Source organism: Methylocystis sp. (assembly GCF_051061285.1).
Lineage (GTDB): Bacteria > Pseudomonadota > Alphaproteobacteria > Rhizobiales > Beijerinckiaceae > Methylocystis.
On record NZ_JBPFEA010000033.1, the window covers coordinates 1 to 44,551 of the forward strand.

Consider the following 44,551-nt stretch of genomic DNA (forward strand, 5'->3'; position numbering starts at 1 on the left):
CGCCGGGCCGAACATCTGCACCGCCTGCTTGGCGCCCTTGATCGTCACCTTGTTGAAGAGGATCGTGTTGGGCTTGCACAGAAGGTTCGGCGCGACGACGGCGAGCAGCGTCGTGAAGCCGTCCTTGTTGTTGACGAGCGCGTTGGCGAAGGCGAGCTCGGCCGCCGAGCCGCGCGGACCCATGATCAGATCGATATGCGCAACTTCATTGCCGTCGCCGACCAGCGACTCGCCGACCAGCATTTTGTTGATTAAAGCCATGTGTTCCTCCCAGAATTCCTCATGATCGCGCGCGCCATTCGGTCCCGAGCGCCTCTATCCCCTCTTCGGCGCCGAGCGAAAAAAGCCCGATCGGACCGGTGGTCAGATAGCCGCGAGTCCATCCCGCGCGCGGCGGACTCAACCATTTTTGCGCGGCCTTGCCAAGATGGCCGCCAGATAATCAGCGAAAAGAACCGCGACGGTCAGATCGGCGCTTGTGCCGGGATTCAACCCACGCTGTTTGAGCGCGCGATCGAAGTCCAACGCCAGATCGAACGCCGCCTCGCGGCCCTTGGCGTTCTTGAGACTCTCTTCAAAACGCGCCGCCTCGCCGCGGACCGCCTCGGCGGCGGCCCCATGTTTGCGCGCAATGTGGCTATCTGGAAAAGCGGCGAGAAAGGCCGCATAGACGGCGAGCGTTCCGAGCGCCGCATCGGCGGTTCGCGCGCGCGCCTCCCCGAGCGTCGTAAGGCCAAGATCGAAAATATCGGCGAAGCCATTGGCGTATTGCCAGGCGATGCGGTCGCGGTCGGCGGCGGCGCGCATCGCTTCGAGGAGAGTCGTTTGCGCCGGCGCATGGACGTCGTGCTGCGGCGCATCTCCAAGTCCCGCCGGCCGCGCGAGGGCGATGGCGCGAAACGCGGCGTCGGCGTCGTTTATGTCGAGGGCCTGCAGGACGCGCCCGGTCTCCCGGCGCAGATCGGCGCTTTGCGCCGTCGCGGCGGCCTGCGCCAGCGGCGCGCAGAGCAGGACGATGCCGAGATTGGTGTTCTGCCCGACGCGCGCCCGCGTCGCTTCGATGGCGCCGGCGATGCGGGCGCCGACGCTCGATCGCGCCGCGCCGATGAAGGGGGCGGCGGCCTCGGCGCTGGCGAGGAAATCCGCCGTGGTCATGCCATGGCCGTCGGCGAAGACATGGACGTTGCCGGGCTTGGGCGCTTGCAGCTCCGCTTCGCAGCCGGCGATGAAGGCGGTCGCGATCTCTTGCGGGTCGGCCGCGAAGGTCGCCACGTCAGGCGCGATGTCGCGCGCGCGTCATTTGCGCAAGCGCGTCGGCGGCGACTCTGTCGGCGATCGAGAAGGGCGTCACCCGCTGCAGTCCGCTCCAGCCCGCCATGCTGTTGACTTCAAGAATAAGCGGCGCGCCGCGGTCGTCATTGATGATGTCGACGCCGGCGAAGTCGACGCCGAGCGCGCGGGCGGCGCCGACGGCGATCTCCGCCTCCCGCGCCGACGGTTCGACGGCGAGCGGCTTCGCGCCCTGCCGCACATTGGTGATCCAATGGCTCGAGCGCCGGCGCATGGCGGCGATGGTTTCGCCGCCTGAAACGAGAATGCGCATATCTTCGAACGGCGGCCGCGCCGGCCCGACGAAGCGCTGCAGATAGAACACGCCGCGCGCGTCCTGAAGCGACGGCAAATCGTCTTCGCGTTCGATCAATCGCAGCCCCCAGCCCTGCGCCCCGAAAAGCGGCTTCATTACGAGCGGGCCCTTGGCGCATTCGCGCCGCGCGATGGCGCGCGCCTGCGCGGGAGTCTGCGCCGCAAAGGTCTGCGGCGTCGGCAATCCGGCCTGCGTCAGAAGAAAGCTCGCCATCGATTTATCGGTGCAGCGTTCGATCGCGCGCGCGCTGTTGACGACAGGGACGCCGAGCGCCTCCAGGGCGTGCAGGACCCCCAGCCGCATGGTGATCGCTTCGAGCGACCCGTCGCCGATGGCGCGAACGATGGCGAGATCGGGCAGGTCGCGAAATCCGGGGATGATGAGGCCCTGGGCGCGGCCCGTCTCGATCTTGCAGGCGGAGAGCCGCACCGCGACGGGCGTCGCGCCCTGCGCCCGCAAGGCGCGGAGCGTGCGGATCACATGCCAGTCGAGCTTGTCGGTGAAGACCGCCACGCGCGGCGGCGGCCCTCGATCCTGGCTGAGAGGAGCGAGGGGTCCGGATCTATCGAGCAGGTCGAACGCAGTCAAACAACGCCCCGGCGATCACCCGCCAAATGATTTATCCAAGAGCGCCAGATTGATCTCGCCGGCGCGGAAGGTTTCGCCGGTCTCGACCGCCGTCACCAGCGCTTCGGCCGGCGAAAACAGGCTGCCGTCGATCTTATAGAAGTCGCCCTTATACGCCTTGAAGATTTCGGCGAACGGCCGGCCATAGTCGCGCGAGGTGTCGCTCGGCAGCTTCTCGGCCAGCTCCTTGGCGGCGGCCGCCGAGCCCTTTACGAAAAGATGCGCGCGCCCGGCGTAAATGATCGCGTCATTGGTGCGGCCCATCGCCTGCACGAAGTCGGGGTGGGGCGGCGAGAGCGGCGCCGTCGCGACGCCGTCGATAATGTCGTCGAGCGGAAAATGCAGCTCATGCGCCTTGTGCAAGGCGACTTCGAGCACCCGGCCGACCACCTGGACGCCGCCGGCGAGCGACTGCGTCGGCGCATAAATGAAGGCGACTTTGTCTGGCGTCACGCCTGAGCGCGAGGCGACTTTCTCGACGACCTCCTTGGGCGGCGGCGAGCCGCTTTCGAGGACGATGGTGACGCGGTCGGCGAGGTCGCGATACGACAGCTCATCGAACAGCTTTTCGGCCCGCGCCTGGGCGCGGCCTGGGCCCGACCCGAGAGCGAAGAATTTTTCGTGGCTCAGGCTCCATCCGGCGTATTGGCTGGCGAGGCAGGCGACGACGGGATCGGCGCTGGTCACGGTCAGCCAAAACGGCCATTTGGGCGCGGCCGGCGCGTGGGAAAGGGTGACGCTGCCAAGTCCGCCCATGCAGATCTCGGTCAGCAGCAGGCCGGCCTCAATGCCGCCCGGCGCCTTGGCGCCGGCGTCGATCAGCAATTCGCCGAGACTGCCGCGCTCGACGGCGATCCGATATTTCGCCGCGCCGGCGACGAGACGGTCGACCAGCGCGCCCGCGAGAGCGTTGACGCTTTCGGTCGTACGGCCGCTGATGTTCAGGCTTCCGCTCACGTGTGGCCCTTCCCTACTTTCGCTCTGTGGCGCTAATCCACCCTTGCCCGGCCGTTCTAAGCATAAGCCTGCAGCCGGTTCGAGCCCGGAACTTATAGAGCTTTTCCGCCGAAACGAAAGCCGGGCCGCATCGCAGCATGTCGCGGACGCGTATCGCTTGGCCATGAAGTTTGAGGTCGAATGTCACAAAATTTCAATCTTTGTGGGTTTATTAAGGCAACCAATCGGCGGCTGAAGCGTTGAGCATCACTTGTGTGTTTCCGCACATTAAGCAGGCGGGCTTTGTGCGAAAAGCGACCAGTACGATATATTTTTACGCTGGAAGGAAGATAAGATGGACGTGCAGCCGACTGAACGGGACGTCGCCGAGCATACGGCTGGACATCTTGCGGTGACCGACGTGCTTTACGTCGCGCTCGCGATTGCGGTGATTCTTTTCGGCAATATGGCGCTCGTCCGCGCTATGGACGTCGCGCTCGATTCCCTGGCCCGATAGGCGGCGCCGAACAGCCGCGAGCGGGTTGATGAAGGTCGGCGGGCGGAGAGCGAGACCTGTCAGACATGGCTTGTTCCGGCGGTTGCAGCAATCGACGACCTTACGTTCCGGGAACGTCGTTTACGAAGGACGGCGTCGCGCAGCTTCTCAGCGCCCGTTCGATCTAAAAGCTCGTCACGCAGCAAGCTTATTTGATTCCGCGCCGGGCCTGTGACCAGCTGCGATACGCGCCCGGCGTCATTCCCGAATAGCGCCGAAAGGCGCGGCGGAAGCTCGTTTCATCGGCATAGCCCGACGCGGCGGCGAGCTGCTTGACAGAATTGCGCGTCGTCTCGAGCAGCGTGCGCGCCGTGTCAAATCGAAGGCGATCGAGAAAATGCTTGGGCGTTTCACCGGTGGCTTCTTTCAGCCGGCGATGAAGCGTTCGCTCGGAAACGCCCAGCGCGCGCGCCAGTTCAATCGTCGTCAGCTGCGCGTCGCCGGCTTGACGGACAATGTGTTCGGCTTCCAACAGAAGAGGATTCGAGGCTGAGAGATGTCCCGGCGGAATATAGATCGCCTGAGTCGAGGGAGCCGTATCGACGACAGTGAAATCGGCTGCCGTTTTCGCCGCCTCGGGTCCAAGCAGGGCACGGATGATATGCAGCGACAGATCAATCCAGGACAAAGGGCCGCCCGCCGTAACGACGCGGCCGTCTTCGATGAGCGATGCTCCCCACGCCGCATCCGCGCGCGGGTAGCGCGTTTTGAGTTCGTTGTGACGCCACCAGGTAGTCGTGCAGCGGCGTCCGTCCAGCAGACCAGCTTCGCCGAGCAGGAAAACGCCATTGCAGGAGCCCGCGACGATCGCGCCTAAAGCATGTTGGCGACGAAGCCATGCGGCCGCCGCGCCGATCGCTGGAAACGGCGGCAGCGCGTGGCCGCCACCGCAGACATAGCCCGGCACGATGATCGCCGCGCAACCGTCGACGTCGTCGAAACGCGCCTCGACCTCGTAGCGCCTGCCGGCGCCGTCGTGAATGGGAAGCCCGTCGTGACTGACGGCGATGACGCGATACGGTTCGGGCGCGCCCTTCTTTGCGAGCATCGTGCGGCTCAGGGCCAGCATATCAGCCGCGCCGACGAAGCCGAGGCCCAAACAATTTTCGTAGCCGAGAACCACGATCTGCATCTCGCGGAATCCTCATGGCGAATTTTGCATTAATCTTGGCAAATCCGCTGTCTGACTCTGCAAGAGTAATGGCAAATTCGCCACGCTGTAAAGCGTCGCCCTCCGCGCGACGCTGAAAGCCGACCGAAAACGTCACCGTCGTTTTTCGGCTGAGCCAAGGAGTGGGAAAATGAGCGTAACCACGCAATCGGCAGCAGGCGCCGTTGATCGCGCCGAGCCGATCGTCAAATTGAAGGGAATGTGGATCGGGCTTGCGGTGCTCAACGGCTTCTATCTCGTCGTGCGCATCTACGAGCAGATTTACGGCTGGCGGGCCGGACTCGATTCATTCGCGCCAGAGTTTCAAACCTATTGGATGAGCATCTTGTGGACGGAAATTCCGCTTGAACTCATCTCGGGCATCGGCCTCGCCGGCTGGCTCTGGAAGACGCGCGTTCGCGACATGTCGACCGTGACGCCGCGACAGGAAATGAAGGCCATCGTTGATAACGCCGCATGGCTCGTGGTCTATGCGGCGGCGATCTATTGGGGCGCGTCCTTCTTCACGGAGCAGGACGGCACCTGGCACATGACGGTGATACGCGACACGGACTTCACCCCGTCGCACATCATCGAGTTCTATATGAGCTACCCGATCTATTCGATTCTGGCGATCGGTTGCTTCTTCCATGCGAAGACGCGAATTCCCTACTTCGCGAAGGGCTATTCGATCGCCTATCTGATCGTCTCGATCGGACCCTTCATGATTATTCCGAACGTTGGCCTGAACGAATGGGGCCACACGTTCTGGTTCATGGAGGAGCTGTTCGTTGCGCCGCTGCATTGGGGATTCGTGTTCTTCGGCTGGATGGCGCTCGGCGTGTTCGGAGTCGTGATTCAACTCCTGCTGAACATTCATCGCGTCATCGGCAAGGACGGCGTCGAACTGCTGACCGCCGCGTAACGCTCAAGATTCTCGCGCCGCGGCCGCGTTCGGTCCTCCTGACGAACGACGGCGCGGCGCGGGAGGGAATGCGAAAAACTCCCAGGATCGAACTCATTTCGTCGCCTCGTCGCCTTCGGCAGGCGATGGACGGCAGGCCCAAAAATGCGGCATTCTCGATTTTCGAGACACTGTCGAAGCCGGGCGGAAACATGTTCAGAATTAGGCTGTTCTTCATTCTCCTGGCGGCGATCGGCTTGATCGCCGGCGCGGACGCGCAAGCGGTGCGCAGGGATTCCGCCAAGGCGTTCCAGAAAGTTCGGGAATGCTCGGCCCAGATGGGGCCGGACGTCATTACCTTCAGCTTCTACCAGCCGACGCAATCTAGAAGCCAGTTCTGCGAGGACATTCCCGAAACGGGTCCGACGACGATGGTGATCGACACGTTGCAGGACGAGTTGCGGGACATGACGGTGGAAATCCGCATCGTCGAGGCGGATCCGAAGGGGGACGAAGACGCGGCGCCGAACGAAGCCTATCTCCCGCCCGCGCAGTTCCGTAGCGGGGTCATCCAGCTCGAACACGACTTTAAGCGAAAGGGAGACTTCGTCGCCCTGGTGCGGGCGCGGAGCCCGGATGGCCGCAAGGAATACAACGCACGTTTCGCCTTCTCGGTCGGCCAAGAGTTTCTGCGCGATTGGACCGCAGTCGCCATCGCCACCGGCGTGGCGCTTGCTCTCGGCGCAGGCTGGTACGCACACTCCCTCCGCAGGAAAGCATCCGAGAAGACCAAGCTCGGGAAAGCGTGATGGCGCCTCATTCGCTGCACTGAACCGGCTTCCGTCGCATCTTTATGGCGGCGGCTTATCTGGGATCTCAAAAGACAAACCCGCCCCCGCCGCCATCGGCGTCGCGCCTGCCGCCAGGGCGTCGCCGAGACGGTCGAGACGGATCAGGGCGAGACCCTCGTCATGAAGGCGCGAGCCGGTGACGCCGATTTCAACGTCGCCGGCGCGGATCGTTTCGCCCGGCGCGGGCGCGCCGCCTTGCGCGCGATATTTCGTGACCCGCTTGCGCACCAGGCCGCGGTGCTTCATCCGTGACACCACTTCCTGCCCGACATAGCAGCCCTTCTTGAAGTCGATCCCCGCGAGCAAATCCATGTTGGCTTCGTGAGGAAAGGTCGCGCCATAGTCGAAATCGACGCCGCCGAGCGGCACGCCGGCATGGATGCGCCGGGCCTCGTAGGCGGTCCGCCCGTCCTCCGTCGGTATCTTGCCTTTTGCCGCGATGGCGCGAAATCCCAGCGGGCCGCGCGGATCGGCGGCGATGGCGACAGCCTCGACCTTCGGCGCTTCGGTCGAGTCGGGAAAAGCGATCGCGTCAAATTCGCCGCTGCGGTTCGTCACCGTCACTTTCGAACGCAGCTTGTAGATGTTCAGACGTTTCTCGAGATCGGCGGAAAGGGCGAGCGGACAGTCGAGCAGATAGCCTCCTTCGCCCGCGGCAAAGACCAGAAAATCAAACAAAATCTTGCCCTGCGGCGTCAGCAGCGCGGCGTAGCGCGCCTCGTCCGGCTTGAGCGAGGCGACGTCATTGGTCACCAGATTATGCAGGAACTTGCCCGCGTCTTCGCCCGCAACCTCGATGATGGCGCGGTCGTCGAGCAGAATCGCCGTCGTCATGTCTCTCTTCCGCCTCCGCCGCCAGCTGCTTGAGTCTCGCGCGCCTTTGGCGCATTAGCAACAAAACTCCACCCCGCGACGACATCGCAAGCGAGGCGCCACTCATGCCGCAGGTTTTCGACGTCATTCTCTCCGGCGGCGCGCTCGTCAATCAGGACGGCGAGGGCGCGCGCGACGTCGGCCTTCGCGACGGCAAGATCGCCGAGATCGGCGATCTGTCTCGCGCCTCGACCGGTGAGACGATCGATTGTCGCGGCCTGCATATTCTGCCCGGCGTCATCGACACGCAGGTGCATTTCCGCGAGCCGGGCGCGCCGCATAAGGAAGACCTTGAATCTGGATCGCGCGGCGCGGTTCTGGGCGGCGTCGTCGGCGTTTTCGACATGCCCAACACCAATCCGCTGACGATAGGCGAAGCGGAACTCGCCGACAAAATGGCGCGCGCGAGCGGGCGCATGCATTGCGATTTCGCCTTCTGGGTCGGCGGCACGCATGAGAACGCCCGTGACCTGGGCGAATTGGAGCGGCTTCCCGGCGCGGCGGGGATCAAAGTGTTCATGGGCTCCTCGACCGGCTCGCTGCTCATCGCCGATGACGCCGGCGTCGCCGACGTGCTGTCGCATACGCGCCGCCGCGCCGCCTTTCACAGCGAAGATGAAGACCGGCTGAATCTGCGCAAGTCGCTGCGCATCGCCGGCGATCCGTCGTCGCATCCGGTCTGGCGCGACGTCGAGACGGCGGTGCGGGCGACGCGGCGGCTGATGAACATCGCGCGCGACAAGGGCGCGCTCGTGCATGTGCTGCATGTGACGACCGAAGAAGAGATCGCGCTGCTCGCCGAACATAAGGACATCGCCAGCGTCGAAGTGACCCCGCATCATTTGACGATGGACGCGAGCGATTATGCGCGGATCGGCACGCTCGCGCAGATGAATCCGCCGGTGCGCGAGGCGCGCCACCGTGAAGCGCTCTGGCGCGGCGTCGCGCAGGGCGTCGTCGACGTGCTCGGCTCCGACCATGCGCCCCACACGCTCGAAGAGAAGGCCAAGCCTTATCCCAATAGCCCGTCGGGGATGACGGGCGTTCAGACGCTCGTGCCTCTGCTGCTCGATCACGTCAACGCCGGCCGGTTGACCCTGCAGCGTTTCGTCGACCTGACGAGCGCCGGTCCAGCGCGGCTTTTCGGCATCGCCGGCAAGGGGCGCCTCGCGGTGGGCTACGACGCCGATCTCACCATCGTCGACATGAAGCGGCGCGAGACCATCCGCAATTCCTGGATCGCCTCGCGCGTCGGCTGGACGCCCTATGACGGCAAGGACGTCGTCGGCTGGCCGATCGGGACGTTTGTGCGCGGCGCCAAAATCATGTGGGAAGGCGAACTCGTAACGCCTTCCTGCGGCGCGCCGATGCGATTTCACGCGGCGCTTGGCGGTAAATGATCCGCTCTCGTCTTGGGTTCATTTCGCCAGCGAGGCGCCCGGTCCAGGAGATGCATCCGCAGCGCGACATTTCCGTTCATCGGTTTGCGGCGTGGCTGGTTGGTCCTCTCGCAATCGTCGCCGCGCTTTTTTGGGTGGCGAACCATATCGGCCGCAATGTCTTCGCGGTGAAAACCGAGAAGACCGACTGCGTCCCAAACGAGCGCTTCGTCAATGATCCCGACGGGCGTCGTTTTCTCGAACTGCGCTGGTTGATGGACCCGCCGGGCTGGCGCGTCCGCCTGCGCGTGCCGGCCGAATATGTGACATGGGCCGATGTCGGGTGCGAGTCGGCGACAATGCCCGGCTATCCAGACCCCAATTACACCAAACCCTTTGCGCAGGGGTTTGCGGTCGGATTGTCGCTGCCGGACTTTAAGCCGCTGCCGCCAGCTGACCGTAACATAGATAGAAATGGCGTGAATTGGTCAAAGATGGTCGTTCACATCGATTCAATCGGGCAGGCCAAGAGCGAGTCCGAAAGAAGAAACGTAATACCAAAAATGTTTGACGAAATACATCCATTTCAATTGGATCCGAACGATTTTCTTCTTAAGGACTACAATTTAACGGTCGGGCATAAACCAAGTAAATACGGACTTGAACGTATTGGAATGATCGGGAATATGGAAAAAATTAAGAATGAGCAGATAAAACCTCCTGTTTATGATTTCTATTACACAGATAAGAAACCGATAGAGTTGTGGTTTGAATGCATCGCTGACGAGATTAAGGATCATTCGGAAGATCCGAGCTGGGCCGGACGGCCAGGATGCGAAATGCATTTTCGGCATGCTCGTATCGACTCGGTGATTACGGTCAATTTCCCCAGGATTTACATGCCGGTTTGGCAGCAAATTAAGGTGCGGACGGAGTGGCTTTTGGATTCGTTTGAGATCGGCGAGCTGAATGAAGGCAGGTTGTGATCGACGACGACGCCTTTGACGAGTCATTCCATATTCGATTTTCACCCCGCCGCCGCCGTGATCCGAGCGCCTCTCAATCACAAAAATCGAAACGCGCGTCGCGGCGGGCTATGACGCGGACCTCACCCTCGTCGACATGAAGCGGCGCGAGACGATCCGCAATTCCTGGATCGCGTCACGCGTCGGTTGGACGCCCTATGACGGCAAAGAGGTCGTCGGCTGGCCGGTCGGGACTTTTGTGCGCGGCGCCAAGGTCATGTGGGAAGGCGAACTCGTAACGCCTTCTCAAGGCGCGCCAATGCGCTTCTGGAACGCTCTCTAAGCTCCTTTTGGAAAGTTTGCGCGAACGCCCGGAACATTGCGGCCTCGCGCGCGGTTAGTCGCTCATTCCCAATTGCGCGCAAAAGGAGATGAGCCATGCCGCAGGGAGACAAGTCGGCCTATACCGACAAGCAGAAACGCAAGGCCGAGCACATCGAGGAAGGCTACGAGAAACGCGGCGTGTCCGAGAAAGAAGCCGAGCGCCGCGCCTGGGCGACCGTCAACAAGGACGACGGCGGCGGCAAGAAATCGGGGTCCGGCCGCGGCGCCAAGACGGGCAATCCGGCGGCGCATAAGGGCGGCAAGAGCGGCGGCGAAGCCTCCGCGTCGCGTCCCGCTTCAGAACGCTCGGCGTCCGCCAAGAAGGCCGCCGAAACGCGCAAACGCAATGAACGGCGCGCCAGCTAGCGCGAAGCCGTCGCTGCTGAAAGCGACAGGAGAACGTGATGACTGCGCAGAAAGACGTGCAGCCGACGAACGAAGGCGAAGGCAGCCGCACCGCCGCCAAGCAGTATAATGAGGCGACGAGGAAATTCGTCAAAAGCGGCAAGGTCGACAAAGCGGCGAAAGACGCCGAGCGGGCGATCGAAGGCGAAGAGGCGGAAGAGTTGAAACGCGCCGAAGATGAAGGCCGCGCGCACGCCGCGCCGCATGAGCAGGAGCGCGAAATCTAATTCGATGCTTGCCGCCGGCGGGCGCGTTCAACCTGCCGAACGGCGCTCTCCAATCCCAACGCGGCGATCGCCGCCGCGTCGTCTCCCAACGCTTCGGCGGCCTAATCTTCGCTCCAGAAGTAGTGCCAAACGCCGTCCGACCCGATGCCGATGCGCGTCGCGCGCGGCTTTCCTTCGGCATTTGAGCGTATAAGATCGGCGAAACGCACGCAGCGCCACCTTGCGCGCGCTTCCTCCTCATCGGCGGGCTGCTGCGGATGGCGCGCGAAGGCCGGCCATTCATAGAGCGTCGTCGGTCCGCGCACGATCTTGACGAAGGGCTGCGCAAAAATCGCGCGGATGAGCGAAATCGTCTCGCGGCCCTTGCGATCGAAGGAAAGCGCCTTCAAAATCTCGATGGGATCGGTTCCGGCCTTGAATGCGTCGCTCTTGGCGAACAGCGGGCGCGTCTCGTTCCAGTCGATCGGAATGCGGAGCGCCTCGACCTCCCCGGTCTCGGTCGCGGCGAGAATTTTGTCGCGGATCCTGGCGACGGGCGCGGGCAGAAGCGCGAGATCGCCAATCGGGGGAGAAATGACGTCGCCGATGACGTCACCCTTGGGTTTGCGGATCATTCGGCAATGATAGCGCGCGCCGGCCTTGATGCGCCAATGCGCTGAATTTGACCATTTTCCTACGGCCAAGATTGTCTGCCCGGATCGAAACCGCCATTGTCATTGGCGCGTCTCTCGGAGAGTAAATGGACGAGCTTCAGCACCAGAATGCGCCCTCGGGGAAAAAGGCCTCGCCGCGTCTTGAGGGGATGCTGCGCCAGTCGGCGCTCGCGATTCTCGCCGAGCGCATCTGGCGGGCCGGCTTGGCGCTCGCCACGATTGTCCTCGTCTTCCTGGCGCTCTCCTGGCTGGGACTTTGGCAGGCCGCGCCGCTCGAGGCGCGCGTCGGCGGCGTGGCGCTCTTCGGCTTCGCCGCGCTCTATGTCGTCGCGCGAGAGTCGGCGCGCGGCTGGCCGCATCGCGCCGCCGCGCTCGAACGGCTGGACCGCAGCGCCGACGCCGCGCTGCGTCCTGCGTCTTCACTCGAGGATCGGCTCGCCAGCCAAAACGCCGACGCGGGGGTCGAGGCGCTTTGGGCGTTGCATCGCCAGCGCCTGGAGATGGCGCTGGCGCAGACGCCCATCGAGGCGCCGCATCCGCGCGTCCCACAGCGCGACCCTTACGCGCTGCGCGCGCTGGCGCTCGTCGCGGCGGTTGCGGCCGGATTCGCGGCGGGCGATGAAAAGCGCGCGCGCCTCGCCGCCGCGTTTGACTGGCGGGCTTCCGCGAGCTTCGGGACCAGCGCGCGCGTCGACGCCTGGCTCGAACCGCCGGTCTACACCGGCCGTCCGCCGATCGTGCTCGCCAAGGAGAGCGACGCGCCCATCGAGGCGCCGGTCAATTCGACGCTGCGCATCCGTCCCCCAGACTCTGGCGTATCCGTCTCCGGCGGACTGGTCGCCGCGCAGGCCGCCGTCGAGGATGCGCAAAAGGGAGCGTCGAAAGAGCAGGCGTTCAAACTCTCTGGCGCGGCGCACGTCTCGCTTTCCGACGGCCGGCGTTTCGATCTCGCGGCGATCCCAGACAAGCCGCCGAGCATCGCGCTGACGGAAAAGCCGCGCAACAATGTTCGGGGCTCGATGACGCTCGCGTTCCGCGCCACGGACGATTACGGCGTCGTCGGCGCCGAAGCGGTCTTTAGCCGCCCGCCCAGCGCGCGACGCGCGCTCTACGAGCCGCCGCGTCTTGCGCTCGCTTTGCCGCCCGGCGGCGGCGGCCAGGGCGAGGCCAAGGCGACAATCGATCTCGCCGACAGTCCTTTCGGCGGCGCGAAGCTCACGATGCGCCTCGTCGCCAAGGACGCCGCGGACAGTGAAGGCGCTTCTGAATCGGTTGAAGTGACTCTGCCGCAGCGCCGCTTCGTCAAGCCGCTCGCGCGCGCGCTCGCCGAACAGAGGCGCATCCTCGCGCTCGATCCGGATTCGCGCTCAAGCGTCCGCGCGGCGCTCGAGGCGCTGTCGATCGCGCCCGAAGCCTTCGATACGCCCGCCGCCGTCCATCTCGGACTCCGCGAGGCGCGGCGCGGTCTCGAGGGTCCGCGCAGCGACGACGAATTGCGCGGCGTCTGTGACATGCTGTGGGCGATGGCGCTCGGCCTGGAGGAGGGCGACACCTCCGAAGCGGAGCGCGAACTGCGCGCGGCGGAGCGCGAATTGAAGGATGCCATCGCGCGCGGCGACAGCGAGCAGGACATCGCCAATCGCGCCGAGGAGCTTCGCGCCGCGCTCGATAAATTCCTCCAGCAGCTCGGCAGCCGATTGCCGCCCCCGGGAGCGCCGCTCCAAGAGGCGGAAGGCGGCGCCGACACCGTCACCCCCGACGAGTTGCAGCAGATGCTGGACGAAATGAACAGAGCCATGAAGGCGGGCGACATGGCGCAGGCGCAAAGGCTTCTGGAGGAACTCCAGGACATCCTCGAAAATGTGCAGACGGCGCAGGGCGCGGGCCAGCGTCGCGGGCGCGGGCGCGAAATGGCGCGCGCGCTCAATGAACTCGATCAGTTGTCGCGCGAAGAGCAGCAATTGCGCGACGACACCTTCCAGGGGATGAACGCGCCGAGCGATATGGAGTCGCGCGGCGCGCGGGGCCATCGTCAGAAGGGCCAGTCGCAGAACGGGGAGCTCAGCGACGAGCGCCAGCGCCAGCAGGCGCTTCGCGAGCGGCTTGAGCGCCAGCAGGACGCGCTGCGCGAGGGCGGCGTCGAAGCCGCCGAAGAGCTCGACGACGCGCGCCGCGCGATGAAGGAGGCGGAAGACGCGCTCGGCAAGGCCGGACAAGGAGGCGCGAGGGCGGTCGACGCGCAAGGGCGCGCCGTGCAGGCGTTGCGTAAGGGCGCCGACAGGCTGGCGCAGCAAATGCGCGGCGATGGCGACCAAAACGCTGAAGAAGAGGGCGGGAGCCCGGGCAGGCGCGGGCGCCGCGGCAAGGGCCGCGATCCGCTTGGGCGGGCGCCCGGCGATGGCAATCGTCCCGACGCCTATGGGAAATATGATCCGCTCGGCCTGCCGCCGGCGCAGCGCGCCCATCGCGTGCAGGAAGAGCTGCGCCGCAGGCTCGGTCAGCCTGAACGCCCGCAGGAAGAACTCGATTATCTGCAGCGCCTGCTGCGGCGATAAACGCCTTGCCGGCGGGCGCGCGCTTCTCTACAGCGCAGCGGGTAGGGAGAAGCGCCGCTCATGCCAAGTTCTTCAAATCTATTGGTCGTCGTCGCCGTCGCGGCGGTGATTCTTGTCGTCGTCGCCGGCTTCATCAATATGTTTCGCGGCGGCGAGGGCGCGCCGGCCCGCTCGCAGAAGCTGATGCGCTGGCGCGTCGGCCTGCAATTGCTGGCGCTTCTCATCGTTCTCGGCGTGCTTTACGCGCGAGGCCGCTGGTAAGCGGCCGCTTCACTTGGCTACGCGCTTCTCCAGCCATTCGACGATCAGCGGATCGTCGACCGCGCCCGTCACCGTCACGACGCCGCCGTCCGGGGCGACGAGCGCCGTAAAGGGCAATTCTCCGCGCCAGGCGCTGTCCGCTTCGAAATAGAGCTTTTCGACAAAATCGTCGGCGAAGCCGTAGTGGTCCGCGCGCGAAAGCCCGACCTTCTCGATGCGCGCCTGCGCGCGGGCGCGGTCATCGTCGCCGTCGGTGTTGACGAAGACGATGTCGAATCCCTTTTTCTCGGCGGCGATCTTCGCCCATTGCGGCAATTCCACGAGGCAGGGGGGGCAGGTCACCGACCAGAAATGCACGACGAGCGGCCTGCCGGCGTGAGCCTTGGTCAATTGGCTGAAGCCGCCGCGGCCGTAGGGCTTGAAGTCCATGGCGAAGGCGCCTCCTCCTGCAAGGAGGGCGAAGGCGAGGGCGAGTGACATGAGGCGCATTCGGCGAAGACCCACTGAACTTTTATAGTTCTTGTCATTCCCTGCAGGCCGCAGGCCCGACCGGGAATCGAGAGTGATAAAGCTGGCGCCGTTGATCGTCTCTGGATTGCCGATCACGCGCGGCGCGCGCGTCGCAGATGGCAAAGCAGCGCCCGTCCGAATTGGCGTCACTGCGGCGCCGCCGCGCTTTTTTCGTCTCGCGGCAGCGGCGTCAGGCGATAGCCTTCCTTATGCGTTAACCAAGATAGATAGGCCGCGCCATTATGGGCGATGAGTTCCGGATGGTCGGAGGCGTCCAGCGTTTGCGCCATGACGCGCGGCGCGCTCCAGCTCTTGCCGTTGTCGCGCGACATTTGCATGGCGATCGTCGTCGTCGTTCCGTCGAACTCCTTCCAGGCGCGATACAGGCGGCCCTTGGCCGCGACCAGCGTCGGATGTCCGGCGGCGCGCGCGTCGTCGCCGAATTTCTCTGGCTCCGAGAAGCTTTTGCCCGCATCGAGGCTGCGCGCGTAATAGAGTCCCTGGCGCTTCTTGCCCTTGGTGAACCAGACCACATGCCAATCGCCGGCGGCGTCGATCGCGATCGATGGTCCGTGATGCGGGCAGCTATTGATCGCCCAGTCGTCGTCGGACACGCGCGTCGCCGTCGCTTGCGCGGCGTCCGCGGAAAGCTTGGCGACCATATGGTCGCGAACATTGCCGTCCAGCACCTGTCGCCAGGCAAAGACCGGCGTTCCATCCTTGTCGAGCGCGCCTGACATGCGGCAGCATTCGCAGGCGTGATCAATCAGGATCGATTTGCCTTTGAAGGTCTTGCCGCCGTCGTCCGAATAGGCGAAGGCGACGCCGCTGCCGAGAAACTCCTTGCCTTCGGCCTTGGCTTTGAGCGCATGCGTCTTGTCGAGCCAGCCGGCGTAGATGCGCCCCTTGCGGTTGACGAGGATGCTGTCGAAGCGCTGGCCGCCTTCGCTCAGAAGCGCCAGCGGCGTTGAAAAGGTCTTGCCGCCGTCGGTCGAGCGAGCCGTGAAGATCGTGCCGATCATCTGCTTGTCGGGCCGGGTCGTATAGCTCGCGAGCAGCGTCCCGTCTTTGAGCGCGACGATTTTCGGACGCGCGTCGCCATGCGCGTCGATCACGCCGTCGCCGACCGTGGCGATCGCAGTCGGCGCGGAAAACGTCGCGCCATTATCCGAAGAGGCGGCCGCGTAAACGCTCTTGCCGACCGAGAAGGCGACCCACAGCCGTCCGTCCTTCGCAAAGGCGGGAACGGCGGTCGCCGCGCAATCCACCTTCGCTTCGGCGCAGGCGGCGGCGGGATGGTGACTCATCGCGGCCGGCGGCGCTGATTGAGTCGGCGGCGCCGCGTCCTTAGGAGAGTCTGTGGACGGCGCGCCTTGTTGCGCGCTTGCGGCGCCCGAGGCCGCGAACGCCAGTAGGGCAAGAGCTAAACGCTTCATTGTTCCTCCCGATCTCATCTGTGTAGCGGCGCCGTCATCTGAAGTTGAACGATTGTTCGGCTACAAAGCCGCCACCGGGTGGCGGCGGCGCGCGTAAGCCGGAAACGATCTCTTCCGCCTTCCTGGCGTGCAAGTCGCTGCTCGCCTCCAAGACTCTAAACTTTTGCACACTGCCCGACGGATCAATCTCGAACCGAATGCGCACAAAGCCCCGAGCAGGGCGTCGGGGGTCCATTCGGAAGCCTTGCGCCGACCTGTCGAGATAGGTGCGTGCGCGCAAAATTTCCGAAACGCGGGCTGCGTAAGCGGCGCGCGCAGCCTCGCGATCCGATGCTGCGCGTGTTGGCGTCGTTCCCATTCCGGCGACGAGGGAGGCAAGAGCCCATGTTACTGGGAGAAGGTGACGCATTTTTCTTCCTTTGCGTTTCATCCTTCTCTCCAATTTTGGCTCAGCCGCAGAGCCGACGTCGCGCGCCTTTCATGCGCGCGCTACTTCGCTAGTGAAATCTGAAACTCTGCACGCCGTCGTAGGAGCCGCCGGGCGGCGGCGGCGCCCGCAGGCCCGAGACGATGGAGCGCGCCAATTGCCCGTGGCGGGGCGTCGAAGCGGAAACGAGGGTGACGTTGCTCGGCGCGCCCGACGCGCCAAGACGAAAGCGAACGACGGCGCTTCCTTCGCCAAGACTTGTCGTGCCCGGCGAGCGCGCCCGGATGAGTTGGCCGAGCTTGCGCAGATAGGCGCTGGTGTCGGCATGTTTCTTTTTATCGGCCGACTTCTCGTCCCGCGCGGCCTTCGGTTTCTGTTCGCGCCCGGCGTCGGTCTTCTCCTCGCGCTTTTCGGTCTTCTCCTCGGATTTCATATCCTTGCTGTCTTCGCGCTTCGGTTCGGCGCTGTCTTCGGGCTTGGGCTTTTGCGCCTCGTCGAGCGCGCGCGCCGGTCCGCTCGCGCCTAGCGCGCAGGCGAACGCCAATGCAGAAAGACTCAATGTCAGTCGAGAAATATGCCGCATTTCCCTCTCCTTCTCTAAAAATGCGCGGGCCTCATGCGCATGAATCTTTCAGCCACGGACCGAAAGCTTTGAATGGCGCGATTGATCATTTCGGCGTCCCGCGGAACTTAAAAGTTTGTCCCACATCCATCGATCCGCCCGGCGGCGGCGGCGCTTCGACGCTCGACAGGATCTTCTTCACCGTTTCTGAAAGCGCTGGACTTGTCGTCCTGTCGATCGTCACCTTGTCGATCTTGCCCTGCGCATTGACGTGAAAGCTGGCCGTCACCTCGCCGTCGCCGGCAGGACTTTCCGCGGGCGTTCGCTTGGCGATCGCCGTATAGAGCACGCCGAGGAACTTGCTCTCCGACATCACCGGCGCGGCGGCGGGCGCAGCCGCTCCTTGCGTCTTCGCGGGCGCGGCGGGCTTTGGCGCTGCGGCGCGTGCCGGCGTAGCGCTCTGCGCTGGCGCTGCGGGTCGCGCTGGCGCGGGCGCCATGGCCGCGGGCTTGGCGTCCTCGGCATGCGCGCCGCAAGCGGCGAGCGCCGCGGCGATGGTAAGCAATCGCGCGAGCTTCATTATGCCCTCAATAGCCGGAACGATCTCAGGCGGCGGGCGCGAGCGTCCGCCGCCATTGGCGTCAATGGAAGACGAACGGCTGGCTGATGAAGGCTGAGCCGCACATGCTGGGGCCGCGGGCCGAGGACACGATGCGCCGCGCCAGCGCCGCATGCCCCGGCGTCGATCCCGACGCCGAGATGCCCGACAGTCCGCCGCCCGGATTGACGTGGAACGTCACGCTCGCGCTGCCCGGTCCAAGGCTGGTGCTGCCTGGCGTATGGCGGCGAAGCGCCGCGCCGATATGGGCAAGACAGGTCGCTTGCGACGCCCCCGAATTTCCGGCCTGTCCCTCAGGCGCGCCGTAGCGTCGACGCGCCTGCGCCTCCTGACGTTGCTGCGCGCGCTGGACCTGTTGCTGCTCGACCTTCTTCTTGACCTTGTCGACGTCTTCCTTCTTGGCCGGCAAGGGCACGGCGTCGGGCGCCATCACCACCGGCGGCGGAAGCGCGATGTCAGGCTCCTCGACCGCTTCGGGCGGCGGCGTGTCGTCGGCCTCGGCGACTTCCTCCTGCTCGAAGAAGTCGCCTTCCGGCACAAGGTCCATGCTGACCGAGTCGAGCGAGATCGCCGTCGGCTTCGCCGAATAGGCGAGTATGCCGAAGACCATGACATGCGCCGCGATGACGAGGACGGTCGTCACCGAGCGCAGCCAGGAAGGCTTGACCGGCTCCGGACCCGAAGGCGGGTTGTCGCCCTCTCGCGCCATGCCTTGCGGACTTAGCGCGAAATCGGTCATTTCAGCGCTCCCGCCGGCGCCGCCGGAGCTTGCGCGGGCAGAGCGCCCGCGGCGGGCGCGGCGCGGCCGGGCGCGGCTTTCATGCCTGCGCCGGTCTTGCTGCGCGAATTGGTCATGATCGCGATATGGGTGATGCCGTTCGTCGCAAGCTTATCCATCACCGCGACGACCTCGCCATAGACCGCCTCCGTGTCGCCGCGGATATGAACGACGCGCGATTGGTCGTCGCCCATCATCACCTTGATGCCGTCGATGAGCGCCTCCGCGGAGAGCTCGTCCGCGCCAAGCGCGATCTTGCCCTCCTTGCCCACCGTCACGACGATCGGATCTTTTTGGTTGATCGGCATCGCGGCGCTCGCCTGGGGCAGATTCACCTTGACGCCCTTGGCGAGCAATGGCGCGGTCACCATGAAAATGATGAGCAGCACGAGCATGACGTCGACGAGCGGCGTCACGTTGATTTCGGCGAGCGGCTGATAAAGGCCTTCGGTTGCGCTCTGGCGCTGACGTGAGGGCATTCCCATTACGCGGCCTCCCGCTCACGACGCGCGCGCGTCTGATGGCCGCTGCACATCAGCAGAGCCTCGTCTTCGATGTAGTGTGCGACTTGCTGGCCGACGCGCGCGAAGGCGGCGCCGATGCGGTTGTAGCCGACCGAGGCGGGGATGGCGGCGGCAAGTCCGTAGGCGGTGGCCGCAAGCGCTTCCGCGATGCCCGGCGCGACGACCGCGAGGCTCGTGTCCTGCGACTGAGCGATGCCGGCAAAGCTCGTCATGATGCCCCACACCGTGCCGAACAGGCCGACGAAAGGCGCGACCGACGAGATGACGGCGAGGTTGGGCAGGCCGCCTTCCGCCTTGGTCAGGAACTCGCGCGCCGCGCGACTCATATGGTCGGCGATGCGGGCGCGCTTGTCGCCAATCGTCTCGTCCGGGAGATCGAGCGCAAAAGCTTCGCGGCCCGCTTCGGCGACGGGCGCGAGAACGCCAACGTCTCCGCCCTGACGCGCCGAGCGCGCGGATTTGGTGATGCGGGTGACGGCCACCACGCCTTCGACGATGAGCACCCACGTCCAGATCGACGCGAGCAGCAGCAGCCCCATGACGGCCTTTCCGACAGGACCGGCGTTGAGGAACATGGCGAGAGGGGAAAGCGTGTTGTAATCCATTTTCACTCACTCGTTTTTAGGACGCGCTTGCGGCGACCGCGCATGCGAAGCGTCAGTTTTTGTTTGTTATGTCTTCGCGAGACGAGAGGCCGCAAAGCGGCGAAAGCCCGCAATCAGACTCCGGCGCGGCGCGCCCTGGAGCCTAATGCAATTCAGGAAATATGAATTGAGGGTGGAGCGCGCGCGCCATTCGCGCCATTCGCGGCGAAACTCTCGGGCGGCGGCGCGGCGACCGCGCTCAATTGGATCGTAGCCGCTCGTTCGGCGTTGGGCCGTGCGACAGAAATCAGGCGCTCTGGAAGAACGGCGTGGCCTGCATGGGCGTTCAGGCAACAGTCCGGACAGCTATGCGTAGAATGCGTTGGCGAGTCGTCGCGTTGCGTCGAACTCCCCTTCTGCGCGGCGGTTGCGTGCAGGCCCGCGAGATAAGCGGCATGATCGCAGGCGATTCCACCTTGGTCCGCGAATGCGTGCGCGGGCCGCGTCGCGCCTGACAGAAGAAGCGAGAGCATCAGCGCGCAAACGGCCGCGACGGCGAGTGCCGCGCGGAATTCCCGACGCATGGCGCGCAACTGTGACATAAATGTCTCTTAGTTGATTTTTTAACCTTTGACAACGCGCGCAGGCTTGGAAAGTCTGGATTTACCGGTTCATCTGCATGCGCCGCGCCGCTACAGTTAATGTGCGCCGGACCTGCAGAGATCCCATGCGCATCCGCCGACTCGCATCGCTCCTTATTTTCTTTGCGCTCATCGCGAGGCTCGCTTCGCCTTGTGAGGCGCTGGCGTCGAGATCCGTTGACGCGCCGAACGCGCCGATCGCCAAGTGCCATTTGCTGGCGAACACGTCGCCTGTGGCGCTGGGCGATTCGGATCAAGCGCCTCCAGACAACAACACGGATCGCGACGGGTGCTCTTGCGCGCTCTGCCAACTCGGCTGGGGCGCGTTGCCGCCGGCGGACGCCGTTTTCGCAATCGCTGGCGTGGAATACAATCTCGCACCGCGGGCGCCGCCGGCCCAGGCGCCGGTCCTGTCACGGCCAAATCGTAGCGCCCCGACTCGCGGACCTCCTTCCTTCACCTGATCTGCCGAACGCCACGGCGAAAGCCGTTCAGGTCAGTTGCGCCGCCTTGACCGGCGCCAGAAGGAAGCATCTCATGTCTCGTTACTCGCTCTTGCGCGGCGTTTCGGTCGGCGCTCTCACGCTTCTTGCGCTTTCGGAACTTAGCGTCACGCCCGTCGCCGCGCAGCAATCGCTGCCGACCATCGACGTGGGCGGCCAGCGCCGCGGCGTTCGACGGGGAACCGAGCGCGTCGCAGGCCCTGCGACAGCCAGGAATGTGGCGCCCGCTCCGAGCCCGGCCCCAGCGCCTTCGGCGCCATCGATCTGGGCGGCGACGCTTCCCGACGGCAAGCCAGCCTTCGTTCAAAAGTGGCAATTGCCCAATACGGTCGCGAGCGTGACGCGCCAGCAGATCCAGCGTCAGATCAACATTGTCGATACGGAAGACGCGGTCAGATACATGCCGAGCCTTTTCGTGCGCAAACGCAACAGCGGCGACACGCAGGCGGTTTTGCAGACCCGCACCTGGGGCGTCTCCTCCTCGGCGCGCAGTCTCGTTTATGCCGACGATCTGCTGCTGACGGCGCTGATCGGCAATGACAATACGATCGGCGCCCCGCGCTGGGGCCTCGTGGCGCCTGAGGAAATCGAGCGCGTCGATTTCCTTTACGGACCTTTCGCGGCGCAATACCCCGGCAACTCGATGGGCGGCGTGTTGAAGATCACGACGCGCATGCCCGAAAAGCTCGAAGTCTCGGTCAAGAACACCACGACAATCCAGGATTTCTCCCAGTGGGGAACATCGAGAGGCTTCGTCAATAACGTCTCGAGCTTCTTTATCGGCGATAAGGTCGGCGACCTTCTCTGGACGGTCTCCGGCAATTGGCAGCGCGGATCGCAGCAGCCGCTCACCTATGTCACGACGCCGAGTTTTTACCCCGGGGGCTATCTGGCGACGAACGTCTATGGCACCACCTTCGCCAATGTCATCGGCTCGACCGGCAATCTCGCCAACGATCAGGTCAATGCGAAACTCAAATTCGCCTATGACTTCACCAACACGATCCGCGGCACCTACACCTTCGGCTTCTGGTCCAACGACGGCCAGTCTTATCCCGAGAACTACCTTACTGCGGGCAATAGCCCTTTCTGGGGCGTGACGACGGGGGGTCGCGCCCTCAGCAACGCCAACCTGCAGAGCTTCGCGACAAATGGTCGGTATCGGGTCCAGGAAAAGATCATGGTCAACGCCGCGGCGGTGCGCTCCAATAGCGGCGGTCCGTTCGACTTCGAAGTTTCGGCCTCCAATTTCACTTATTTGCAGTCGGATCAGATCTCGCCCTGGTCCGCGGCGGTCCCCTTCGGCGGCTACACGCAGACCGGCCGCGACACGGTCTTCACCGGCACTTATTGGACGCTCTTCGACGCCAAGGGAATCGTGCGGCCACCCGAAGGAATTCTGCAGGGCCACGACATTTCCTTCGGCATGCATGGCGATCAGTTTCACCTGAACAACCCGGTCTGGCTGACGACAAACTGGACCGGCGGGACGGATGCAAGCACCGGCGCGGCGATCACGATCGCTCAGGGCACGACGCGTACGCAGGCGCTCTGGTTCCAGGACGCCTTCTTCATCACGCCGGACCTGAAGTTCACGGCTGGTCTTCGCGGCGAGCATTGGACAGCGTCGAACGGCTACAATCAGCAGGCGGGCGTTAATAATTTCGGGACCGCGCTGACAGGCTCGACACTCTCATGGCTGCCGATCTACCAGCCAAATCTCTACAGCACCCGCTTCTCGCCAAAAGGATCGCTCGAATACAAGTTCGACGACGATTGGCGCGCCGTCGGTTCGATCGGCATGGCGAACCGCTTCCCCACTGTGCGCGAGCTCTACAACCTCGCGACCGTTGGCGTGAACGGCGTCGCGACCAACCCGAATCCCAATCTGCGTCCCGAGTCGGCGCTCAGCAAAGAGCTGATGATCGAGCGCAAGCTCGGACGGGACGGAGCCGCGCGCATCTCCTTCTTCGACGAAGAAGTGCGCGACGCCATCATCAACCAGCTGGTCTCCGTGCCCACGGCGCCCACGCAGCTGGTGCAAACGCCGACAAACGTTCAGCGCATCCGCAACAGCGGCATCGAAGTGGCGTTTCAGAAGGACAACTTCGGCTTCAGGGGGCTCGAGGTGCTCGGCAGCGCCACCTGGCTGAATGCGCGGGTCATCTCCGATCCGACCTGGGCGCCAAGCACGTCGAACTTCGAGTTCCCCTGGGCGACGTCGGTCGCCGGCAAGACCGTGCCGAACGTTCCCGAATGGCGCGGAACGCTCGCATTCACCTACCGTCCGGACGACCACTGGGCCTTCACGCTCGCCGGCCGCTATCAGAGCAAGCTGTGGCGCACCTTGGCGAACAATGACCGCGCCTACGGAATCTATTTCGCCTTCGATCCGTTCTTCGTCGTCGACACCAAGATCCATTACAAATGGAACGATCGATTCTCCGCCGATTTCGGCGTCGACAACATCGGCAACTATCGGTACTTCCTGTTCCACCCGTTCCCGCAAAGAACCTTCTATGTCGCCGGCCGCTATCAGTTCGGCGAGACCAAGGGCGAGCCGGGCCTGTTCTACACGGGCAATGAAGGCGGCTGGCCGGACTTCGGCTCTTGGTTCCAGCCGGTCGCGTGGAATTTTGAATAGGGTGCGCGATCGAGCGGAATGATCCGCGCGCGCTTTCATGTGCGGCGACCATGCAAAAACGCCCGGGAGAAGCTCCCGGGCGTTTTGTTTTGGCGTCGTTGAAGAAGCTTAATGCGCCAGCGACTTGACGATCGATTCGACGGTCTTCTTGGCGTCGCCGAACAGCATCATCGTATTGGGCCGGAAGAACAGCTCGTTCTCGACGCCGGCGTAGCCCGACCCCATGCCGCGCTTCAGGAACAGAACCGTCTTCGCCTTCTCGACATCGAGAATCGGCATGCCGTAGATCGCCGAGGTCTTGTCGGTTTTGGCGGCGGGATTGGTCACGTCATTCGCGCCGATGACGAAGGCGACGTCCGCCTGTCCGAATTCGGAGTTGATGTCTTCGAGTTCGAACACTTCGTCGTAGGGCACGTTGGCCTCGGCCAGCAGCACATTCATATGGCCCGGCATGCGGCCGGCGACCGGATGAATGGCGTATTTGATGTCGACGCCTTCCTTCTTAAGTATGTCGGCCATTTCGCGGAGCGCATGCTGCGCCTGCGCGACCGCCATGCCATAGCCCGGCACGATGATGATCTTGCCGGCGTTCTGCATGATGTAGGCGGCGTCTTCCGCCGAGCCCTGCTTGACGTTGCGCGTCTCCTTGCCGCCGGCAGGCCCCGCCACCTCGCCGCCGAAGCCGCCGAGAATGACGGAGATGAAGCTGCGGTTCATCCCCTTGCACATGATGTAGGAGAGGATCGCGCCCGACGAGCCGACAAGCGCGCCGGTGATGATCAGCGCGAGATTGCCCAGCGTGAAGCCGATGCCCGCCGCCGCCCAACCCGAATAGGAGTTGAGCATGGAGACGACCACCGGCATGTCGGCGCCGCCGATCGGAATGATCAGCGTCACGCCCAGCGCGAAGGAGGCGAAAATAAGCAAAAACAGCCAGACGCCGCTCTGCGTGCCGACGAAGAGCGCCGTCAACGCCAGCAGGGCGATGCCAAGCATGATGTTGATGGTATGGCGTTCCGGCAGCAGGATCGGCTTGCCGGTCATCCGCTCGGAAAGCTTCAGGAAGGCGATGATCGATCCGGTGAAGGTGATCGCGCCGATCGCCGCGCCCAGCGACATTTCGACGAGGCTGCCGGCGTGAATCTCGTTCGCGTCGCCGATGCCGAAGGCGCGCGGCGCAAAAAAAGCGCCGGCTGCGACAAGCACCGCCGCCAGGCCGACCAGCGCGTGGAAGCCCGCGACAAGTTCGGGCATCTTCGTCATTGGCACGCGCTGGGCGATGAAAGCGCCCGCGCCGCCGCCGATGGCGACGCCGATCACGATCATCAGCAGACCGCCGAAGGAGGGGAAATGCGTCAGCAGCGTCGTCGCCACGGCGATCGCCATGCCGATCATGCCGTAGCGATTGCCCTCGCGAGAGGTGGCGGGTGAAGAGAGGCCGCGCAGCGCGAAGATGAACAGCACGCCGGCGACGAGATAAAGAAGGGCTGCGATATTGGCGCTCATGGCGTCAGCCCTTCTTCTTGTACATGGAGAGCATGCGCTCGGTGACGAGGAAGCCGCCGAAGATGTTCACGCTGGCGAGAATGACCGCGACGAAGCCGAAGGCGTTCGCCCACCAGGAGCCCGAAGCCTCGGCGGCGGTCATGCCTTCGACGCCCGCCGCGAGCAGCGCGCCGACGATGATGACGGAGGAAATCGCGTTGGTCACCGACATCAGCGGCGTATGCAGCGCCGGCGTCACCGACCAGACGACGTAATAGCCGACGAACACCGCCATGGCGAAGATCGCCACCCGGAAGACGAAAGGATCAATCGCGCCGCCGGCGAGTCCGTGCGCCGCCGCCGCGGCGGCCGTATGCGCGAGTTCGTCCGAATAGAGTTGCGCCTGTTCGGCCAGATGGCGGGCGGCCTCCGCCGCCGCCTGCGCCTTCTCGAGCAATTGTTGCGTAGAGTCGGTCATCGCTTAACGCCCCTTAAGTTTGATACGCGCGCAGGCGGCTATTTAAAACGCTCGTCGACGACGGCGCCGTCGCGGGTCAGCGCGGTCGCCTTCACCAGTTCGTCTTCCCAATTGATGGCGAGCTGCTTCGTGTCCTTCGAAACGAGCGTCTCGACGAAGGCCAGCAGATTTTTGGCGTAGAGGCTCGACGCCGTCGACGCCATGCGGCCGGCGAGGTTGAGCGCCCCCAAGATCTTCACGCCGTTGACGACCGCGGTTTCGCCCGGCTTGGTCAATTCGCAGTTGCCGCCGCGCTCGGCCGCAAGATCGACGATGACCGAACCGGGCCGCATGGAGCGCACCATCTCCGCCGAGATGAGCTTGGGCGCCGGTCGGCCGGGGATCAGCGCCGTGGTGATGACGATGTCCTGCTTGGCGATGTGCGAAGCGACGAGTTCGGCCTGCGCCTTTTGATATTCAGGCGACATCTCCTTGGCGTAGCCGCCGGAGGTCTCGGCCTGTTTGAACTCTTCGTTCTCGACGGCGATGAATTTCGCGCCGAGCGATTCGACCTGCTCCTTCGTCGCCGGACGCACGTCGGTGGCGGTGACGATCGCGCCCATGCGCCGCGCCGTGGCGATCGCCTGCAGACCGGCGACGCCGACGCCCATGATAAAAACTCTCGCCGCCGGAACGGTGCCGGCGGCGGTCATCATCATCGGAAACGAGCGGCCATATTCGGCCATCGCGTCAATGACGGCGCGGTAGCCGGCGAGATTGGCCTGGGACGACAGCACGTCCATGGTTTGTGCGCGCGTGATGCGCGGCATGAGCTCCATGGCGAAGGCGATCGCGCCGCTTTTGGCGAGATCGGCAAGCTGAGCCCCCGCGCCAAACGGATCCATGATCGCGATCACCGCGAGATTGGATTTTGCGCCGGAAAGCTCCGCCGCCGAAGGACGGCGCACGCGCAGCGCGACGTCGGCTCCGGTTAGCGCGGCCGCCGCGTTGTCGGCGATCGTCGCGCCGGCGGCGGCGTAGTCGCTATCGGAGAAGCCGGCGTCGGCGCCCGCGCGGGCCTCGACCACAACGTCGGCGCCCAGCCCGATGAATTTCTTGACGGTCTCGGGCGTGGCCGCGACGCGCGGCTCGGATTTATCCGTTTCGGCCAATACGGCGATGCGCATAACGAACTCCGGTTGTGGAAAAACCGTCGCCGCCAGCGTCGCCGACAGCGGTAAGAAGCGGAGGCTCTGAACCTAGCGCGCGACGAAGAAAAACAGCAGGAGCAGCAGGATCGCTGTGCTTGCCGCGCCAATCTTCAGCAGCAACAAGAATGTGTTGTAGGTCCTTAGATGTTCGGCCCAGTCGCCGTTCGACTCCGCCGGCGTGCGCAAGCTCGCCATGTCGTTCCTCCCGATTCTTGCTGACGCGCGCGTGACCCCGCGTGCGAAGCTGATGCTAAACGAGCGGAAGCGATAGGGCAACGGCCTGAAGCTCCGGAAGGCTGCGGCGCCCCGACGCGCAGGGCAAGCGAACCCGAACGCGGCCCCTTCGGGAGTTCAGGCGCGCTTGTCCGCGCGCATGGGGAACATTCGCGCCTCGGCGGCGTTCCAATGCACGCCTGCGGCCCGCGGGCTTCCCCCACATCGCAAAACCGGAGCGGGACGATGGGTCTCTTTTCCAAAGACATCAAGACGATCGACGATCTGTTCGTGCACACGCTGCGCGACGTCTACTATGCTGAAAACCAGATCCTGAAAGCGCTGCCCGATATGGTCGAAAAGGCCTCCGATCCACAGCTGAGGGAAGCCTTCGAGCTGCATCTGGCCGAGACGGAAAATCAGGTGCGCCGGCTCGAGAAAGTGTTTGAGCTGCATGGCGTGGCGCCCAAGGGCGTGAACTGCCCGGCGATCGACGGCATCCTCGAAGAGGCTGACGAAATCTCCAGCGAAACCGCCGACAGCGAAGTGCTGGACGCCGCGCTGATCGCGAGCGCACAGGCGGTTGAGCATTATGAAATCACCCGCTACGGCACGCTGATCGCCTGGGCGAAGGAACTTGGCCGCGAGGACTGCGCGCAGCTTTTGTCGGAGACGCTCGCCGAAGAAAAGAACGCCGACAAAAAACTCTCGTCGCTCGCCGAAGGGCGGATCAACCGCAAGGCCGCCTGAGGGGACTGACGCCGTCCACACGACGCACCGTAAAAAAAGCCCCGGACGTTGGTCCGGGGCTTTGTTTTGGTCGCGGAGCGCGCGGACTTTAGAAGTCCATGCCGCCCATGCCGCCGCCGCCCGGCATGGCCGGCGGGCCTTCCTTCTTCGGCGCTTCGGTGATCGTCGCCTCGGTGGTGATGATCAGGCCGGCGATCGAAGCGGCGTCCTGCAGCGCGGTGCGCACGACCTTGGTCGGGTCGATGATGCCGAGCTTCATCAGATCGCCATACTCGCCCTTCTGCGCGTCGAAGCCGTAGCCATACTCCGTCGCCTCGAGCAGCTTGCCGACGACCACGGCGCCGTCGCCGCCGGCGTTGTCGACGATCTGGCGCGCCGGCGCCTGAATCGCCTTGCGGACAATATCGACGCCGGTCTGCTGGTCGGGATTGCCGACCTTAACGCCGTTGAGCGCCTTGATGGCGCGCAGCAGCGCCACGCCGCCGCCGGGCGACACGCCTTCCTCGACCGCCGCGCGGGTGGCGTTGAGGGCGTCGTCGACGCGGTCCTTCTTCTCCTTGACTTCGACCTCGGTCGCGCCGCCGACGCGGATCACCGCGACGCCGCCGGCGAGCTTCGCCAGACGTTCCTGCAGCTTTTCGCGGTCGTAGTCCGAGGTGGTCTCCTCGATCTGTCCCTTGATCTGGGAGATACGCGCCTCGATTTCCTTCTTCTCGCCGGCGCCGTCGATGATCGTCGTGTTCTCCTTCTCGATGCGCACGCGCTTGGCGCGGCCGAGCATGGCGAGCGTAACGTTCTCGAGCTTGATGCCGAGGTCCTCGGCGATCAACTCGCCGCCGGTGAGGATGGCGATGTCTTCGAGCATCGCCTTGCGGCGATCGCCGAAGCCGGGCGCCTTGACGGCGGCGATCTTCAGGCCGCCGCGCAGCTTGTTGACGACGAGGGTCGCCAGCGCTTCGCCTTCGATGTCCTCAGCGACGATGAGCAGCGGCTTGCCGGTCTGCACCACCGCTTCGAGGATCGGCAGCAGCGGCTGCAGCGTCGACAGCTTCTTCTCGTGAATGAGAATGTAGGGTTCGTCGAGTTCGGCGATCATCTTCTCGGCGTTGGTGATGAAGTAGGGCGAGAGATAGCCGCGATCGAACTGCATGCCTTCGACGATGTCGGTCTCGGTCTCGAGGCTCTTCGCCTCCTCGACCGTGATCACGCCTTCATTGCCGACCTTCTGCATCGCCTTGGCGATTTCTTCGCCGATGAAGCTGTCGCCATTCGCCGAAATCGTGCCGACCTGAGCGATCTCGTCGTTCGAGGTGACCTTTTTCGAATGCAGCTTGAGGTCGGCGACGATGGCTTCGACGGCGAGATCGACGCCGCGCTTCAGATCCATCGGGTTGAGGCCAGCGGCGACCGCCTTGGAGCCCTCGCGGGCGATCGAAGCGGCGAGAACCGTCGCCGTCGTCGTGCCGTCGCCGGCGATGTCGTTCTGCTTGGAGGCGACTTCGCGGACGAGCTGGGCGCCGAGATTTTCGAACCTGTCGGCAAGTTCGATTTCCTTGGCGACGGTGACGCCATCCTTGCTGATGCGCGGCGCGCCAAAGGACTTTTCAATGACGACGTTGCGGCCCTTGGGACCGAGCGTCACCTTGACGGCGTTGTTGAGGATTTCGACGCCACGCAGAATGCGGTCGCGGGCGTCAGTGGAGAAACGGACGTCTTTTGCAGCCATTTACAATTCTCCTGAGGGTTGGAAGCGAACAGCGGCGTCGAGTCAGTCGACGATGCCGAGGATGTCGCTTTCCTTCATGATGAGCAGGTCGTCGCCGTCGATCTTGACTTCGGTGCCGGACCATTTGCCAAAGAGCACGCGGTCGCCGGACTTGACGTCGAGCGGGTTCAGCTTGCCGTTTTCGTCGCGAGCGCCGGGGCCGACGGAAACCACCTTGCCCTCTTGCGGCTTCTCTTTGGCGGTGTCCGGAATGATGATGCCGCCTTTGGTCTTTTCCTCGCCTTCGAGTCGCTTGACCACGACGCGGTCGTGGAGGGGACGGAACGTCATTGTTGATCTTTCCTTTTCTGACCTGACGGGGTTAGCCCGCCAAAAAGGGATATGCGAAGGCCTGCTGGCACTCGCGTCAGATGAGTGCCAGCAGGCGCCACACAGATATGGGCGAGGCCAATCGCTGTCAAGTTGGGGACAGGCGCAGAATTTTCGGTTTTTTCGACGTGCAGCTACAGCGAAGCCTAAAGATCGATCTTAGCCATTAGATGAACGACGGGTCGGGCGCAGCGCCTCGAACCGTCCGATTGCACAGGCAATCAAAACTCGGCGCAGAGCGGCGGCTCGTGTATTGCGCGGACCGCTATAGCGTTGGCGGGGCTTAACAAAAATGAAACCATAAGCATCCATCTTGAAACCATAAGCATCCATCTAAAGTGTAGCGTCGTCGTCAGCGTCGTGCGTCTTGGCGGCCGGCTCAATCGCCGTCCATCGTCTGCCGAAGCCTGGGGCGCCGCATGCGCAGGACGCTTTCCGCATTTAATTTAATGACGGCTATTTCAGTGACCGCCCTCCTGGCGGTCGGCGCCGCCAAGGTCGCCAAGGCTGCCGATCCGGCGCCGCTCGTTTTGAAAGCGCCGCCGCCACTAATGGCGGCTTCGCCGTGGCGCGTGGAGTTTGGGACCCGCTACTGGTTCAGTTCGGGCAACCATAAATATGATTACTACGACGCCCAAGTCCCCGGACTGTTGATTTCACGTCTTACCTTCGGCGATTTGACCGGCCATTCAGCCGAGACCTTCTTTCGCGTCGACCACGAGAGCGGCGTCTTCCTTAAAGGTTTTCTCGGCGGCGGGACTCTCGCGAGCGGCAAGCTCAATGACGAGGATACTGTCGCCGCGACCAAGGGCGCCTACAGCAATACTGTCCATGTCCAGAGCGGCGGCTCGCTCAAATATGTCACCGTCGATCTGGGCTATAATGTCGTGGAGACCAGATTGCCGACCGGACAGCCGGTCAGGATCGGTCCTTTTGTTGGATACAATAATTTCCATGAGCGGATGAATTCATTCGGCTGTGCGCAGATTCTCGCCGGCACGGAGTTTTGCGCGACCGATCCGCCGAACAGGGTTCCTTACCCGACGAGTCTGGACGGGCTCGATTTCGACGTTGCCTGGAACTCGCTACGCGTCGGCGTCGGCGGCGACATCGAACTTTTGCCGGGCCTGCGCGCATCGCTCGAAGCGGCCTGGATTCATAGCTGGTTGTGGAACACCGACTATCACAATTTTCGCCCCGAAATCCGAGGCGTGCAGCAGTCGGGCCAGGGGGACGGTTTTCAGCTCGAAGGCCTCATCGCCTATGATCTGACGCCGCGTTTCAGCGTGGGCGTCGGCGGCCGCTATTGGCAGTTCAGCGCGCCAGGCAAGGACCATGGCGAGCGCCTGTTCAACAACGTGACCAGGCCGCTCTACTCATTTTCGCAACGCTATGGCTTTTTCCTGCAGGCGGGCTACCGCTTTGGCGGGCCTGACGATCCGACCGGCGCTGGAAATTTCGGGCCGTTCTTCGGCAGGGCGGACGCCGAGCCGCATGAATGGCGCGGCGTCTATCTCGGCGGCCATGTCGGCTATGGGTTCGGCGCTGCGAAAGACACGACGCTCGCGGCGCGCTCGCCGGAAGCGGCGATCCTCCAGACGGACTTCAGGGCGCCCTTCGCGCAGCGTTCAGACATCGCGGGCTTCGTCGGCGGCGGGCAGATCGGCTACAACTGGCGCTTGCATCCGCTGCTCGTCGCGGGTCTCGAGACAGACGTCGCCTACGCCAATATTGGCGGCTCGTTCGGCGCTTCCGCCAATTTCGGCGTTGGCGACGCCGCGCGGAATTTCGCCGCCAGCACAAAACGTCTGCTCGAATGGCTCGGGACCGTGCGCGGGCGGTTGGGGCTGCTGCTCCGCGACGACTTCATGCTCTACGTCACCGGCGGCTTCGCCTATGGCCAGGTCTCGGCGCTTGGGGCGCTCGGCGACGGCAACAAGTTCTGCGCGCTCAATTTTTACTGCTCGGCTGGCGCCTATTCAGGAATTGCGACGGGCTGGACCGTCGGCGCGGGGTTCGAATACGCCGTCGCCCGCAATTGGAGCCTCAAGGCCGAATGGCTCTACGTCGATCTGGGCCGGCAGAGCTATCAGATCAACGCCTTCGGCGGCTCCGTTCTGGATGGGTTTCCCGCGAATTTCGCCGCGTCAAGCGCCAGCGCGACTCATCTTATCCGCACCGGCGTCAATTATCGGATCGACTGGCCGGAGCCGGCTGGACCGATGATCGTCGCCCAGTGATCGCCTGATCGACGCATGAGTGGGGAGCGGCTTCTTTTTCGCATCGATCCGGCTTAATGCTGCGATGGCGTCATGGAGATTACGCTTGTCTGACAGACTTTCCCCACGCGCACTGGGCCTTGCCGCGGCGCTCGCCGCTCTGGCGTTCGACCAGGCGCATAAATTCTGGATGCTGAATATATTTGACGTCGCCGTCCAGCCGCCGATGCGCCTTACGCCGTTCCTCGACATCGTATTGTCCTGGAACTACGGCGTCTCCTATTCGCTGTTCCCCGCCCACGAAACCTTGACCCGCCTCGCGCTGTTGACGATGCAGGGCGCGATCATCGCTGGACTGGCGATCTGGATGGTGCGCACGCAGAGCCGCGCGACGGCTGTGGCGCTCGGGCTGATCATCGGCGGCGCGCTCGGCAACGCCGCCGACCGCATCACACGGGGGGCGGTCGCCGATTTCTTCTATCTGCACACCAGCCTGCCCGTCGGACCTCTCGCGAACTACGTGTTTAATCTCGCCGATGTCTTCATTACGGCGGGCGTGGCGCTGCTGGTCATTGAGGGGTTTTTCCTGCCGCAGGAGCGGCGCGCCGAGACCTGAACGCGCTCTGGTTGAGCTAAGGCCGGTCTTCGCCACTAAATCGCCAATAAGTCGCGTCCATGTAGCCGCATACAACCGGAGCCGGAACGGAGTCCGACAGATGAAGCTTGCTCAGTCGCAGCGCTGCGCCCTTTACGCTCTCGCCGGGCTCGCGGCGGTCCAGGCCGCGCCAGCCCTGGCCGGCGATGACAAATCCACATGGTCGGCGATGATGGAGATGGTTGGCGCGTCCTCGGACGAGGGCGTCGGCAAAATCGATTATAGCGAACGGCCCAAGCTCGTCTTGCCGCCGCGCGCCGGCGACCTCCCGCCGCCGCGCGAGCGGGGCGCGCGGTCGGGCGAATGGCCCGCCGAACTTTCGGCCGAGCGGCGCCGAAACGTCAACCGTTACGCCCGGGTGCCGAACGCGCCGCCGGAGGCGCCGCGCCCGGGGGTGTTTGCGCGGGTGCTTTCCTTTGGATCAGGCGGTCCGCCGCCCGCGCCCGCCATCGAGGAGCCGAGCCGCATCATGCTGACGGAGCCGCCGCCGGGCTACCGCCGGCCGACGCAGGACCTCAACAATCTGCGCGAGACCGAAGCCGCCAAGAAGAGTTCCTGGTGGAATCCATTGACCTGGGGACGCGGCGGCGACAATGCCGCCGCCACCGCCGCCGGCGCGGAAAAACTGCGGCCCGAGGAGCAGGGCGCGTTCTCTACATTGCGTAAACTCACAGGCATGAATTCATCGGAGACAGCAAGCATTCCCGGGTCAACGAGCCAGCAGAACTCTTCCAGCAATTCGAGTTCATGGTTCCAGATGCCAAGCTTCGCTCGCGGCTCGGACGACACGAGGTGATTTTCGGCCTATATTAGGAAAGATCCCTCTCTCCTAATTGCGCGGCGCGGACGCCGCGGGAAAGGCCGTTCATGTCATTTGAGACGAAGGCGTCAGCCGTTTCGCTTGCGCCTGGGGCAGCCGCGCCGGGGCCTGCGCGCGCCAGCATTACGAGCTTCACGCTCGACAACGGCATGGAAGTCGTCGTCATCCCGGACGCGCGAACGCCTGTCGTCACGCATATGGTCTGGTACAAGAACGGCGCCGCCGACGACCCGCTCGGCCAATCGGGCATCGCGCATTTTCTTGAACATCTGATGTTCAAAGGCACGGCGGATCATCCGCAGGGCGAATTCTCGAATCTTGTCGCGGAACTCGGCGGCCAGGAGAACGCCTTCACCAGCTATGATTACACGGCTTATTTCCAGCGCATCGGCAAGGAGCATCTCCCCACGCTGATGGCGTTCGAGGCCGATCGCATGCGCAATCTGGTTCTGACCGACGAGGTCGTCGATCCGGAACGCGACGTGGTGCTTGAGGAGCGCCGCATGCGCACCGACAGCGACCCTTCCGCCCAGCTCGACGAGGCCGTACAGGCGGCGCTCTTCGCCCATCATCCCTACGGCATCCCGATCATCGGCTGGAATCACGAGATCGAGGGGCTCGATCGGCAGCACGCGCTCGCCTATTACCAACGCTTCTATACGCCGGAAAACGCCATCCTGATCGTCGCCGGCGACGTCGAGGCTGACGAGGTCGAGCGTCTCGCCAAGGACACCTACGGCAAGGTTCCCGCGCAGGCCGCGCCGCCGCGCCGCGCCCGCGCGCAGGAGCCGCCGCACCGCGCCCACCGTCTGGTGACGCTGCGCGATGAGAAGGTCGAGCAGCCGGCGCATGAGCAGGTCTATCTCGTGCCGTCCTACAGCACCGCGCAACCCGGCGAAGCCGAGGCGCTGGAGACGCTCGCTTATATGCTCGGCGGCGGACCCACGAGCGCGCTCTATGACGCGCTGGTCGTCGAGGAGCAGGTCGCGGTCGGCGCCGGCGCGTATTACATGGGCTCCGCCGTCGACGACACGCGGCTTTGGGTCTATGCGACGCCCGCGCCGGACGTTTCGCTCCAGGAGCTCGACGTCGCGATCGATCGCGTGCTGCGACGCTTCGCCGAAGAGCCGATCGACGCGGAGCATTTGCAGCGCGCCAAGACCCGGCTGATCGCCGACGCCGTCTACGCGCAGGATAGCCAGGTCTCGCTTGCCCGCTGGTATGGCGAGGCTTTGGCCACCGGCCTCACCATCGACGACGTCGTCGCCTGGCCCGAGCGCATGGAGAAGGTGACGGCCGAGGACGTGCAAAACGCCGCGCGCAAATGGCTCGACAAGCGCAGGGCCGTCACGGGTTTTCTGCTTCCGGCCTGAAACGGCGATCGCGTCAGGTTGTCGGCGTAAAGCCGACGCCTGACTCGACCGCCCAAGACCTACCGCCGACCTCCGTTAGGAACTGAAATGACCGCTCACGCGCCCATCGTCACCATCGCCTCCCGCGCCGAACATGTGCAGCGGATCACAACGCCGGCCGGCCTTGAGGCCTGGCTCGTGGAGAGCTACGCCGTGCCGCTCGTCGCGCTCGAATTCGCGATCCGCGGCGGCGCGTCGCAGGACCCTTGCGAGAAGCCCGGACTGGCGACGCTGCTCGCGTCGACGCTTGACGAAGGCGCCGGCCCCTATGACGCGCGCGGCTTCCATCGCGCCATCGACGATCTCGCGATCCATGTCGGCTTCGGCGCCGATCGGGACACGATCTCGGGCCATCTGCAGACGCTCTCGCGCAATGTCGACAAGGCCTTCGGCCTCTTAAAGCTCGCGCTCAACGACGCGCGGCTCGAGGCCGGCGACGTCGCGCGCGTGCGCAGCCAGCTCGCCGCGGAATTGAAGCGCGAAGCCAATGACCCGGACTCGATGGCGTCGAAAGCCTTCCGCGAAGCGGCCTTCCCGAACCATCCCTATGGGCGCTCGGTGCGCGGCGATCTCGCGTCGATCGACACGCTCTCGCGCGAAGACCTCATCGCCCTGCGCGAGCGGCTCTTCGCGAGACGCGATCTCAAGATCGGCGTCGTCGGCGCGATCGACGCGACGCGGCTCTCGGAACTCCTTGACGCGACATTCGGCGGCTTGGCGCTGCAAAACGATCTCGCGCCCGTCCCGGAGATCGAAGTCGCCAATGTCGGCATGCGCCAGATCGTCGATCTTGACGTGCCGCAATCGACAATCCGCTTCGGACGCCCGTCGATCACCAAGCACGATCCCGACTATTACGCCGTCGTCGTCGCCAATCACATTCTGGGCGGCGGCACGTTCACCTCGCGGCTGTTCCGCGAGGTGCGCGAGAAGCGCGGCATGGCCTATTCGGTCTATTCGCATCTCAACGAATATGACCATTGCCCGATGCTGATCGGCGCCGCCGCGACCAAGAACGAGCGCGCCGGCGAAGCGATCGGCGTCATCCAGGAAGAGTTCAGAAATTTCGTCGCCGAGGGTCCGACCGAGGATGAATTGGACAAGGCGAAGAAATTCCTCACCGGCTCCTATGCGCTGCGCTTCGACACCTCGACGAAGATCGCGAGCCAGCTCGTCAATCTGCAGCTCGATGGTTTCGAGCCGAGTTTCCTTGACGAGCGCAATGGCAAGATCGCCGCGGTGACGATGGAGGATTGTCAGCGCGGCGCGAAGCGGCTGCTCGGCGACGGCGATCTGCTGGTGACGGTGGCGGGGAAGCCGGCGGGGGTGTAGCGGCCGGCCACGCCGCCGCTGGTCGGCATTTTGCTAAGAGACTGTCATGGATAACCCTCTCCTTATGGCCTGGAGCGGCCCGTTCCGCCTGCCGCCTTTCAACACGATCCAGCCCGCGCATTTCCGCGAGGCGTTTGAAACGGCCTTCGCCGAGCACAAGGCGGAAATCGACGGCATCGCCAACGACACGTCGCCGCCGACCTTTGACAATGTCATCGCCGCGCTGGAGCGGGCGGGGCGACTTCTCACCGATGTCGGGGCGGTCTTCTGGAATCTCGCCGCCGCCGACACGACGACCGATTTGCAGGAAATCGAGCGCGATATGGCCGGCGCCTTTTCGCGTCACTCCAGCGACATCTCCATGTACCCCGGGCTGTTTCGCCGGATCGAGGCGCTTTACGAGACGCGCGGGGCGATCGATTTGACGCCGGAGCAGCGGCGCGTTCTCGAGCTGACCTATAAGAACTTCGTGCGCGCCGGCGCGAAGCTGAACGACGCCGACAAGGCGCGTCTCAAGACGATCCTCGAGCGGCTGGCGGGCCTCTCGACGCAGTTTTCGCAGAATGTGCTGGCCGATGAATCGTCATGGCTACTGCTGCTCGACGAAAGCGATCTCGACGGCCTCTCGCCGGACTTTCGCGCCGCCGCCGCGCGCATTGCGGCGGAGCGTGGATCACGCGGCAAATATGGCGTGACGCTGTCGCGCTCCAGCGCTGAAGTTTTTCTGCAAAGCTCGACGCGGCGCGATCTGCGCGAAACGGTGTTTCGCGCCTGGGCGAGCCGCGGCGAGAAGGCGGGCGCGACCGACAACCGCCCGCTCATCCGCGAAATCCTGCAATTGCGCGAAGAGCGCGCGAAGCTGCTCGGCTTCGACAGTTTCGCCGCTTTCAAACTCGACGACGCCATGGCGAAGACGCCGGCCGCCGTGCGCGAATTGATCGATCGCGTCTGGGCGCCGGCGCTGACGCGCGCCGCCGAGGAACGCGCGCAGATTCAGGCGATGGTCGAAGAAGAGGGCGCGAATTTCACCGTCGCGGCGCATGACAGGCGCTATTACGCCGAGCGCGTGCGCGCGAAGCGCTATGATCTCGATCAGTCCGCGCTGCGCCCCTATTTCCAGCTCGACAACATGATCGCCGCGGCGTTCGACGTCGCGCAAAAACTCTTCGGCCTCCGCTTCGTCGAGCAGAAGGGCCTGCCGCTCTACCATCCGGATGTGCGCGCCTTCGATGTGCTGGACAGCGACGGCAAGCATGTCGCGTTGTTCCTTGCCGATTATTTTGCGCGGCCGTCGAAACGTGGCGGCGCCTGGATGTCGGACTTCCGCGCGCAGCACAAGCTCGTTGACGAAACCAGGCCGATCATCGTCAATGTGATGAATTTCACCAAGGGCGCCGATGGCGCGCCGACGCTGCTCAGCCTCGACGACGCCCGCACGCTGTTCCACGAATTCGGCCATGGCTTGCACGGCATGCTGTCGGACGTGACCTATCCTTCGGTCGCGGGCACCAATGTCGCGCGCGATTTCGTCGAGCTGCCCTCGCAGCTTTACGAGCACTGGCTGCTGGAGCCGGCGGTGTTGAAGAAATTCGCGCTGCATGCCGAGACGGGCGCGCCTATTCCCGACGATCTCGTCGCGCGCATCACCGCCTCGCGCCACTTCAATCAGGGCTTCGCGACGGTCGAGTTCTGCGCCTCGGCGCATGTCGATCTCGACATTCACGCGCAAAGCGTCGCGCCGGATTTCGACGCCGGCGCCTTCGAGGCGGACAGCCTCGCGCGTATTTCCATGCCGCCGGAAATCATCATGCGGCACCGCCTGCCGCATTTCGCGCATATCTTCTCCGGCGACGGTTATTCGGCGGGCTATTACAGCTATCTCTGGGCCGAAACGCTCGACGCCGACGCTTTCGAGGCCTTCAAGGAGACGGGCGACCCCTTCGCGCCCGAGGTCGCGCAGCGGCTGCGCGATCACATCTACGCCGCGGGCGGCAGGCAGGATGCGGCGGACGCCTATGTGGCCTTTCGCGGGCGGATGCCGACGGTGGAGCCGCTGCTCCGGCAACGTGGATTTGCGGAGCCGGCGGCGTAGACGAACTCGCGTGTTGCAGTAACGAAGAAACTGGCGAGAGCGGGATTCGTTCGGCGAATATGTTGTTGCTGAAGGCGTGCAGCGCGGTCTGCTCGACGTCGTGAAAGCCAGACAGCACTTAATTTCATTCCTCGGGCTTTGGAAGCGACGGGCGGCGGGCGCTGTGGCGTACGCCGTGAATAGTAATTTCGATTTCTGTGGCGCGATAGAAAATCAGAAAGGGATAAGGATAGACGACCATGCGGCGAATATCGCTCTTGCTCGTCAGAGGGCCTGCTTGCGGATGCCGCAAGAGCAGATCTGTCATCGCTTGAATTCGCGCTTTGATGCTGCGAGCGCCATGTGGCGAACGCTCGTCAATGAAGGAAAGAATCTCGTCGAGTTCAGCGGCGGCGCCGGTTGTGTAGCGAAGCTTCACAGCCCATGCTTCGCCCAAATGGCCCGAACTTCATCGTCTGTGGCAAAGTCGCCGCGCTCTGCCTGCGCCAGAGATTCGTCAAAAGAGGCTTCTTCTTCGGCGGTGAGCTGGACCACCGGTAGCTCGTTTCCCGTCATCGCCATGATAACGCGCGCCATGTCGTCCTGCATGGCGGGCGGAAGGTTGCGGGCCGCTTTGAAGGCCTGTTCAAGCAATTTCGTCATGGCGCAATTTTAGCGGCTTATTCGAGCGTTGGAAGGATTTTCCGCTCGGCGTCAATGCCCGCGACGCGCGCGGGCATGACGCAACGCCTCACTTCTGCTGCGGCAGCAGCGCCAGCAAATCGGCCATTTTCGGCGCGGCGGCGGGGTTCATCATGCCCACCACATGATAGCCGGCGTCGACATGCAGCACCTCGCCGGAGACGCCGCGCGCCATCGGCGACAAGAGATAGACCGCCGTCTCGCCCACTTCCTCGATCGTCACGACGCGGCGCAGCGGCGAGTTATATTCGTTCCAGCGCAGGATATAGCGGAAATCGCCGATCCCTGACGCCGCCATCGTCTTGATCGGCCCGGCCGAAATCGCGTTGACGCGAATGTTTTTGACGCCGAGATCGGCGGCGAGATAGCGCACCGACGCCTCCAGCGCCGCCTTCGCCACGCCCATCACATTGTAATGCGGCATCCATTTCTCGGCGCCGTAATAGGTGAGCGTTAAGAGCGAGCCGCCGTCCGTCATCAGCTTCTCGGCGCGCTGCGCGATCGCGGTGAAGGAGTAGCAGGAGATGTTCAGCGACATCTGGAAGTTTTCCAGCGTCGTCTCGACATAGCGCCCGTCGAGCTGGTCCTTGTCGGAATAGGCGAGGCAGTGCACGACGAAATCGAGCCGGCCCCAAAGCTTCTCGATCTCGGCGAAGACGGCGTCCATCGTCTCCGGCTCGGCGACGTCGCAGCGCCCCAGGACGGTCGCGCCGATGTCCGCCGCCAGCGGCCGCACGCGCTTTTCCAGCGCTTCGATCTGATAGGTGAGCGCGAGATCGGCGCCGGCGTCGGCGCAGGCCTTGGCGATTCCCCAGGCGATCGAGCGATTATTGGCGACGCCCAGGATGAGCCCCTTCTTTCCCTTGAGCAGTCCGGCGAAAAGGGCGGCAGGCGCAGCTTGCTGTGTCATGCGTGTCTATGTCCTGGGCGAGAAAAGCGCTCGGCGGCTCGCGCCGTTTAGCCTGCTTTGGGCGCAAAGGAAACCCTCGCGCCACAGGCGGCGGCGGATGTGAAATTGCACGCGCCAGAACGGCCAAGCATAGCCAATTGCCCGGCGATGCCCTATCCTTCGAAAGGAAACGTCATTGGCTTCGCAGACTGGCGAGAAGACCGAGCGGAGCGGGCCGCATGGGCAGAAGAGCCGACATCATAGCGGGTCTGGGCGGAGCGACTCCGGCCCTGAGACGCTATGCGCGCGCGCTTTGCGCCGGCGCGGGCCCGGCCATCGCCGACGATCTCGTGCAAAGCGCGTTGCAATCGGTCGGCGCGCGGATCCGGGCGCGCGAGCTGCGCCCCGCCGATCTCGCCGAAGCGCGAATCGAAGCCTATGCGGCGCTTGTCGGGCTCGCTCAGAAAAAGCTCGCCAATGCCCCAGGTCCGGCGTCGCGCCACCCGCCGGTCGTACATGGGCTTGCAAGTCTTTGTTTCGACGAGCGCGCCATGCTGCTGCTCGTCTCGCTCGAGGGCTTCGGCTATGAGGCCTCGGCGCGCATCGTCGGCGCGACGCGAGAAACCGCGCTGGCGCGGCTGATGCGCGCGCGGGGAGCGCTCGGCGCCGAAGGCTTGCGGCCCGTCGCGCCCTTGGAGGGCGGCCGCCGCGCCGCCTCGCATCTGCGGGTGGTGAAGTAAGGATGACGCCGTCGGCGCTGATCGAAGAAGCCGATTTGCACGCCCTCGTGGATGGCGAACTCGATCCCGAGCAGCGGCGCAAGGTCGAAGACCATCTGCTGCAGCATCCCGAGGACGCCGCGCTCGTTGAAGGCTGGCGGCGCCAGAACGCGGCGCTGCGCGCCGCTTTCGAGCCGGTGGCGCTTGAGACGCCGCCTCTGTCGCTGCGGGAGGCGGCGGCGCGCCCGCCGGCCCCGCCCGCCGGTCAGGGGCCGATCGAAACCGGCGCCATCCATTGGGGGCGACCCGGCGCGGCGCCGCGTCCGACGCGCAAGCTCGACGAAATCCGCGCCAGCCGGCGGCGCCAGGCGCTCGCTTCGACGCTGCTGACGCTCATCGCCGGCGCGGCCGTCGCCGCGGCGGCGTTGCTGTTTCTGGCAAACCGTCCCCCGGCGCAGAGCCCGACGACGCGCGCGATCGCCGCCACCAGCTATGCCGCGCGGGCGGGCTTGACCTACGCGACCTACATTCTCGACCCGCGACCCGTGGAGGTCGAGGCCAGCCGGCGCGGCGAACTGCTCGCGTGGCTTCAGGAGCGCGTGGGATTTTCACGCGCGCCGGATTTGAGCGGCGTTGGATTGCGGCTGCTTGGCGGACGCGTCGCGCCCGGCGTCGCGGCGCCGGCGGCGTTTCTCGTCTATGAGCGCGACGACGGTGGACGGGTTGGTCTTTATTTCGAGCGGGCGGAGGCCCTGGCCGCGCCGGCGGGCCAGCGCGGCCAGGGCGTTTCGGTCATCGAATGGCGGGCCGGCGGCTTCGCCTTCGTGCTCGTCGGCGCCTTGGCGCCCGAAGCGATGCAGGCCGCGGCGGAGGCGGCCGCCGCCGCGGTCGCGGCGACGCCCGCCGAGGTTAAATAACCGAGGACCTCACGACATTTTGGCGCGCGGATCATAGGGATGCGCGTCGCGCCACTCCCGCATCCGCGCGTCGAGATCGCTCGACGCCGTTTCCGGCAGCATGATCTTCAGCGAGACATAGAGGTCGCCGGCTATTTTGCCGTCGCTCGCCGGAAGGCCTTTGCCGCGCAGCCGCAGCACGCGCCCGCTGTTGGAGTGCGGCGGGATGGTCAGCTCCACCTTGCCGTCCAGAGTCAGGGTCGGAACCCTTGCGCCGAGCGCGGCTTCATAAACCGTCACCGGCAGCTCCAGCCGCAAGTCGCGGCCATCCAGCTTGAAGTAAGGATGCGGCGCGACCTTCACAGTGATCAGCGCGTCGCCGGGTTCTCCCCCCATGGAGCCGGCCTGGCCCTGGCCGCGCAGCCGAATCTGCTTGCCGTCTTCGATTCCCGCCGGAACTTTGACTTCCAGCGTGCGGCCGCTGGGCAGAATGACTCGGACCGAGCCGCCGTGCGCGACCGTTTCCAGCGGCACGGTGGCGGTGGCGACGACGTCGTCGCCCCGGGTCGGCTGGGGTCCCGCGCGACGGCGCCCGCCGCCGCCGCCGAAGAGATCCGCGAAGAGGTCGGAAGGGTCAAAGCCCGCGCGCCCGCCGCCGGGCGCCTCGCCGAAGTGATACTCGAAATGCTGATCGCCGCCGGGCGCGCCGCCGGCCGGGCGCCAACTGCGCGTAAAGCCGCCGGGGCCAGCGCCTCCGCCTTCGAAGCCGGTGAAGCGGGGTTTCCCGTCCGGACCGATTTCGCCCTTATCGAACTGCGCCTTCTTCGTCTCATCGCCGACGATTTCATAGGCGGAGTTGATTTCCGAAAATCGTTCCTTGGCTTTCGTGTCGTCCTTGTTGCGGTCAGGGTGGAATTTCTTGGCGAGCTGGCGATACGCCTTCTTGATTTCGGTGTGACTCGCCGATTTGGGCACGCCGAGAACGTCGTAAGGATCGCGCATAATCTTCCAATCAGCCCATGTGAGCGCCCGCCCTTGGCGGCGCGGGCGCGTATGTCCACCCTATTATTTGGGAGAAGCGCGTGCGCAACGCAAGCGGCGAAGGTCGCGTCGCGCTGAAGCCTAGCGCGCCCGGGACACGAAAAAGGCGGCGAAGCGCTCGCGCGCTTCCGGCGACGTCAGCGCCTTGGCGAAAAGCGCCGCTTCCGCGTCGATGCGCGACAGTATGTCGTTCGGTTCGCCGCGCATCAGCCGCCGCGCCGCGAAAAGCGCCTGACGGGGCTTTGCCGCGAGACGCCGCGCGGCGTCCATCGCCAGATCGAGCACGCCTTCCGATGGCGCCAGCGCGTTCACCAGGCCCAGACGCAGCGCCTCGGCGCCGTCGAAGCTCTCGCCAAGCAGCAGATATTGGGACGCCTTCGCCATACCGAAGCGCTGCGGAACCAGCAGGCTTGCGCCCCCTTCCGGCGGCAGGGCGAGGTCGATGAACGGCATTGTGAAGCGCGCCTCCGAGCTGGCGTAGACGAGGTCGCAGTGGAAGAGCAGGGTGGTCCCCACGCCGACGGCGTCCCCGGTCACGGCGGCGACGAGCGGCTTCTCGAAGGCCGCCGCCGCGCGAACGAAGGTCAGCGCCGGAAAAATCTCTGCGCCAATTTCTGCGCCAGGAGCAATATCTCGGCCAGGAGCAAAATCGCGAAAGTCGGCGAGATCATTGCCCGCGCTGAAATTGCCGCCCGCGCCGGCGAAGACGACGGCATGCACCGTCTCGTCCCGGTCCGCCTCATCGAGCGCGGCGATCAATGCGCGATACATCTCGCGATCAAGGGCATTCTTCTTTTCGGGACGGTTCATCAGCAGGCGTAGCACCCCGAGATCCCTCGAAACGATGATCTTTTCCGACATAAGCGTCTCCGGATCGGCGCGCTGCGGCGAGTTTCGCCAAAGTTTTGAGGGAATTCCCTGAGATAGACTTAATGCGGGCGCCAGGGCCGTGGATCGTCGGCGACTTGCAGCAGCGTCGCAACGCTGCGGCCCGCGCGCTGAATGCGGCCCCGAATGGAATTGATCGCATCGATTTCGCTCTCGCCAGGCATTGTCTTGCGCGCGGCGAAGGCGCGCGGGGTGCGCTCATTTATACGGCGATCGGCCAGCGTCTCGCCGATCCCGATAGCGCGCTTGAGACGATCGAAGGCGTCGAGAATCTCTGGCGCGAAGATGGCGACGCCGGACAGGACGGGGCTATCGCGCCGTGGTCGCGGCGCTGCTCTCCAACGGCTCCGCTTTGGCCTCGATGACGCGCATGATGCGGCGCTGGGCGCCTTATCTTGGAAGGCCAACGGGCGAGGCGCCGCTGGCGCGATCTATTTCAACGTCACGCAATTTCTTGTTGATCGAAGCTGGTATATGCGCTGGCGCACAGCGCGGCCGGATATAAAGCTTGTCGACTTCGTCCATGGCCTCATTCCATTCGAAGCGCCGGAATTCGTTCGCGCGAGAGAAGCGATGCTGCATTCCAGACGCATGAGCAAAATCCGCCGCTATGGCGCAGGCGCAGTCGTCGGATCGCAGGCCGTCGCCCCGCGCTTGCGCGCCTCAACAGAGGAGACGCCGCCGATTCCAATGCTTTTTTTGCAAAGATTGACGACTTCATCGCGCAATTATAAAGCGCCTTCGACGCGGACCAGAATTGACCCGCCGGCGCGGCGCGCGCATTATTTCTTCACTCCAAATGAGTCGCCCAGCGCGAGAACGACTCGGGAAGTAAGGGGTTTCATTTGACTCTCTGCGATCAGCCGCAAGGGACCCCACGCAAGGCGCCAAGTGAAGACGACCTGGCCACGCTGGCGCAATTTCGCACCGCCTTGCGAAGGTTCATAGCCTTCAGCGAACAGGTCGCCGCGGACCATGGCGTGACCGTGCAGTGGTATCAGGCGCTGCTGGTGGTGCGCACCTATCGCGGCGCAAAACACATCAGCGTCGGCGAACTCGCCGAGCAGCTGATGATCCGCGATCACAGCGCGGCGGAG

Annotated in this window: 47 protein-coding genes and 1 pseudogene; 21 read left to right on the forward strand and 27 right to left on the reverse strand. The window is 64.4% G+C overall.

Features of this window, described 5'->3' with window-relative positions; genetic code table 11:
• The 4 genes from fae to mch form a co-directional block, all read right to left on the reverse strand.
• On the reverse strand, positions 1-261 hold a 261-nt coding region (gene fae, locus ACR65T_RS12100; RefSeq protein WP_434496705.1), incomplete at its 3' end, for a formaldehyde-activating enzyme.
• Positions 262-399: 138 nt separating this feature from the next.
• Positions 400-1,272, reverse strand: coding sequence for a triphosphoribosyl-dephospho-CoA synthase (locus tag ACR65T_RS12105; protein ID WP_434496717.1), 873 nt, complete (start codon positions 1,270-1,272; stop codon positions 400-402).
• 1 nt (position 1,273) lies between these two features.
• The gene (locus tag ACR65T_RS12110) at positions 1,274-2,158 is read right to left on the reverse strand and encodes an ATP-grasp domain-containing protein (protein WP_434496759.1); all 885 of its coding nucleotides are present in this window, start codon (positions 2,156-2,158) and stop codon (positions 1,274-1,276) included.
• Positions 2,159-2,248: 90 nt separating this feature from the next.
• Positions 2,249-3,229: a methenyltetrahydromethanopterin cyclohydrolase gene (mch, locus tag ACR65T_RS12115; protein ID WP_434496718.1), complete on the reverse strand. Its 981-nt coding sequence runs from the start codon at positions 3,227-3,229 to the stop codon at positions 2,249-2,251.
• A 334-nt stretch (positions 3,230-3,563) separates the two neighbouring features.
• On the opposite strand from mch, the gene ACR65T_RS12120 reads away from it, so the two are divergent.
• Positions 3,564-3,725: a hypothetical protein gene (locus ACR65T_RS12120; RefSeq protein WP_434496719.1), complete on the forward strand. Its 162-nt coding sequence runs from the start codon at positions 3,564-3,566 to the stop codon at positions 3,723-3,725.
• Between the two features lie 187 nt (positions 3,726-3,912).
• Here the strand turns inward: ACR65T_RS12120 and ACR65T_RS12125 are convergent, their stop codons facing one another.
• On the reverse strand, positions 3,913-4,896 hold the full coding sequence (locus ACR65T_RS12125) for a GlxA family transcriptional regulator (protein WP_434496720.1): 984 nt from the start codon (positions 4,894-4,896) through the stop codon (positions 3,913-3,915).
• 169 nt (positions 4,897-5,065) lie between these two features.
• Here ACR65T_RS12125 and amoC point away from each other — a divergent pair, with 169 nt between their 5' ends.
• Both amoC and ACR65T_RS12135 read left to right on the forward strand, forming a co-directional pair.
• Entirely contained in the window at positions 5,066-5,839 is a 774-nt protein-coding gene (amoC, locus tag ACR65T_RS12130; protein WP_434496721.1) for a bacterial ammonia monooxygenase, subunit AmoC, read from the forward strand.
• Positions 5,840-6,030: 191 nt separating this feature from the next.
• On the forward strand, positions 6,031-6,627 hold the full coding sequence (locus ACR65T_RS12135) for a hypothetical protein (protein WP_232366064.1): 597 nt from the start codon (positions 6,031-6,033) through the stop codon (positions 6,625-6,627).
• Between the two features lie 42 nt (positions 6,628-6,669).
• On the opposite strand, the gene ACR65T_RS12140 is transcribed toward ACR65T_RS12135, so the two are convergent.
• On the reverse strand, positions 6,670-7,503 hold the full coding sequence (locus ACR65T_RS12140; RefSeq protein WP_434496722.1) for a YgfZ/GcvT domain-containing protein: 834 nt from the start codon (positions 7,501-7,503) through the stop codon (positions 6,670-6,672).
• A 104-nt stretch (positions 7,504-7,607) separates the two neighbouring features.
• On the opposite strand from ACR65T_RS12140, the gene ACR65T_RS12145 reads away from it, so the two are divergent.
• From ACR65T_RS12145 to ACR65T_RS12165, 5 genes and pseudogenes are all read left to right on the forward strand, one after another.
• Positions 7,608-8,942 carry a dihydroorotase gene (locus tag ACR65T_RS12145; RefSeq protein WP_434496723.1) on the forward strand — a complete coding sequence of 445 codons (1,335 nt, stop codon included), beginning with the start codon at positions 7,608-7,610 and terminating at the stop codon, positions 8,940-8,942.
• The gene (locus ACR65T_RS12150; RefSeq protein ID WP_434496724.1) at positions 8,939-9,907 is read left to right on the forward strand and encodes a hypothetical protein; all 969 of its coding nucleotides are present in this window, start codon (positions 8,939-8,941) and stop codon (positions 9,905-9,907) included. The genes ACR65T_RS12145 and ACR65T_RS12150 overlap by 4 nt, the downstream gene beginning before the upstream one ends.
• A gap of 94 nt (positions 9,908-10,001) precedes the next feature.
• Positions 10,002-10,229: pseudogene (locus ACR65T_RS12155) on the forward strand (dihydroorotase); the annotation flags it as partial.
• 95 nt (positions 10,230-10,324) lie between these two features.
• Positions 10,325-10,636: a plasmid stabilization protein gene (locus tag ACR65T_RS12160; RefSeq protein ID WP_434496725.1), complete on the forward strand. Its 312-nt coding sequence runs from the start codon at positions 10,325-10,327 to the stop codon at positions 10,634-10,636.
• Positions 10,637-10,674: 38 nt separating this feature from the next.
• Positions 10,675-10,902 carry a hypothetical protein gene (locus ACR65T_RS12165; protein ID WP_434496726.1) on the forward strand — a complete coding sequence of 76 codons (228 nt, stop codon included), beginning with the start codon at positions 10,675-10,677 and terminating at the stop codon, positions 10,900-10,902.
• A 101-nt stretch (positions 10,903-11,003) separates the two neighbouring features.
• On the opposite strand, the gene ACR65T_RS12170 is transcribed toward ACR65T_RS12165, so the two are convergent.
• Entirely contained in the window at positions 11,004-11,585 is a 582-nt protein-coding gene (locus ACR65T_RS12170) for a hypothetical protein (RefSeq protein ID WP_434496727.1), read from the reverse strand.
• A gap of 56 nt (positions 11,586-11,641) precedes the next feature.
• Here ACR65T_RS12170 and ACR65T_RS12175 point away from each other — a divergent pair, with 56 nt between their 5' ends.
• Positions 11,642-14,110 carry a TIGR02302 family protein gene (locus ACR65T_RS12175; RefSeq protein ID WP_434496728.1) on the forward strand — a complete coding sequence of 823 codons (2,469 nt, stop codon included), beginning with the start codon at positions 11,642-11,644 and terminating at the stop codon, positions 14,108-14,110.
• 60 nt (positions 14,111-14,170) lie between these two features.
• Positions 14,171-14,371, forward strand: coding sequence for a twin transmembrane helix small protein (locus tag ACR65T_RS12180; RefSeq protein ID WP_123176941.1), 201 nt, complete (start codon positions 14,171-14,173; stop codon positions 14,369-14,371).
• A gap of 9 nt (positions 14,372-14,380) precedes the next feature.
• On the opposite strand, the gene ACR65T_RS12185 is transcribed toward ACR65T_RS12180, so the two are convergent.
• From ACR65T_RS12185 to ACR65T_RS12225, 9 genes are all read right to left on the reverse strand, one after another.
• On the reverse strand, positions 14,381-14,851 hold the full coding sequence (locus ACR65T_RS12185) for a TlpA family protein disulfide reductase (RefSeq protein ID WP_434496729.1): 471 nt from the start codon (positions 14,849-14,851) through the stop codon (positions 14,381-14,383).
• Between the two features lie 176 nt (positions 14,852-15,027).
• Positions 15,028-16,317 (reverse strand): sialidase family protein, encoded by a 1,290-nt coding sequence (locus ACR65T_RS12190; protein ID WP_434496730.1) that lies wholly within the window; start codon positions 16,315-16,317, stop codon positions 15,028-15,030.
• Between the two features lie 34 nt (positions 16,318-16,351).
• Entirely contained in the window at positions 16,352-16,747 is a 396-nt protein-coding gene (locus ACR65T_RS12195) for an energy transducer TonB family protein (RefSeq protein ID WP_434496731.1), read from the reverse strand.
• A gap of 67 nt (positions 16,748-16,814) precedes the next feature.
• On the reverse strand, positions 16,815-17,327 hold the full coding sequence (locus ACR65T_RS12200) for a hypothetical protein (protein ID WP_434496732.1): 513 nt from the start codon (positions 17,325-17,327) through the stop codon (positions 16,815-16,817).
• An 85-nt stretch (positions 17,328-17,412) separates the two neighbouring features.
• The gene (locus ACR65T_RS12205) at positions 17,413-17,886 is read right to left on the reverse strand and encodes an energy transducer TonB family protein (RefSeq protein WP_434496733.1); all 474 of its coding nucleotides are present in this window, start codon (positions 17,884-17,886) and stop codon (positions 17,413-17,415) included.
• Positions 17,887-17,947: 61 nt separating this feature from the next.
• A complete protein-coding gene (locus ACR65T_RS12210; RefSeq protein ID WP_434496734.1) occupies positions 17,948-18,664 on the reverse strand; it encodes an energy transducer TonB in 717 nt (238 codons plus the stop codon).
• Entirely contained in the window at positions 18,661-19,188 is a 528-nt protein-coding gene (locus tag ACR65T_RS12215; protein ID WP_434496735.1) for an ExbD/TolR family protein, read from the reverse strand. The genes ACR65T_RS12210 and ACR65T_RS12215 overlap by 4 nt, the downstream gene beginning before the upstream one ends.
• Positions 19,188-19,832 (reverse strand): MotA/TolQ/ExbB proton channel family protein, encoded by a 645-nt coding sequence (locus ACR65T_RS12220; protein ID WP_434496736.1) that lies wholly within the window; start codon positions 19,830-19,832, stop codon positions 19,188-19,190. Before ACR65T_RS12220 ends, ACR65T_RS12215 begins: the two co-directional genes overlap by 1 nt.
• A gap of 152 nt (positions 19,833-19,984) precedes the next feature.
• Positions 19,985-20,413 carry a DUF2946 family protein gene (locus ACR65T_RS12225; protein ID WP_434496737.1) on the reverse strand — a complete coding sequence of 143 codons (429 nt, stop codon included), beginning with the start codon at positions 20,411-20,413 and terminating at the stop codon, positions 19,985-19,987.
• A gap of 576 nt (positions 20,414-20,989) precedes the next feature.
• Between ACR65T_RS12225 and ACR65T_RS12230 the strand changes: the two genes are divergently transcribed.
• The gene (locus tag ACR65T_RS12230) at positions 20,990-23,599 is read left to right on the forward strand and encodes a TonB-dependent receptor (RefSeq protein WP_434496738.1); all 2,610 of its coding nucleotides are present in this window, start codon (positions 20,990-20,992) and stop codon (positions 23,597-23,599) included.
• Positions 23,600-23,707: 108 nt separating this feature from the next.
• Here the strand turns inward: ACR65T_RS12230 and ACR65T_RS12235 are convergent, their stop codons facing one another.
• The 4 genes from ACR65T_RS12235 to ACR65T_RS12250 all read right to left on the reverse strand — a co-directional run bounded on the left by ACR65T_RS12235 (position 23,708) and on the right by ACR65T_RS12250 (position 26,947).
• Positions 23,708-25,105 carry an NAD(P)(+) transhydrogenase (Re/Si-specific) subunit beta gene (locus tag ACR65T_RS12235; protein ID WP_434496739.1) on the reverse strand — a complete coding sequence of 466 codons (1,398 nt, stop codon included), beginning with the start codon at positions 25,103-25,105 and terminating at the stop codon, positions 23,708-23,710.
• Between the two features lie 4 nt (positions 25,106-25,109).
• A complete protein-coding gene (locus ACR65T_RS12240; RefSeq protein WP_434496740.1) occupies positions 25,110-25,562 on the reverse strand; it encodes an NAD(P) transhydrogenase subunit alpha in 453 nt (150 codons plus the stop codon).
• Between the two features lie 38 nt (positions 25,563-25,600).
• Positions 25,601-26,728, reverse strand: coding sequence for a Re/Si-specific NAD(P)(+) transhydrogenase subunit alpha (locus ACR65T_RS12245; RefSeq protein WP_434496741.1), 1,128 nt, complete (start codon positions 26,726-26,728; stop codon positions 25,601-25,603).
• 72 nt (positions 26,729-26,800) lie between these two features.
• On the reverse strand, positions 26,801-26,947 hold the full coding sequence (locus tag ACR65T_RS12250) for an aa3-type cytochrome c oxidase subunit IV (RefSeq protein WP_434496742.1): 147 nt from the start codon (positions 26,945-26,947) through the stop codon (positions 26,801-26,803).
• A gap of 264 nt (positions 26,948-27,211) precedes the next feature.
• Between ACR65T_RS12250 and ACR65T_RS12255 the strand changes: the two genes are divergently transcribed.
• The gene (locus ACR65T_RS12255; protein WP_434496743.1) at positions 27,212-27,715 is read left to right on the forward strand and encodes a ferritin-like domain-containing protein; all 504 of its coding nucleotides are present in this window, start codon (positions 27,212-27,214) and stop codon (positions 27,713-27,715) included.
• Positions 27,716-27,803: 88 nt separating this feature from the next.
• Here the strand turns inward: ACR65T_RS12255 and groL are convergent, their stop codons facing one another.
• Both groL and groES read right to left on the reverse strand, forming a co-directional pair.
• On the reverse strand, positions 27,804-29,441 hold the full coding sequence (groL, locus tag ACR65T_RS12260; protein ID WP_434496744.1) for a chaperonin GroEL: 1,638 nt from the start codon (positions 29,439-29,441) through the stop codon (positions 27,804-27,806).
• Between the two features lie 42 nt (positions 29,442-29,483).
• Positions 29,484-29,771 carry a co-chaperone GroES gene (gene groES / locus ACR65T_RS12265; RefSeq protein WP_148043098.1) on the reverse strand — a complete coding sequence of 96 codons (288 nt, stop codon included), beginning with the start codon at positions 29,769-29,771 and terminating at the stop codon, positions 29,484-29,486.
• A 503-nt stretch (positions 29,772-30,274) separates the two neighbouring features.
• Between groES and ACR65T_RS12270 the strand changes: the two genes are divergently transcribed.
• From ACR65T_RS12270 to ACR65T_RS12295, 6 genes are all read left to right on the forward strand, one after another.
• Positions 30,275-32,050 carry an outer membrane protein gene (locus tag ACR65T_RS12270; protein WP_434496745.1) on the forward strand — a complete coding sequence of 592 codons (1,776 nt, stop codon included), beginning with the start codon at positions 30,275-30,277 and terminating at the stop codon, positions 32,048-32,050.
• Between the two features lie 85 nt (positions 32,051-32,135).
• The gene (gene lspA / locus ACR65T_RS12275; protein WP_434496746.1) at positions 32,136-32,645 is read left to right on the forward strand and encodes a signal peptidase II; all 510 of its coding nucleotides are present in this window, start codon (positions 32,136-32,138) and stop codon (positions 32,643-32,645) included.
• A 100-nt stretch (positions 32,646-32,745) separates the two neighbouring features.
• Positions 32,746-33,480 carry a hypothetical protein gene (locus ACR65T_RS12280; RefSeq protein ID WP_434496747.1) on the forward strand — a complete coding sequence of 245 codons (735 nt, stop codon included), beginning with the start codon at positions 32,746-32,748 and terminating at the stop codon, positions 33,478-33,480.
• 71 nt (positions 33,481-33,551) lie between these two features.
• Complete coding sequence (locus ACR65T_RS12285) at positions 33,552-34,877, forward strand: M16 family metallopeptidase (RefSeq protein WP_434496748.1); 1,326 nt, start codon at positions 33,552-33,554, stop codon at positions 34,875-34,877.
• Positions 34,878-34,964: 87 nt separating this feature from the next.
• Complete coding sequence (locus ACR65T_RS12290; RefSeq protein WP_434496749.1) at positions 34,965-36,248, forward strand: M16 family metallopeptidase; 1,284 nt, start codon at positions 34,965-34,967, stop codon at positions 36,246-36,248.
• Positions 36,249-36,294: 46 nt separating this feature from the next.
• Positions 36,295-38,340: a M3 family metallopeptidase gene (locus ACR65T_RS12295; protein ID WP_434496750.1), complete on the forward strand. Its 2,046-nt coding sequence runs from the start codon at positions 36,295-36,297 to the stop codon at positions 38,338-38,340.
• Positions 38,341-38,464: 124 nt separating this feature from the next.
• On the opposite strand, the gene ACR65T_RS12300 is transcribed toward ACR65T_RS12295, so the two are convergent.
• The 3 genes from ACR65T_RS12300 to fabI form a co-directional block, all read right to left on the reverse strand.
• Positions 38,465-38,758, reverse strand: a complete 294-nt coding sequence (locus ACR65T_RS12300; RefSeq protein ID WP_434496751.1) for a type II toxin-antitoxin system RelE/ParE family toxin — start codon at positions 38,756-38,758, stop codon at positions 38,465-38,467.
• Positions 38,755-38,982, reverse strand: a complete 228-nt coding sequence (locus ACR65T_RS12305) for a hypothetical protein (protein ID WP_434496752.1) — start codon at positions 38,980-38,982, stop codon at positions 38,755-38,757. Before ACR65T_RS12305 ends, ACR65T_RS12300 begins: the two co-directional genes overlap by 4 nt.
• An 88-nt stretch (positions 38,983-39,070) precedes the next feature.
• Positions 39,071-39,931 carry an enoyl-ACP reductase FabI gene (fabI, locus tag ACR65T_RS12310; RefSeq protein ID WP_434496753.1) on the reverse strand — a complete coding sequence of 287 codons (861 nt, stop codon included), beginning with the start codon at positions 39,929-39,931 and terminating at the stop codon, positions 39,071-39,073.
• A 218-nt stretch (positions 39,932-40,149) separates the two neighbouring features.
• On the opposite strand from fabI, the gene ACR65T_RS12315 reads away from it, so the two are divergent.
• Positions 40,150-40,650 carry an RNA polymerase subunit sigma-70 gene (locus ACR65T_RS12315; protein ID WP_434496754.1) on the forward strand — a complete coding sequence of 167 codons (501 nt, stop codon included), beginning with the start codon at positions 40,150-40,152 and terminating at the stop codon, positions 40,648-40,650.
• A 2-nt stretch (positions 40,651-40,652) separates the two neighbouring features.
• Complete coding sequence (locus tag ACR65T_RS12320; protein ID WP_434496755.1) at positions 40,653-41,546, forward strand: anti-sigma factor family protein; 894 nt, start codon at positions 40,653-40,655, stop codon at positions 41,544-41,546.
• Between the two features lie 9 nt (positions 41,547-41,555).
• Here the strand turns inward: ACR65T_RS12320 and ACR65T_RS12325 are convergent, their stop codons facing one another.
• Both ACR65T_RS12325 and ACR65T_RS12330 read right to left on the reverse strand, forming a co-directional pair.
• Positions 41,556-42,527, reverse strand: a complete 972-nt coding sequence (locus ACR65T_RS12325) for a DnaJ C-terminal domain-containing protein (protein ID WP_434496756.1) — start codon at positions 42,525-42,527, stop codon at positions 41,556-41,558.
• Positions 42,528-42,647: 120 nt separating this feature from the next.
• Positions 42,648-43,427 (reverse strand): enoyl-CoA hydratase-related protein, encoded by a 780-nt coding sequence (locus ACR65T_RS12330; RefSeq protein WP_434496757.1) that lies wholly within the window; start codon positions 43,425-43,427, stop codon positions 42,648-42,650.
• A 71-nt stretch (positions 43,428-43,498) separates the two neighbouring features.
• Between ACR65T_RS12330 and ACR65T_RS12335 the strand changes: the two genes are divergently transcribed.
• The gene (locus ACR65T_RS12335; protein WP_434496758.1) at positions 43,499-43,819 is read left to right on the forward strand and encodes a hypothetical protein; all 321 of its coding nucleotides are present in this window, start codon (positions 43,499-43,501) and stop codon (positions 43,817-43,819) included.
• Positions 43,820-44,551: the final 732 nt, after the last annotated feature.

What these genes read in the sequence shown, in the direction of transcription:
- amoC (WP_434496721.1), top strand. Translation starts at nt 5,066, where the DNA reads ATGAGCGTAACCACGCAATCGGCAGCAGGCGCCGTTGATCGCGCCGAG.
- ACR65T_RS12230 (WP_434496738.1), top strand. Translation starts at nt 20,990, where the DNA reads ATGTCTCGTTACTCGCTCTTGCGCGGCGTTTCGGTCGGCGCTCTCACG.
- ACR65T_RS12225 (WP_434496737.1), bottom strand. Translation starts at nt 20,413, where the DNA reads ATGTCACAGTTGCGCGCCATGCGTCGGGAATTCCGCGCGGCACTCGCC.
- ACR65T_RS12245 (WP_434496741.1), bottom strand. Translation starts at nt 26,728, where the DNA reads ATGCGCATCGCCGTATTGGCCGAAACGGATAAATCCGAGCCGCGCGTC.
- ACR65T_RS12185 (WP_434496729.1), bottom strand. Translation starts at nt 14,851, where the DNA reads ATGTCACTCGCCCTCGCCTTCGCCCTCCTTGCAGGAGGAGGCGCCTTC.
- ACR65T_RS12305 (WP_434496752.1), bottom strand. Translation starts at nt 38,982, where the DNA reads ATGACGAAATTGCTTGAACAGGCCTTCAAAGCGGCCCGCAACCTTCCG.
- ACR65T_RS12160 (WP_434496725.1), top strand. Translation starts at nt 10,325, where the DNA reads ATGCCGCAGGGAGACAAGTCGGCCTATACCGACAAGCAGAAACGCAAG.
- ACR65T_RS12250 (WP_434496742.1), bottom strand. Translation starts at nt 26,947, where the DNA reads ATGGCGAGCTTGCGCACGCCGGCGGAGTCGAACGGCGACTGGGCCGAA.
- ACR65T_RS12220 (WP_434496736.1), bottom strand. Translation starts at nt 19,832, where the DNA reads ATGGATTACAACACGCTTTCCCCTCTCGCCATGTTCCTCAACGCCGGT.
- ACR65T_RS12140 (WP_434496722.1), bottom strand. Translation starts at nt 7,503, where the DNA reads ATGACGACGGCGATTCTGCTCGACGACCGCGCCATCATCGAGGTTGCG.
- ACR65T_RS12285 (WP_434496748.1), top strand. Translation starts at nt 33,552, where the DNA reads ATGTCATTTGAGACGAAGGCGTCAGCCGTTTCGCTTGCGCCTGGGGCA.
- ACR65T_RS12135 (WP_232366064.1), top strand. Translation starts at nt 6,031, where the DNA reads ATGTTCAGAATTAGGCTGTTCTTCATTCTCCTGGCGGCGATCGGCTTG.
- ACR65T_RS12195 (WP_434496731.1), bottom strand. Translation starts at nt 16,747, where the DNA reads ATGAAACGCAAAGGAAGAAAAATGCGTCACCTTCTCCCAGTAACATGG.
- ACR65T_RS12325 (WP_434496756.1), bottom strand. Translation starts at nt 42,527, where the DNA reads ATGCGCGATCCTTACGACGTTCTCGGCGTGCCCAAATCGGCGAGTCAC.
- ACR65T_RS12200 (WP_434496732.1), bottom strand. Translation starts at nt 17,327, where the DNA reads ATGCGGCATATTTCTCGACTGACATTGAGTCTTTCTGCATTGGCGTTC.
- ACR65T_RS12320 (WP_434496755.1), top strand. Translation starts at nt 40,653, where the DNA reads ATGACGCCGTCGGCGCTGATCGAAGAAGCCGATTTGCACGCCCTCGTG.
- ACR65T_RS12165 (WP_434496726.1), top strand. Translation starts at nt 10,675, where the DNA reads ATGACTGCGCAGAAAGACGTGCAGCCGACGAACGAAGGCGAAGGCAGC.
- fabI (WP_434496753.1), bottom strand. Translation starts at nt 39,931, where the DNA reads ATGACACAGCAAGCTGCGCCTGCCGCCCTTTTCGCCGGACTGCTCAAG.
- ACR65T_RS12125 (WP_434496720.1), bottom strand. Translation starts at nt 4,896, where the DNA reads ATGCAGATCGTGGTTCTCGGCTACGAAAATTGTTTGGGCCTCGGCTTC.
- ACR65T_RS12290 (WP_434496749.1), top strand. Translation starts at nt 34,965, where the DNA reads ATGACCGCTCACGCGCCCATCGTCACCATCGCCTCCCGCGCCGAACAT.
- ACR65T_RS12205 (WP_434496733.1), bottom strand. Translation starts at nt 17,886, where the DNA reads ATGAAGCTCGCGCGATTGCTTACCATCGCCGCGGCGCTCGCCGCTTGC.
- ACR65T_RS12240 (WP_434496740.1), bottom strand. Translation starts at nt 25,562, where the DNA reads ATGACCGACTCTACGCAACAATTGCTCGAGAAGGCGCAGGCGGCGGCG.
- ACR65T_RS12190 (WP_434496730.1), bottom strand. Translation starts at nt 16,317, where the DNA reads ATGAAGCGTTTAGCTCTTGCCCTACTGGCGTTCGCGGCCTCGGGCGCC.
- ACR65T_RS12335 (WP_434496758.1), top strand. Translation starts at nt 43,499, where the DNA reads ATGCGGGCGCCAGGGCCGTGGATCGTCGGCGACTTGCAGCAGCGTCGC.
- ACR65T_RS12150 (WP_434496724.1), top strand. Translation starts at nt 8,939, where the DNA reads ATGATCCGCTCTCGTCTTGGGTTCATTTCGCCAGCGAGGCGCCCGGTC.
- ACR65T_RS12145 (WP_434496723.1), top strand. Translation starts at nt 7,608, where the DNA reads ATGCCGCAGGTTTTCGACGTCATTCTCTCCGGCGGCGCGCTCGTCAAT.
- ACR65T_RS12175 (WP_434496728.1), top strand. Translation starts at nt 11,642, where the DNA reads ATGGACGAGCTTCAGCACCAGAATGCGCCCTCGGGGAAAAAGGCCTCG.
- ACR65T_RS12210 (WP_434496734.1), bottom strand. Translation starts at nt 18,664, where the DNA reads ATGACCGATTTCGCGCTAAGTCCGCAAGGCATGGCGCGAGAGGGCGAC.
- ACR65T_RS12280 (WP_434496747.1), top strand. Translation starts at nt 32,746, where the DNA reads ATGAAGCTTGCTCAGTCGCAGCGCTGCGCCCTTTACGCTCTCGCCGGG.
- groES (WP_148043098.1), bottom strand. Translation starts at nt 29,771, where the DNA reads ATGACGTTCCGTCCCCTCCACGACCGCGTCGTGGTCAAGCGACTCGAA.
- ACR65T_RS12330 (WP_434496757.1), bottom strand. Translation starts at nt 43,427, where the DNA reads ATGTCGGAAAAGATCATCGTTTCGAGGGATCTCGGGGTGCTACGCCTG.
- ACR65T_RS12295 (WP_434496750.1), top strand. Translation starts at nt 36,295, where the DNA reads ATGGATAACCCTCTCCTTATGGCCTGGAGCGGCCCGTTCCGCCTGCCG.
- ACR65T_RS12235 (WP_434496739.1), bottom strand. Translation starts at nt 25,105, where the DNA reads ATGAGCGCCAATATCGCAGCCCTTCTTTATCTCGTCGCCGGCGTGCTG.
- groL (WP_434496744.1), bottom strand. Translation starts at nt 29,441, where the DNA reads ATGGCTGCAAAAGACGTCCGTTTCTCCACTGACGCCCGCGACCGCATT.
- ACR65T_RS12315 (WP_434496754.1), top strand. Translation starts at nt 40,150, where the DNA reads ATGGGCAGAAGAGCCGACATCATAGCGGGTCTGGGCGGAGCGACTCCG.
- ACR65T_RS12215 (WP_434496735.1), bottom strand. Translation starts at nt 19,188, where the DNA reads ATGGGAATGCCCTCACGTCAGCGCCAGAGCGCAACCGAAGGCCTTTAT.
- ACR65T_RS12255 (WP_434496743.1), top strand. Translation starts at nt 27,212, where the DNA reads ATGGGTCTCTTTTCCAAAGACATCAAGACGATCGACGATCTGTTCGTG.
- ACR65T_RS12120 (WP_434496719.1), top strand. Translation starts at nt 3,564, where the DNA reads ATGGACGTGCAGCCGACTGAACGGGACGTCGCCGAGCATACGGCTGGA.
- ACR65T_RS12180 (WP_123176941.1), top strand. Translation starts at nt 14,171, where the DNA reads ATGCCAAGTTCTTCAAATCTATTGGTCGTCGTCGCCGTCGCGGCGGTG.